Below are 56,173 nucleotides of genomic sequence, written 5' to 3' on the forward strand. Positions count from 1 at the left end.
GGGGCTTCTGGTCAATCTCCTCGTGTTCAACCTGGTGCGGCATGTGACCGATCTCCAGGTGGTGCGCGCGAGTGTCATCGCCACCGTCGTCGCGATCATCTTCAACTACCTCGGGTTCCGGTACTTCACGTACCGGGACCGGGACAAGAGCCGGCGTACCAAGGAACTGGGTCTGTTCCTGGTGTTCAGCGTGGTCGGTCTGGTCATCGAGAACGGTGTGCTGTACGCGGCGACGTACGGTTTCGGCTGGGACAGCCCGCTGCAGAGCAACGTCTTCAAGTTCCTCGGTATCGGTGTGGCGACGCTGTTCCGGTTCTGGTCGTACCGGACGTGGGTGTTCCGGGCGTTGCCCGCGGAGGAGCCTGCGGCGGGCGCGGAATCGTTCCTGGAGCCCGGGCAGCGGGCTGAGAAGGCCCGCGTCCGCCAGCGCGTGGGCTGACCCACCCTTTCCTCGCCCCCGCCGCCCCTACCCGCCCCATCCCCAGGGGCTCCGCCCCTTCGACCCCGGGGTCGACCTTCGGGTGCAGCCCGGCGGGGGCTGGTAGCGCCCACGCGACGGAGCCGCAAATCGACACAGCCCCGCGCCCCTTCTGGGGCTCCGCCCCCCAGACCCCGCTCCTCAAACGCCGGAGAGGCTGGATGTGCCGGGCCGGGGCTGGATCTTTCAGCCCGTCCGGCGTTTGAGGACGAGGCCCGCCGGCCCAGGCATTTTCAGCCCGTCCGCGTTGGAAGACGAGTCTTTGCCGTCCCTAGCCCCCACCCACCCGCCAAGGGCGAGGCCTTTCAGCCCCTCCGGCGTTTGAGAACGAGTGCCCGCCGGCCCAGGCATTTTCAGCCCGCCCGGCGTTTGAGAACGAGTCCCGCCGGCCCCGGCATTTTCAGCCCGTCCGGCGTTTGAGGACGAGTCTTTGCCGTCCCTAGCCCCCACCCACCCGCAGGGGGCGAGGTTTTTTAGCCCGTCCGGCGTTTGAGGACGAGGCCCGGAGGGCCGACAGCGGGGGGCTGGGGGCGGAGCCCCCAGGGATGGGATGGGTAGGGGCGGCGGGGGCGAGAACCGTGGGTCTTCGCCCTGTTACCGCACCGTCAGCCCCGAGTCCTGGCTCGGCTTCGGTGGTGGGGTGCGGGAGAGGAAGAGGGCCAGGACCGGGGGGTTGGTCTGGAGCATTTCCAGGCGGCCGCCGTCCGCTTCGGCGAGGTCGCGGGCGACCGCGAGACCGATGCCGGTGGAGTTGCGGCCACTGATGGCACGCTCGAAGATGCGGGCCCCGAGGTCGGCGGGGATGCCGGGCCCCTCGTCCGTGACCTCGATGACCGCTTGGTTGCCGGTGACACGGGTACGCAGGGCCACCGTGCCGCCGCCGTGCATGAGGGAGTTCTCGATCAGCGCGGCGAGAACCTGGGCGACCGCGCCCGGCGTACCGACCGCCTCCAGATGACGCTTGCCCGAGCTGACGATCGCACGGCCGACGCTGCGGTAGGCGGGACGCCACTCGGCCAGCTGCTGCTGGATGACCTCGTCGAGGTCGAAGGTGACGGCGGAGCCGTTGCGGGGGTCGCGGGAGTTGGTGAGGAGGCGTTCGACCACGTCCGTGAGGCGTTCCACCTGGGTCAGGGCGATCGTCGCCTCCTCCTTCACCGTGTCGGGATCGTCGGTGAGGGTGATCTCCTCCAGCCGCATGGAGAGCGCAGTGAGCGGGGTCCGGAGCTGGTGGGAGGCGTCCGCGGCCAGCCGGCGTTCCGCCGTGAGCATGCGGGCGATGCGCTCGGCGGAGGAGTCGAGGACGTCGGCCACGCGGTCCAGCTCATGGACGCCGTACCGCTTGTGGCGGGGCCGTGGGTCGCCCGAGCCGAGGCGCTCCGCCGTCTCCGCGAGGTCGGTGAGCGGGGAGGCGAGCCGGTTGGCCTGGCGCACCGCCAGCAGCACCGCCGCGATCACCGCCAGCAACGCCACCGCCCCGATGATCAGCAACGTACGGCCGACCTCGCGCGTCACCGACGAGCGCGGCTCCTGCACGGTGACCGTCTCGCCCTCCTCGCCCGTCTCGTGGGCGCTGATGACGTCCCCGGTGGGCTTGGTGCCGACCTCGATCACGGGCTTGCCCGGGATGCGGATCTCGGCGTAACGATCCCCCTGGATCTGGTCGCGCAACGCCGAGGCGTTCACGGTCTGGTCCCCGAGGAGCCGGGTGTCCACGATGCTGGCCAGCCGCACCGCCTCGGTGTCCACCCGCTCCTGGGCGGTGCTGGTGATCGTCCGCGTCTCGACAATGACGAGGGACACGCCGAAGACGGCGATCACGACGAGAACTACGGCGAGGGTGGACTGGATCAGTCGGCGGCGCATGTCCTGTTATCTGTCTGTACGGCTCACGTGGCGGGACGGGCCCGATGCCCGACGGCCCGTCAGCTCTTCTCGAAGCGGAAGCCGACGCCCCGCACCGTCGCGATGTAGCGAGGGTTGGCCGCGTCGTCGCCCAACTTCTTACGCAGCCAGGAGATATGCATGTCGAGCGTCTTGGTCGACGACCACCACGTCGTGTCCCAGACCTCGCGCATCAGCTGGTCCCGGGTGACGACCCGCCCCGCGTCGCGCACGAGCACCCGCAGCAGGTCGAACTCCTTTGCCGTGAGCTGGAGTTCCTCGTCGCCCATCCACGCCCGGTGCGACTCGACGTCGATACGGACGCCGTGGGTGGCCGGCGGCTGCTGGGGCTCGGCGGCACCGCGCCGCAGCAGGGCCCGGACCCGGGCCAGCAGCTCGGCGAGCCGGAACGGCTTGGTCACGTAGTCGTCGGCGCCCGCGTCCAGGCCGACCACGGTGTCCACCTCGTCGGCACGCGCGGTCAGGATGAGGATCGGCACGGCGGTGTGGCCCTCGGCGCGCAGTCGACGGGCGACCTCAAGGCCGTCCATCCCGGGCAGACCGAGGTCCAGTACGACCAGGTCGATCCCGCCCTGATTTCCGGCGTCGAGTGCGGAGGGGCCGTCCTCCCGCACCTCGACCTCGTACCCTTCCCGGCGCAGTGCGCGGGCCAGCGGCTCCGAAATGGACGCGTCGTCCTCGGCGAGCAGTACACGGGTCATGAGCTGATGGTAGTCCGCCCGCGACAGGAGCTGGGGTGCGATCGGCACCTTGATTCTTACTCGCCTTTGGCGAGTCTCTTACCCTTGGGCGCTGTGGTACAGACCTATGCCACGAAGTGCGATTCTGGAATCGACCTTGGAAAGGGTGCCCGCGGTTCCGTCGACACCTGTGATGCCTGTCTCAAGTCCTTCCATATCCGGCACTGTCGTGACGTATGGTGAATCTACGCCTGTAGCACTGCGGCGGCCTTCGGCGGCACTTGACGCTGAGGGTCTCTTTTATGTGCGGACTGAAACCGAACGACCTGTGGCCGGGCCCCCGAAGGCGGGGGCGTGGATCCCGGCGGTCGCCGTCCTCCGCTTCGCGATCCGAAGCGGACTCCCCTCGGGCGTGGGGCGGGCGGCCGTAGCCGCCGGTGCCGGCCGCCCCCCACAGGGCGCGCGACCGTTCTGCGTCGATGCGCGTCCCGACCAGCAAGGATCGACCATGGCGTCCAGCCTGACGAAGGACTCGGCAGCCCCGGGCACCCCCGGCATCGAGAAGACCTTCTTCGGCCACCCCCGCGGACTGGCCACCCTCTTCATGACCGAGATGTGGGAGCGTTTCTCCTACTACGGCATGAGGGCTCTGCTCCCGCTGTACCTGGTCGCTCCGGGCGGCCTGCACCTGAACGCGGCGACGGCGACCGCGATCTACTCGGTGTACGTCTCGCTCGTCTACCTGCTCACCCTGCCGGGCGGCTGGTTCGCGGACCGGGTTCTCGGCCCGCGCAAGACGGTGGCCGTGGCCGGTGCGGTCATCATGCTCGGCCATCTGACCCTGGCCCTGCCCTGGTCCGGCAGCTTCTTCGCCGGTCTCGGCCTGGTCGCGATCGGTTCCGGTCTGCTGAAGGCCAACATCTCGACGATGGTCGGCCACCTCTACAACGGCCCGCAGGACCCGCGCCGCGACGGTGGCTTCACGATCTTCTACATCGGCATCAACCTCGGCGCCTTCGCCGCCCCGCTGGTCATCGGCACCATCGGCGAGAACGTCAGCTGGCACCTGGGCTTCGCGCTCGCCGCGCTGGGCATGGCGCTGGGTCTGGCCCAGTTCCTGCTCGGCAGCCGTCATCTGAGCTCGCGTTCGGACGTCGTCCCGACCCCGCTGACCGCCGAGCAGAAGGCGGCGACGCTGCGCAAGGCGGGCTTCTGGGCGGCCGTGGCGATCGTGTTCTACGCCATCGTCGGCTTCTCCGGCGTCTACACGCTGAACTGGCTGCTGGTCCCGATCACCATCGCCGGCCTGGTCATCCCCGTCATGGTCATCGGCCGTATGAAGCGGGACAAGGAGCTGGACCGCGGCGAGCAGTCGAAGCTGACGGCGTACATCTGGTTCTTCGTCGCCGCCGCCGTGTTCTGGATGATCTACGACCAGGGCGGCTCGACGGTGTCGCTGTTCGCCGAGTCCTCCGCGGACAACTCCGTCTTCGGCTGGGAGTTCCCGGTCTCCTGGTACCAGTCGGTCAACCCGGTCATGATCATGGCACTGGCGCCGGTCTTCGCCTGGGCGTGGCTGGCGCTGGCCCGGCGCGGCAAGGAGCCGAGCACCGCGACGAAGTTCGCGATGGGCCTGCTCCTGGTCGGCGCGTCCTTCTTCCTCTTCCTGGCCCCGCTGTCGATCGCCGAGGGCGGTCACAAGGCGGCCGCGCTGTGGCTGGCGGGCGTCTACTTCGTCCAGACCGTCGGTGAGCTGATGGTGTCCCCGGTCGGCCTCTCGGTCACCACGAAGATGGCCCCCGCCAAGTACGCCTCCCAGATGATGGGTGTCTGGTTCCTGGCCGTCACCGCGGGTGACGCCACCACCGGTCTGCTCTCCATCGCCGGTGTCGACCTGAACAAGACGGGCATCGTCGCCTTGCAGGCCGTGCTCGCCGTGGTCGCCGGTTTCGCGGTGTGGATGTACCGCAAGAAGGTCAAGGAGCTCATGGGCAGCGTCAACTGACGTCCGCTCAACGGGCTTGTACGGAGGGCCACCGCGTCACGGCGCGCGGTGGCCCTCCGGCGTTGTGGGGCCGCAGGTCAGCGCAGTCCCCGCCTGGGCATGAACGTGAACACCGCGCCGCCCAGCAGCAGTGCCGTTCCCGCCACCAGGCCCAGGGCCTTCAGGGAGCCCTGGTCCTCCGCTCCCGTGGCCGCCAGGCCGCCGTCGGTCGACGAACCGCCCGCGGAGCCGCCCGCCGAACCGCCGGTCGAACCGCCGGTCGAGCCGCCGCCGGACGCGCCGCTCGCCTGCTCGGTCGTGTCCAGGGTCAGGGAGACCTCCGACTTGGCCGGGGTGCAGGTCGTCGTCGTGCCCAGGGCCTCGATCGTGAGGACGCCCGGGGAGAGCGTGGACTCGCCGCTCGCGCCCGGCTTGTAGGTGCCCGTGAGGTCGGGGATCTCGATCGGGTCGCCCGACTTGATGGGCTCGGAGTTGGTCGGGCCCTCGACGTGGACGGTGCCCTTGTCGGCGCCGCCCAGGGCGACCTCCATCGACGGCTTGACGGAGTCCTTGGGGATGTCGGCGGGGCTGTCCATCACCGACTTCTTGAACTGGACCGTCAGGTCGAAGCTCCCGCCGTTCCGCTTGGCGTCGATCTGGACCGGCGAGGTCGCCTCCTTGTCGCCGATCGGCGTCTTGCACTCGTAGGGGACCTGGACCTCCTTGCCTGTGAAGTCGGTCTGCCCGCCGTCCCCGCCTCCGGTGCTCGTCCCGCCGTCGTCCCCGCCCGTCTCGGTCTCACTCGGCGTGGGGGTCGGGCTCGACGACCCCGTCGGCAGATCGGTCGGCAGGCCCGTCGGCAGCGTCGGAACGACCGTCGGCTGACCTCCCGTGGTGCCGCCCGAACCCCCGCTCCCGTCCGTCACCTTGATCGTGGCCGCCGGCTTCACCGTCTCCTTCGGCGCGCACTTGGTGTCGGTGGAGATCGGCTTGTTGACGTTGATGTTGTACGCGTCCGGGGTCAGCGACACCTCGCCCGGTGCCGTCAGTTTGAGCTTGCCCTTCATGTCGGACAGCTTCATGTCGGTGTTCTTCGGGATGGGCGGGTTCTCCCGTGGACCCTGCATGGCGACGGCGGCCGTCTGCGCGCCGGCCGCCTTCAGGGTTCCCGTCGGCTGGACGGTGTTGGCCGCCAGGTCGAGGATGTTCGGGTTCTTGGACGCCGCCTGCACGAACTTCCAGACGATCTCCACCTCGTCGCCGACCTTCGCCTCGGCGGGCGCGGTGATCTCCACCTTGGTGGTGCCCTGGACCGGCGGCAGCCCGGAGATCGCGGGCGGGATGCACTCGGTCGCGTACGCCACCTCGGCCGCCTGCGCGGGCGCCGCGGCCACGCCGAGCAGCACGCCCGCGCCGCCGAGCATCAGGGCGGCGCCCGCCGCGGTCGCTCTCCGAGGACGTACCGGTGTGACTCTCCTTGGCTTGCTCACGGGGGTCCCTTCCTGGTGGGGGTCGTAGGACTCGGCGAACTGTCGTCGTACGGTGCGGAGAGCCGACCGGTGGTGCCCGGGTCGTTGTCCGGGGTGAACCACGGCAGGGTCGAGGGAGGGGAGGCGAGGGCGTGTCTCGCCTGCGTGCGGGGCTTCAACCCCGGTATGCGCAGGGCCGGTCCGGGAAGGCGGAGTCCGCGGCGCCGGGTGGTCTGCCGTGGGCGTACGCGGTCCACGACCGCCATTCCGACGCGGAACACGGCCGCCGGGACGACCAGACAGACCAGGATCCAGAAGAGCGTCACGCCCCAGGGCCGGCCCACGCCCCAGCGCTGTTCGGCCATCACCTTGCCGCCGTACTTCAGCGAGACGGTGTAGTCGCCGTGCGCCCCGGCCGCGAGCTCCAGCGGCAGTTCGATCCGTGCCTTCCGGCCCGGCTGGACCGTGCCGCGCCACTGCTGTTCCTCCCACTGCGGCGCGAACACGCCGTGGGAGGTGCCGACCTGGAAGACCGGGTCCCGCACGGGTGAGGTGCCGACGTTGCCGACCGTGAACGCCAGCGTGCGTGCCGGCGGGGCGCCGAACCAGGTGAGCAGTCCACCGGAGCCGTCCAGCCGGGTGTCCGTGAGGACCGACAGGCGCCCGCCGGCCGGCTCCGCGGGCAGCGGCTCGACCGCGTGCCCGGCCACCTGGAAGATCGCGTCGGCCTCGGCCTTCGCCCCGGTCACCGTCGCCACGTGCACCACGCACGGGCACGGCACGGGCGGCTCGGCCACCGGCAGCTTCCGGCTGAAACGGCCCTCGGCGTCCGTCGTCACGGCCCTGCCGTCCGCGTTGGCACAGGAGTTGGTGCCACCGGTCACACCGGTCGACGGCACGGACCGGCCGCAGATCAGGATCATCAGCAGCGCCCGCGCCCGCCAGCCGCTCCCGGTCACGGTGACCGAACCGCCCGTCCCCGCCTGGGACTTGGAGAGCTTCACGCCGGGCGCGCCCTCCGCGGCCGCCGCGCTCCCGGCGCCCTGCGTCGGCAACAGCAGCGCCAGCACGGCCACCAGCGCCGCCACCGACGCCGGAACCCGCACCCCGCCGCCCCCGCCGTTCACGTCCGTACTCCCGTCAACTCGGGCTGTGTGCAAGGGCGTTCGGGCGGCCCCGGTGACCCGCCGCCTTCGGCCTCCTCGTACGCCTTGCTACGGCCCCTGCGGCGGCGTACGGCGACGAAGACACCCACCGCCGCCACCGCGCCTCCCACCACCCCCGCCAGCCCGGCCAGCCCGCCCCACGGCACGAACCGCGCCGACACCTTCGCCGTGTCGCGGGCCCCGCCCGACGCCGTCACCGTCAGTCGCACGTCTACGGCATCGAGCGCGGGCCGGTCGGGCCACGGCTCGGTGAGCCTCGTACGGCCGCCCGGGGGCAGGTCGACAGGGAGGGTGCGCGGGGCGCGGTCGAGGAGACGTCGGCCGAGGGCGCCGTCGACGCGGACGGCCAGCCGGGGGGTGAGGGGGGTCGTACCTCGGTTGACCAGCTCGTATGCGATGCCGTCGCCGCGTACGGTCACGTTTTCGACGGTGAGCGCGGAGAGCTCGGGGCCCGTGACGCGGAGGCGGAGCGGGACCGCCGCGGAGTGGCCGGCCGGGTCGCGGACGACGATCTCACCGGAGCGGTCACCCGGGCCCGCACCGGCCCCGACGGTCACCGTGAAGGGGACCTCGGCGCGGGTGCGGGCCGGGACGCGTACCCGGCTCTCGGCGAAGGCGATCGGGACGCCGGTGCCGTGCAGCCGTACGGTGACCGGCGCGCCGCCCCGGTTCGTGACGGACACCGTGTCCTCCAGGACCGTCCCGGGCGCGCCCTCGGCGTAGAAGGACGGGCGGCCGCCGCCGGAGGGCGCGACGGACCAGGCCTCGGTGGCGGTCGCCGTGGGGGCGGCCGTCGACAGCAGGAGAAGGGACAGGGCCAGGACACGGACGGCTGACGACATCGGCGGCTCCGTCAAGGAGGTGCGGCGCGAAGCGCCTCGTTGAGGGGCGGTGGCGGGCGGCGGGCGGGATCCTGCGAAGCGGTCAGCGGCGTGCCGTCCGGCTCCTGCGCGTCAGCCACAGCGCGCCGGCCGCGCCCGCGAGCAGGACCGTGCCGCCGAGGGTGCCCAGGGCGAGCGCGGAGTCCTCGGGGCCGGTCTGCGGGAGCTCGGCGCCGGAGCCGGAGCCGCCCTGGCTCCCGCTGTCGGTTCCGCCGCCGCCCGCCGCCGTGACGTCGAGGGTCAGCGACGGTCCGGGGCTGTTGGTGGGCGTGCACGTGGTCGTCGTGCCGAGCGCCTTGATGGTGAGCACGCCTGCCGTGAAGGTGACCTTGCCGGTCTTCTTCGGGGTGTAGGTGCCCGTCAAGTCGTTGATCTTGATGGGGGTGTTGGCGGGAATGGCCTCCTGGTTGGCCGGGCCGGTCACCGCCAGGGTGCCGCTGTCGGCACCGCCCAGTCTGATGGTGGCGCTCGGGTTCATCGCGCCCTTGCCCAGCTCGACGGGGCTGGACGAGACGCCCTTCTGCCACGACATGGTGATCTTGTAGCCGCTGCCGCTCTTGACGCCCTTGATGTCGATGGGCGAGACGGCGCTCTTGTCGCCGATCGGCGTCTTGCAGGCGTAGTTGACGTCGACGACCTCGGCCATGGCCGCGGGGGCGGCCATCAGCACCGCCGATCCGGCCAGGGCCGCGGCGGTCGCGAGCGCGGCGGTTCGCTTCTGCTTCGACACGGTCCCCTCATTCCTGACGGCACATCAGATCGGCCGTCAAGGTACGCCCGGGGCCTTGAGGAAGGAAGACACAGCGCACGCCGGAGTTGTGACGATCCGGCGCGCGCGTGAAGGGATTCGGGTGGAGAGGGTGACCCCTGGTAACCCGGGGTCAGGTCGAGCGGGGCACTTCGGCCGAAACGATTACGCCGGTGCTCCCAGCTCGGCCCACACGGTCTTGCCCGCCACCCCTGGCGTCCGCATGACGCCCCAGTCCAGGCAGAGCCGCTGCACGATGAACATGCCGTGGCCGCCGGGGCGGCCCGCGCGGTGCGGGGTGCGGGGTGCCGGCTGGCCCGTGCCGCGGTCGGAGACCTCGACGCGGATCACCTTGTTGTCGCAGGCGATCCACAGCTGGTCCGGGCCCTCGGCGTGCAGACAGGCGTTGGTGACCAGCTCGGAGACGACGAGCAGCACGTCCTCGGCCGCGGCCCGCTGGTCGGCGGTGGCGGCGGGCAGCCAGCCCCACGCGTACAGCGCCTGGCGGGCGAAGTCGCGGGCGAGCGGGACGACCCCGCTCTGGTCGCCGAAGTCCAGCCGGCGGACCTGACGCCCCGCGGCCGCCTGCGCCGCCGCCTCGGGCGCCGTGGACGGCTCGGGCCGCAAGGACGGCACGGCGCCCCCGCCGGACGCCTCCGCCGCCGGAGCGCCCTCGTCGGAGCCTCCCGTGGCGGGCACGTCCCCCTCCGACACCCCGGAAGCGCCGCTGGGCTCAGGGCCGCGGTCGCCCGGCGAGAAAGGCCGGGTGGTGCTCATCAGCGCTTCACCTCACCGATTCACCAGTTCAACGTTCACACGATTCAGAAGTCAGTACGCAGAGTCAGTACGCCAGTACACAAGTCCTTGCCTGATACGCCGGTCACACACGCCCCCACCCCCGGTGGCCGACATCACAGCCGACAGGTTTCAGGATGTCTCCTGCCCGACCGGGCCGAGGGAACACCCCTGTATTCGGCACGAATGATGTGACCTCTGATGCAGGGGCGGACGCGCGGGGTCAACCCGCCCCGTCGGCCTCGTCGGCCCTGCCGGTCTCGGCGGCCAGAGCGGCGTCGAGCGAGTCGTGGACGGTGAAGACCGCCTCGGCCCCCGTGATCTCGAACACGCGCGCGACCACGGGCAGCATCCCCGCGAGATGCACCCCGCCACCGGCGGCCTCCGCCTTCAGCCGCGCCCCGAGCAGCACGTTCAGCCCCGTGGAGTCACAGAACTCGAGCCGAGAGCAGTCGACGACCAGCCGACTGAAGCCCTTCTCGAGGCAGTCCTCAAGTGGCTCACGCAACAGATCGGCGGTGTGGTGGTCCAACTCACCCGCCGGGGTCACGACGGCACTGGAGCCCTCTTCCCGCACCTCGACCAGAAGTCGGCCAGACTGTGCGCTGCCGACCGTCCCGCGGTCCATGCCGTGTCTCACTCCCGACGTCGTGGCTGCTGACTGACGCTCTCGAACACTACGCCCTCCCTACGCCCTCCAACACCCGAACATCCACCCAGAATCGGACATTTCGGACCAGAGCGCACTTGCGGTGGGCTCACGAAAGCGGGTAGGGCTAGTAGAGACACGTAACCGAACTCGGCCGGCTTTGGAGGCGCCGCACACCGCAGTGCACGCACAGGCTTCGGCAGCCATATGCCGAGAACGATGGAGGACATCATGTCACCCCGGCTCGACGCATCGCATACCCAGAGCGCGACGTCGGCATCCCAACCGGAACATCTGGATCCCATCGAGCTGAACAGCGACGTACGTCCCGAATCCGGCCTCGGTCAGGAGTTCGGTCAGGACGACGCGCTCGCCGGGCTTCCGGACATCCCCCCGTACGACGAGGTGGGGCCGGTGGACGCGCGGGCCCTTTCCAAGACCCTCTTCGAGCGGCTGGAGTCGCTGGAGGAAGGGACCCACGAATACTCGTACGTCCGCAACACGCTCGTCGAACTCAACCTCGCGCTGGTCAAGTTCGCCGCCTCCCGGTTCCGCTCGCGCAGCGAGCCGATGGAGGACATCATCCAGGTCGGCACCATCGGCCTGATCAAGGCGATCGACCGCTTCGAGCTCAGCCGCGGAGTCGAGTTCCCCACCTTCGCGATGCCAACCATCATCGGCGAGATCAAGCGCTTCTTCCGCGACACGTCGTGGTCGGTGCGGGTGCCGCGCCGGCTCCAGGAGCTCCGGCTCGACCTGGCCAAGGCCGGTGACGAGCTGGCCCAGAAGCTGGACCGCGCCCCGACGGTGGCGGAACTGGCGGAGCGTCTCGGGCTGTCCAAGGACGAGGTCGTCGAGGGCATGGCGGCGTCGAACGCGTACACCGCCTCGTCGCTGGACGCCCAGCCCGAGGAGGACGACGCCGAGGGCGCGCTGGCCGACCGGATCGGCTACGAGGACCACGGCATCGAAGGCATCGAGTACGTCGAGTCCTTGAAGCCGCTCATCGCCGAACTCCCGCCCCGGGACCGGAAGATCCTCTCCCTGAGATTCGTCGCGGGCCTGACCCAGTCGGAGATCGGCGAGGAACTCGGCATCTCGCAGATGCATGTGTCCCGCCTGCTGTCACGGACGTTGATCCGGCTCCGCAAGGGGCTGACGGTCGAGGAGTGACCACCCGAGGAGTGACCACCCGAGGATCGGCGCCCTGCGTGCGCTGACCTGCGCTGTGCCCGGTGCCCCGCCGAATCTGTCGGCAGGACACCGGGCACAGGTGCGTTCGGGGGCGGGTTACCCACAGAAACCCTTTCCCCATGGCTTCCCTTCCTCCACTATGAGCCGTCATACCCGCCGGTAGGCCAGGACTCCGGGCGGGTCGCACGGCTGCGAGGAGGCAGGCGGATGGCTCGGGCCGACGACGGCAGGGACCCCGATCGCGGGATACACACGGGTGCCTCGGACGCGCGGCTCACCGAACTGCTGCGCGCCGACACGGCCACCGCGTACCCGGCGCTCCAGGAGCTGCGCGCCCGCCACCACGCGCCCGTCCTCGCCTACGCCCGCCTGTGCACCCCGAACGACTCCACGGCCCGGCAGTTGGCGGCCCAGGCGTTCAGCCTGGCGGCCCGTCAGACGGCACGCGGCATCGACCCCGGCGTCCCCTGGCGCCACCAACTCCTGCTGCTGACCGCCCGCCTGGCCGGCACCTGGGCCACGGACGAGCGCGCGGCGGGCCTGGACCCGGGCCTGCTGCTCTTCCTGAACACGGCAGGCCCCGCCGGACCGGTCCCGTCCATGCTCACGGCGTTCCAGTCCCTGCCGTCCCGCACCCAGGGCCTGATCTGGTACGGCGTCGTGGACCGGGAGCCCACGGAGCGTACGGCCGCTCTCCTCGGCCTCACCCGCGAGGACGTCACCTACGGCACGGACCCGGCGCTGCAGCAGCTGGCCCGGTCCTGCCTGCGCGCCCGCCTCGCCGCCTCCGACGACCCCGACTGCCCCGACTTCGGCCGCCTCATCGAGGAGTCCGTACGGCCGGACAGCCCCCGCGACAGCACCGATCTACACGCCCACATGGCGCGCTGCCCGCACTGCACGACGGCTTACGAGGAGCTGTCGGCGCTGCGGGACACGCCGCGCACGGCGCTGGCGGAGGGGCTGCTGCCGTGGGGCGGAACGGCGTATGCGGCGGCGGGCGCGGGCGAGCGGGGTGGTGACGGCCGGGCGGCCGGGCGGAGTCGGCCTGAGCGAGGGTGGCCGGAGCGAGGGTGGCCGGCGGACCGGCGGCGGGTCGTGCTGGTGTCGGCCGCGATCGGGGTGGCCTTGCTGCCACTGGTCGCGTTCCTGGTGGCGCAGGGCGGGTCGTCGGCGCAGGATCCGGTGGCCTCGGTGAGCACCCCGCTGAGTGTGCCGCCGGTCGCGGTGACGGTGACGGCCACGGTGTCGGCGACGCCGTCGTCCTCCTCACCGTCGCCGTCCCGCAGCTCCAAGTCGCCGTCCCCGACGAGGAGTCCGACGCCGACGAAGACGTCCCGCCCGAAGCCGGCCCCCTCCCCCACACACCCGCCGAGCGGCACGTACGCCCAGGTCGTGAACGTCTCCTCGGGGCTGTGCCTCGACGTGGGCAGCGCCTTCTTCAACGGCACCGACGTGGTCACGGTCCCCTGCGGTACGTCCCGCACCCAGCGCTGGCGGGTCGACACGGCGCGCGGTGTGCTCCAGTCGGCCGCCGATCCCGACTACTGCCTGGACAGCCGGGGCGCGCCGGACCGGGGTCTCGGGGTCTGGACGTGCGACTCGGTCTACGGGTCCAACGGGCGGAACCTGCAGTTCCTGGTGGACGGCGACGGGATGATCCGACCGGCCATCGCCGTCGACCGGGCGGTGACGCCGGACGGGGATGCCGGGGACGGGCTGTCGCTGGAGCCGGTGAGCGGGGGTGCGGGGCAGCGCTGGAAGGCGGGAGCGGTGTGACCCGGGCGGCCTGACCGCCGGGCACCCCCTTGCCGCTCAGACCTCGCGCACGCCCCGTCGCCACACCTGGCTGACCAGCGGTACGCCGGGCCGGTAGGCCAGGTGCACATGGCTCGGTGCGTCGAGGAGGAGCAGGTCGGCGCGGGCGCCCGGGGTGAGGCGGCCGATGTCGTCGCGGCGCAGGGCCGCGGCGCCGCCCGCCGTGGCCGACCAGAGCGCCTCGTCCGGGGTCATCCCCATGTCCCGTACCGCGAGCGCGATACAGAAGGGCACGGAGGACGTGAAGGACGAGCCCGGGTTGCAGTCGGTGGAGAGGGCTACGGTGGCGCCCGCGTCGAGGAGGCGCCGGGCGCTCGGCCACTCGGCGCGGGTGGAGAACTCGGCACCGGGGAGCAGGGTGGCGACGGTGGCGCTGTTCGCGAGCGCGTCCACGTCGGCGTCCGTCAGGTGGGTGCAGTGGTCGGCGGAGGCGGCGTCGAGTTCGACGGCGAGCTGGACGCCGGGGCCGTAGGAGAGCTGGTTGGCGTGGATACGGGGGTGCAGGCCCTTCGCCTTGCCCGCGGTGAGGATCGCGCGGGCCTGGTCGCCGTCGAAGGCGCCCTTCTCGCAGAAGACGTCGATCCAACGGGCGTACGGGGCACAGGCGTCCAGCATCTCGCCGGTGACGAGGGCGACGTACGACGCCGGGTCCTCGGCGAAGTCCGGCGACACGATGTGGGCGCCGAGGTAGGTGACCTCGGCGGTGTGGGCGGCGGCGATGCGCAGGGCGCGGGCCTCGTCCTCGACGGTGAGGCCGTAGCCGGACTTGGTCTCGAAGGTGGTGGTGCCCTGGCGGAGGGCCTCGTGGAGGTAACGGGTGAGGTTGGCCTCCAGTTCCCCGTCGCTCGCGGCACGGGTGGCGGCGACGGTCGTACGGATGCCGCCCGCGCTGTACTGGCGCCCCGACATACGGGCGTTGAACTCCTGCGTGCGGTCGCCCGCGAAGACGAGGTGGGAGTGGGAGTCGACGAAGCCGGGGACGACCGCCCGGCCGCCCGCGTCGACCCGATTGTCAGTGGCGGGTGCTTTGCTTTGATCACCGGTCCACACGACGCGGTCGCCTTCGATGACGACGGCCGCGTCCTGGATCAGTCCGAGGGGGGATCCGTCACCGAGGGAGGGGTTGTTGGTGACCAGGCTGGCGATGTTCGTGATGAGCGTGCTTGCGGTGCTCGCGGAGTGGGCGGGGCTGACGGTCGTCGCGTTGCTCATGGCGTCCTTGGTGGCCTGGTCGGCGGTGGGGTCGGGTTCGGGGGCGGCGAGGGGCGCGGGCTCGGGCCGCGCGGGCGGGAGGCCCGCGGTCGTCATCCGCGCAGGGCTTCGACGGCGTCCGCGAGGGCTTGCGGCACATCCGGTACGAGGGCGTGGACCCCGTCCCGCACGACGTGCCGACCTCCCACGACCGTATGCGACACGTCTGCTGCCGACGCGGCGAATACGGCCGTCTCGGCCCCGAGCCGCGGAAGCGGCCCTGCCGTCCTGACCGAGTCGAGCGCGACGGTGGTGAAGTCGGCGAGCGCGCCGGCCTCCAGGGTGCCCGCGCCGTCCCAGCCGAGGGCCGCGTGGCCGTCGGCCGAGGCCGCCCGCAGAAGGGCGGCCGCCGTCCAGTGACCCCGCCTGCGGGTGCGCAGGCGCTCGTTCAGCTCCATCGCGCGGGCCTCTTCGAGCAGGTCGATCACGGCGTGGCTGTCGGAGCCGAGGGAGAGCGGGGAGCCGGCCTTCTGCAGGGCGACAGCGGGTCCGATGCCGTCGGCGAGGTCCCGTTCGGTGGTCGGGCACATGCAGGTGCCGGTGCCGCTGCCGCCGATGAGGGCGATGTCCTCGTCGGTGAGGTGGGTGTTGTGGACGCCGGTGGTGCGCGGCCCGAGGACTCCGTGGTCGGCGAGCAGCCGGGTGGGCGTGCAGCCGTGGGCCTCCCGGCAGGCGTCGTTCTCGGCGGTCTGCTCGGACAGATGGACATGGAGCGGGGCCCGCCGCTCCTCGGCCCACCGCGCCACGGTCGCCAACTGGTCGGCGGGCACGGCCCGTACGGAGTGGATCGCCGCCCCGATCCGTGCGTGATCCCGGTCCTTGAGAACTGAACAGCGTTCGGCCCAGGCCTCGGCCGTCCCGTCGGAGAAGCGGAGCTGGTGGTGGTCGGGAGCCTGCCCGAAGCCGGAGGAGAGATAGGCGGTGTCGAGGAGGGTGATGCGGACACCGGCTTCGGCGGCGGCCTCGACGAGGGCCTCGCCCATCGCGTTGGGGTCGGCGTAGGGGGTGCCGCCGGGAGCGTGGTGCACGTAGTGGAACTCGCCGACGCTCGTGATGCCGGCCAGCGCCATCTCCGCGTACACCGCGCGGGCGAGCGCGCGGTAGGTCTCCGGGGTCAGCCGGTCGGCGGTGGCGTACATGACCTCGCGCCAGGTCCAGAAGGTGCCGGAGCCGACCTGGACGGTGGAGCGCAGGGCGCGGTGGAAGGCGTGCGAGTGGGCGTTGGACAGACCCGGGAGGGTCAGGCCGCGCAGGACCTCGGCGCCGGGCGGCGGGGTCGGGACGTCGGTCCGGACGGCGGTGACGCGGCCGTCCTGGACGTCGAGGGCGACGCCCGGCTCGACGTGGGTGTCGAGCCAGGCGTGCTCCAGCCAGTACGTACGGGTCCGCTGGGTGGGCGTCACGTGCAGGCCAGTCCTTCCAGTACGTCGGCGAGGGCGGTCACTCCGGCCACGCAGTCGTCCTCGGCTGCGAACTCGGCCGGGGAGTGCGAGACGCCCGTGGGGTTGCGCACGAACAGCATGGCGGTCGGGATGGTCCCGGACAGGATTCCGGCGTCGTGTCCGGCACCCGTACCCAGGACGGGCACGGTGATGTCGGTGTGCTTGCCGAGGATGCGGGCCAGTTCGTCGCGCAGGGCGTGGTCGAACTCGACGACGGGCGTGAAGGACTCGCGGACGACGTCGAGGTCGATGCCGTGGGCCGCCGCGTAGTCCCGGGCCGCCTGCTCGATGCCGCCGACCACGCGGTCGAGGCTCGCCTGGTCCTCGGCACGAGAGTCGAGCCAGCCGCGCACCAGGGAGGGGATGGCGTTGACGCCGTTGGGCTCGACGGAGATCTTGCCGAAGGTGGCCACGGCACCGGCGAGTTCGGCCTCGTGGCGGGCGGCGAGCACGGTCTCGGCGTACGACAGCATGGGGTCGCGCCGGTCCACGAGGCGGGTGGTGCCGGCGTGGTTGGCCTCGCCCCGGAAGTCGAACCGCCACCGCCCGTGCGGCCAGATGGCGCTGGCGATCCCGACCCGGTCCCCGGACAGGTCCAGCGCCCGGCCCTGCTCGACATGCAGCTCGACGAACGCGCCGATCCGGCCGAGCCGCTCGGGGTCGGCCCCGATGGCCTCGGGGTCGTACCCCGCGGCCTCCATGGCCCGGGGCAGGCTGACCCCGTCGCCGTCGGTCAGCTTCTGCGCACCCTCGACGGTGAGCTGCCCCGCGGTGAGCCGCGACCCCACACAGGCGAGCCCGAACCGCGCTCCCTCCTCGTCGCCGAAGTTGACGACGGCGAGCGGCTTGGTGAAGTGGACGCCCCTGCCGAGCAGTTCGTCGAGCGCGGCGAAGGACGACACGACGCCCAGGGGCCCGTCGAAGGCACCCCCGTCCGGCACGGAGTCCAGATGGGACCCGGTGACCACGGCGTCCCCGGCGGCAGGGTCCCCGAGCCAGGCCCACTGGTTCCCGTTCCGGTCGACCTCGTAGCCGAGCCCGCGCGCCTCCGCCTGCTGCTTGAACCAGGCCCGGCATTCGAGATCGACACCGGTCCAGGCGAAGCGCCGGTAGCCACGGGAGTCGGGGTGCCGGCCGATGGGGAGCAGCTCGCGCCACATCTCGTGGAAGGAATCGCCCACGACGGGTTGTGCCCCGTCGCCCCGCACAGGCTGTGGGAAGTCGCTCCGCGGGGCGATGGGGGTCCCCCCGCTCGAACGAAGTTGAGAGTGGGGGAGGGTGGGCACGGCGCTGTCTTTCTGGGTCACGCCTCGTCACCCTCGCGCATCGGCACCCGCACGCCCCGCTCGTCGGCGACGGAGTCCGCGATGTCGTAGCCCGCGTCGACGTGCCGGATGACGCCCATCCCGGGGTCGTTCGTCAGCACCCGGCGGATCTTCTCGCCGCCGAGCTTCGTACCGTCGGCCACGGTCACCTGCCCGGCGTGGATGGAGCGCCCCATACCGACGCCGCCGCCGTGGTGGAGGGAGACCCAGGAGGCGCCCGAGGCCACGTTCACCATGGCGTTCAGCAGCGGCCAGTCGGCGATGGCGTCGGAGCCGTCGAGCATGGCCTCGGTCTCGCGGTAGGGCGAGGCGACGGATCCGCAGTCGAGGTGGTCGCGCCCGATCGCCAGCGGCGCCGCCAGCTCACCGCTCGCCACCATGTCGTTGAACCGCTCGCCCGCCTTGTCCCGCTCCCCGTACCCGAGCCAGCAGATACGCGCGGGCAGGCCCTGGAAGTGGACCCGCTCGCCGGCCATCTTGATCCAGCGGGCGAGGGACTCGTTCTCGGGGAAGAGGTCGAGGATCGCCTTGTCGGTCCTGGCGATGTCGGCGGGGTCGCCGGACAGGGCCGCCCAGCGGAAGGGGCCCTTGCCCTCGCAGAACAGGGGGCGGATGTAGGCGGGGACGAAACCGGGGAAGGCGAACGCCCGCTCGTACCCGGCGAGTTGGGCCTCGCCGCGGATCGAGTTGCCGTAGTCGAAGACCTCGGCGCCGGCGTCCATGAAGCCGACCATGGCCTCGACGTGCTTCGCCATGGACTCGCGGGCGCGGGTGGTGAACCCGGCCGGGTCCTTCGCGGCGGCGTCGGCCATGTCCTCGAAGGCGAGGCCGACGGGGAGGTAGGCCAGCGGGTCGTGGGCGGAGGTCTGGTCGGTCACGATGTCGATGGGGGCGCCCTCGGCGAGCATCTGCGGGAGCAGCTCGGCGGCGTTGCCCAGCAGGCCGATGGAGAGCGGGCGGCGGGCGTCACGGGCCTCGGTGGCGAGCTGGAGCGCGTGGGCGAGGTTGTCGGCCTTCACGTCCAGGTACCGGTGCTCGATGCGCCGCTCGATGGCGCGGGGGTCGCAGTCGACGCAGATCGCGACGCCGTCGTTCATGGTGACGGCGAGCGGCTGGGCGCCGCCCATCCCGCCGAGGCCGGCGGTGAGGGTGATCGTGCCGGCGAGGGTGCCGCCGAACTTCTTCGCGGCGACGGCGGCGAAGGTCTCGTAGGTGCCCTGGAGGATGCCCTGGGTGCCGATGTAGATCCAGGAGCCGGCGGTCATCTGGCCGTACATGGTGAGGCCGAGGGCCTCCAGGCGGCGGAACTCCTCCCAGTTGGCCCAGTCGCCGACGAGGTTGGAGTTGGCGATGAGGACGCGCGGGGCCCACTCGTGGGTCTGCATGACGCCGACGGGGCGGCCGGACTGGACGAGCATCGTCTCGTCCTGCTTCAGCCCCTTCAGTGTGCGCACCATCGCGTCGAAGGAGCGCCAGTCGCGGGCCGCCTTGCCGGTGCCGCCGTAGACGACGAGCTTGTCGGGGTGCTCGGCGACCTCGGGGTCGAGGTTGTTCTGGAGCATCCGCAGGGCGGCTTCCTGCTGCCATCCCAGGGCACTCAGTTCCGTACCGCGCGGCGCTCGGACGGGGCGGGGTCCTGACATGGTCTGCCTCCCAGCGGACTGTGACTGCGAACTGTTGAGGTGGATATTCACATCCTGACCCGCTGAATAGAACTAGTCAATACGTTCGCGGGCCAGCACGCGCGCGTCCTGGATGTTTGGCTGGACGCATGGGCTCGCACGACGACATGACGGGGGATGCCATGGACACCGCAGTGCACGACGCCGAGCGGGTGGCCCGGCGGGACGACGCCGTGCGGGCGGCGGTGGAACAGGGGCTGCTGGCCCCCGGCTCCCCCCTCGTCGGCCTGCTGGACGTCACCGGCATCCGGGAGTCGGCGGCCGCGCTGCGGGCGGCGTTCGACGCGTTGGTGGCACCGGGCACGCCGGTGCTGCACGCCTTCGCGGTGAAGGCGACCCCGCTGGTGCCGGTGCTGCGGCTGCTGCGCGAGGAGGGCATCGGCGCGGAGGTGGCGAGCCCGGGTGAGCTGGCGTTGGCGCGGGCGGCGGGGCTGCGGCCGGAGATGACGGTGCTGGACTCGCCCGCCAAGACGCCGGCCGAGCTGCGGGAGGCCCTGGCGCTGGGTATCGCGGTCAACGCGGACAACCCGCAGGAGCTGGACCGTATCGACGCTCTGATGAGGTCGGCCACTAGTCGCTCACCGCTCGGGATCCGGGTGAACCCGCAGGTCGGAGGGGGTTCCATCGAGGCGACGTCCACGGCCACGGCGACGTCGAAGTTCGGGGTGGCGCTGCGCGACGAGGGGGCGCGGGAGTGGGTCGTACGGGCGTACCAGGACCGTCCGTGGCTGACGCGGCTGCATGCGCACACCGGCTCGCAGGGCATCCCGCTGTCGCTGATGGCGCAGGGGGTCGCGGCGGCGTACGCGCTCGCCGAGGAGATCAACCGGCGGATCGGGCGGCGGCAGATCACCACGCTCGACATCGGCGGCGGACTGCCGGTGAACTTCGCGTCGGACGCGACCACGCCGACGTACGCGCAGTACGCGCGGCTGCTGGGCGAGGCGGTGCCGGGGCTGTTCGACGGGCGGTACGGGCTGGTCACGGAGTTCGGGCGGTCGCTGCTCGCCAAGCACGGGACGGTCGTGGCGCGGGTCGAGTACGCCAAGAGCGCGGGCGGGCGGCCGGTGGCGGTGACGCACGCGGGTGTGCAGGTCGCCACGCGGACGGTGTACGCGCCGGGGAGCTGGCCGCTGCGGATCGGCGCGTACGACGGCAAGGGGCGCCCGAAGGAGGGTCCGGCGGTGGTGCAGGACGTGGCGGGGCCGGCCTGCTTCTCGGGCGATCTGCTGGCCGAGGGGGCCACGCTGCCGCTGCTGGAGCAGGGGGACCACGCGGCGGCGCTGGACACGGGGGCGTACTACTTCGCGCACCACTACGCGTACAACTCCCTGGCCCGGCCCGGCATCTACGGCTTCACGCCGGACGGGGCCGGGGGCATCGACTTCGCGACGGTCCGCGAGGCGCAGTCGCTCGACGAGATCGTGGCCGAATCCGGAGGGGCGCACGCGGCCTCGCTCACCACCCTGACCACGTCGAAGCGCCGTTGACGCAGGCCGATCCGGAGCTGTAGTCCATACGCGATCAAGTCACGCGAAAACAGGGTCAGTCGACCCACCCTAGTCACTCGGCGCATGTTCCACTGGAAAATGCCCGAACGCTCACTCGCCGCACACACGTTGCGTAGTTTGGCCGTCACTCAGCCGGACCCCGAGGCGGGAGGGGAGCGACGGTGCCCGGAATCGACGAGTGCTTGCTGGAGACGATGCGGTTGCCCGGTGCGCGGGGCGCCGCGCTGGTCGACTGGACGAGCGGACTGGCCCTGGGCACGGTGGGCGATCCTCCGGGCGGTGATCACGAGACGGCGGCGGCCGAGGCGGCGGAGCTGGCGCGGCTGGCCGCCGAGCAGCACGCGTTCGGCCCGGGCGACGGCACCGACGCCCTGGATCCGCCCGTCGAGGACCTGATCCTCAGCAACCGGGACAGCTACCACGTGCTGCGGTTCGTGCCGACGTCCTTCGACAGCAGCGTGTTCCTGTACCTGTGGCTGGCCCGCGCCGACGGCAATCTGGCGCTGGCCCGCATCCGGCTCGGCGAGATGGCCGAACGGCTGGTGCTGGGATGACCATGGTCGGAACCACCCCGCCACCCCGGCTGCCGGTCCGGGACCGGGCCACGGCGCACCAGCGGGTCGGCGCCGGTGTCTCGCCGATGCTGACCCGGCTCGCCGAGGAGCGGGCCACCGGTGTCCTGGACCGCGAGCACGGCACGCTCCACCTCGCCGAGGGCCGGGTGGTCCACGCCGAGAGTCCGCTCGCGCCCGGCCTCGCCGAGCTGCTCACCGCCCACGGCACCCTCGCCGCCGAAGCCTGGCGGGACGCCGAGGACAGCGAGGACGAGGGGCGGCTCGTGCGGTACGGGGTCACGCCGGGCGCGCTGGAGCTGGCGCAGGTCGGCGCGCTGTACGACGCCGCGTACTTCGCCCTGGCGCCGAGCAGTACGCCGGGGCGCTTCCGCTACGGCGCCGCGCACTGGCTCGCCTCGGTGCATCCGGTGCCGGTCGCGGCGCTGGAGCGCGAGATGCTGCGCCGGCGCGCCCTGCTGCGCCGCATCTGGCCCGACCCGGCGACCGACGGCGCGCCTCTGGTCCGCGCCGACCCGGTCGCGGCCCCCGCGGTGCCGACCCGGCAGGCCGCCGTACTGGAACGGGTGGACGGCGTGCGCAGGGCCGTGGACATCGCGCGGGAGCTGGGCCGGCCGGCGTTCCACACGCTGGTGCACATAAGGCGGCTGGCCGCGGCGGGGCTGGTCGCCCCGCAGCCGCCGCCCGCCCCGGACCCGCCGCCCGCCGACATCGCCGCCGACCCCTATGTCGCGCTGCTGAAGAGGGTCAGGGATGCGCTGGAGGCCCTTTGACCGCAAACCGTTCGAGGACCGCAGGCCCTTGGCGGCCCGCGGTCCCGTCGAGGACCGCGAGCCGGCCGGGGTGCCTCGCCCGCCGCAGCGGTCCCGTGCCGAGAGGAGAAACCTGATGGCGGCCGAGGCCCCGATACTCGACGAGTTCCGTCGGCTCAGAGCCCGCGTGCCCCAGCTGACCGGAGCGCTCGCGGCCGGCGTGGACGGCCTCGTCCTCGCCCACGACACCCCCGGCATCGAACCGGACGGCCTGGCCGCCCTGACCGCCGCCGCGCTCGGCGTCGCGGTGCGGGTGGCGGACGCCACCGGCCGGGGCGACTTCCGCGAACTGCTCGTACGCGGGACGGACGGCTATGTGGCGACGTACGCGGCGGGCCGTACCGCCGTGCTGACGCTGCTGGCCACGGACGGCGTCAACGTCGGCCGGCTGCACCTCGAGGGCCGCCGCGCCGGGGCCCGCATCGGGGAGCTCGTCGACGCGCAGGCGACCCCGGTGCGCCGGAGCCCTGCCAAGAGCCCTGCCACGGAGCCCGCCAAACCCATGCCCACCCGCACGAAGACCGCGCGTCCCGCACGCACCACCACCGCCGACGCGCGCACCACTACCGAGAGTTGAGAGGAACACACGTCATGGCCAACACCGAGACCACCCTGAAGGAATGCCTCGCCTCGATCGAGGGCGCGACCGGAGCCGCGCTCGTCGACTACACGAGCGGGATGGCGCTCGGCACACTGGGCGGCAGCAAGACCTTCGACCTCAATGTCGCCGCCGCCGGCAACACCGATGTCGTCCGCGCCAAGATGCGCACGATGGAGCACCTCGGCCTCAAGGGCGGCATCGAGGACATCCTGATCACCCTCAGCGACCAGTACCACCTGATCCGGCTGATCGCCGGGCGCGGCGGCAACGGCCTCTTCCTGTACCTGGTCCTCGACGCCAAGCGGGCCAACCTGGCGATGGCCAGGCACCAGCTGAAGAAGATCGAGGAGGACCTGGAGGTCTGACCCGCCCCGGCCGAAAGGCCGGGCTACACCGGCGCCGCGGTGCGGCGGCGGGCCCCGCCCGGGGCCGCGTCGCCCGCCGCGATGCCCGTACCGCGGTAGGCCTTCACCACCTTGCCCGCCGGCCGGCCGCCCCGCCCGTCGAGCCAGTCGACCCGCACCCACAGCAGGGCGTTCCCGTCCCGCTCCAGCCGCCCCAGCCACGCCGCCTTGAGCCGCAGCCCCGCTCCGCACCCCGCCAGCAGCATCCCGCCCGCGGCGGGCACGGCGAACGCGCTGCCCAGCGCGGCGAGGAAGGCGAGCAGCAGCCACCAGCGGTGGCCCCGGCGCCAGTTGCGCACGGCCACGGCACGGTCCTGGAGCACATCGTGCTTGCCGGCGCGGACGGCCGAACGGCTCAGCTCGGTGTAGCGCCGACGGCGTACGTACGCCACGACAGCCGTCGCCACGATGAACAGCGCCGCCCCGGCCAGCACCCCGATCCGGCGCCCCGTCAGCCCCGGCGGCAACACCCCGATGCCCGCCGCGCACACCCCGAACCACCACAGGGGCGCCGCCCCGGCCCGTACGACGACGGCCACCCGGGCCAGCCCCTGTCCTCCTCCGCGTGCCACGTCCGGCCTCCCGTCTCCCGTCCGTCCAGATGCTGTGCGCGCACGCTAGCCACCGAACGTGAGACGAGCCTTAAGAAGACGGGCCTCGCGAAGCGGCCCTCACCGGCTCACTCGACGAACAACCCCCGTGCGGCCGCCCGCGCGTCGAACTCCTCCAGACGTGCCTGCGCGTCCGGCAGGTCGTCGCACATCGCCTCCAGCAGGACCCGGCCCAGCAGCATCGGCGCACAGGCCGTGTCGAAGGCGAGGCCGGTACCGACGGCGGCGGGCAGCAGCAGGTCGGAGACCTTGGCGACCGGCGCGAACGCGGAGTCCGCGACCGTCACCACGGTCAGCCCGGCCTCCTTGGCATAGGCGAGGGTGTCCACGACCTCGCGCGGGTGCCGGGGCAGCGCGAAGCAGAGCAGGGCCGTCGCGCCGGCCCGGACGGCGGCGTCGATCCGGTCGTGGATCATCGTGCCGCCCTCGTTCAGCAGCCGTACGTCCGGGTGGACCTTGGCGGCGAAGTACGCGAAGCCGTACGCCTGGGAGGCGGCCGCCCGCAGCCCCAGCACCGGCAGCGGACGCGAGGCCGAGAGCACGCGCCCCGCCTTCTGCACCGGGCGCGGGTCGGCGAGGACCTCCGCCAGGTGCCGGAGGTTCTCGATCTCGGCCTCGACTGCCTGCTGGTACTCGTTGTACGAGCCGGCGTCGGCCGCCTGCTCCACGGGGGCGACCTCGCGCAGGTGTCTGCGCAGCGCCGGGTAGCCGTCGAAGCCGAGGGCGACGGCGAAGCGGGTCACGGAGGGCTGGCTGACCCCGGCCAGTTCGGCCAGCTCCACGCTGGACAGGAACGGCACGTCGGCGGCGCGGCGCACCATGCTGTGCGCGATGCGCCGCTGGGTCGGGGTGAGCCGGTGCCCCTCGAAGAGCGCCTGAAGTCGCGCGGCGGGACTGTCCGCCCCGCTCGTGTTCCTGTCCGCGCTCATGCCGCGCTCCCCCTCCAGATGTCCGTGAACCGGTCCAGCAGTGCTGCCGCCGCCGTCACATCATCGGTGAGCGGCCGGTCGGCCAGGTCGTCGTCGAGCACCGACTCGGCCAGCGCCAGCGCCCGGCCCACCGGAAGCTCCGGGTCGGGGCGGAGGTCGCGCAGGCGCAACGCCCGTACGGCGGCGACGAGTTCACAGCCGACGACCAGACGGTACGCGCCGCACGCCCGCAGTGTCTGCCGAGCGGCGAGCGAGGCGAAGCTCGCCTGCTCCTCCACGCCCCGGGAGAGTACAGCGTGCCCGAGCGAGGCAGGGGCGGAGAAGGCACGCAGGTCGCCGAGGGCAGCGGCGGCGGCGTACTCCAGGATCATCACGCCGGACGAGGCGGGCTCCTGGTCGGCGAGGAAGGGCTTCAGGCGGGTGTAGGCGGGCTCGTTGAGGGTGGACAGACGGGACGTGGAGAGCCGGGCCACCTGGGTCAGGGCCAGCCTGAAGTGGTCCAAGGCGAGGGCGAGTTGGGCCTGGTAGAAGCCGCCGTGGTGGTAGGCGGCCATGTCCTCGGGGGAGATGAGGGGGTTCTCGGCGGCTGCGTTGATCTCGACCGCGAGCACCTCCTCCAGGGCGTCGGCGGCGTCGTGCGCGGGGCCGTGGATCTGGGGCAGACAGCGGAAGCCGTACGGGTCCTGGATGCGGCCGAGCGGCGGGGTCGGCCGGTCCTCGGAGCCGATCAGCTCCCGCATCCGGCGGGCGACCTCGGCGCTGCCCCGGTGCGGCCGGGCGGCGTGCACCGGGGCGGCGTACGCCTCGTGGGAGCCGTCGACGGCGAGCAGGGACAGGGCGGCGACGACCTGGGTGGCGGCGACGAGGCCGCGCAGTTCGTGCAGGGCGAGGGCGGCCTGGCCGAGGGTGAGGGCGTTGCTGCTGATGAACGCGAGGGCGTCGTTGTTGTCCAGCGGCTGCGGCTCGGGCGCACCGGAGCCGCGCCAGGGGTGCTCGCCGGCCAGCGCGAGGCCGGTCTGGGCGAGCGCCGCGAGGTCGCCGGTGCCGACCGAGCCGAACTCGTTCACGACCGGATGGGCGCCGCTCTCCAGGGCCTCGCACAGGGCGGTGATGACGGTGGGCCGCAGGCCGGCGCCGCCGGCCAGCAGCTGGTTGGCGCGTACGGCGAGCATGGCCCGCACCTGCCGGGCGGGCAGTTCCTCGCCGATGGCGCCGGCGTGGCTGCGCAGCAGGCGCAGGCCGTGTTCGGCGGCGGCGTCGGTGGGCACGTCCTCGTTCCGGTTAGCACCCACGCCGGTCGAGCGGCCATAGACGCGGCCGGTCGCGGCGATGAGGCGGGCGGCGTCCCAGGACTCCTCGGCGCGCTTCATCGCGTCGGTCGCGGGGACCGGCCGGGCGCTCCCGTCGGCGAGGCGGGCGACGTCCTCGACGCCGAGCCCGATCCCGTCGAGGACGACCAGTCCCGTATGGACAGACCCCGACGCGTCCACGATCCGAGACGACATCAAGCCCAAACTCCCCTCAACCAGGACATTCGATCTTGCCCTTCGGTCATCCGTTACTTCGGATTTACATCAACCCGTTGACAACCTATTCAGCTACCAAGAACTCTGCATGACGTTATACAGCCGGGCAAGGGACATCTCATGATCCAGTTCGACGCGGTCCACAAGCGCTTCCCCAACGGCACGACAGCAGTCCACGATCTCTCCCTGGACATGCCGGAGGGCGGCGTGACCGTCCTGGTCGGATCTTCCGGTTGCGGCAAGACGACCACCCTGCGGATGATCAACCGGATGGTGGAGCCGACCTCCGGCACCATCCGGGTCGGCGGCAGGGACGTCACCCGCCAGGACGCCGCCGAGCTGCGCCGCTCCATCGGGTACGTCATCCAGCAGGCGGGCCTGTTCCCGCACCGCACGGTGCTCGACAACATCGCCACCGTGCCGCTCCTGCGCGGCTGGAGCCGCCGCAGGGCGCGCACCCGGGCGGCGGAGCTGCTGGAGACGGTCGGTCTCGCGGCCGACGTCGGCAAGCGTTACCCGCACCAGCTCTCCGGCGGCCAGCAGCAGCGCGTAGGCGTCGCCCGCGCACTCGCCGCCGATCCGCCCGTCCTGCTGATGGACGAGCCGTTCGGCGCGGTCGACCCGGTAGTGCGCACCCAGCTCCAGGACGAACTGCTCCGACTCCAGAAGGAGTTGAGCAAGACCATCGTCTTCGTCACGCACGATGTGGACGAGGCCGTACGGCTCGGCGACCAGATCGCGATCTTCCGCACCGGCGGCCACCTCGTCCAGTGCGCCCCGCCCGCCGAACTCCTCGCCCGCCCCGCCGACGACTTCGTGGCCGACTTCCTCGGCGCCGAGCGCGGCCTGAAGCTGCTGAGCCTGCGCACCCTCGCGGACGTTCCGCAGGGCCCGGCGCCGGAGGGCGGCGACTGGAGCCTGGTCCTGGACGCGGCGAACAGGCCCGTGCACTGGGCGTCGAAGGACGCCGAGATCCCCGTACGCCCGCTCAAGGACGACGACTCCCTCCTCGCGGCGCTCAACGAGTCCCTCGCCTCCCCCACCGGCCTGATCGCCCGCGTGGACTCCGAAGGCGTCCTCACCGGCGTCACCTCCCGCGACGACATCCACGAGCGCGCGGGCCAGGCGCACACGGAAGCCAGGGTGACCGCATGACCATCGACTGGTCGTGGATAGGCGACCACACCGACGACCTCACCACCCTGACGCTCTCCCACCTCCAGGCCGCGCTCACCGCCGTCTTCCTCGGCGTCCTGATCTCCCTGCCCCTCGCGGTGATCGCCCACCGGATCCGCGTCCTGCGCGGCCTCCTGCTGGGTCTGTCGAACGTCCTGTTCACGATCCCGTCGATCGCGATCTTCGTCCTGCTGCTCCCGGTGTCCGGCCTCACCCGCACCACCACGGTCATCGGCCTGACCGTCTACACGCTGGTGGTCCTGCTCCGGAACACCGTCGAGGGCCTGGACTCGGTCCCGGTGAAGGTGAAGGAGGCAGCGAAGGCGATGGGCACGCGCCCCCTGCGCACGCTCCTCACCGTCGAGTTCCCGCTCGCGCTCCCCGTGATCATGGCGGGCGTCCGGATCGCGACCGTCATGTCCATCTCCCTGGTCTCGGTCGCGACCTACATCGGCGACGGCGGCCTCGGCCAGCTCTTCACCGACGGCTTCCAGCGCAACTTCCCGACCCCGGTGATCGTCGGAGTGGTCCTCACCCTCCTGCTCGCCGTGGTCGCGGACGCGGCGCTGGTCGCCCTGCAGTACGTCCTGACCCCCTGGCGGAGGCGGCGAGCCTGACATGTACGAACTCTTCAAGAACCTCGGCGCATGGCTGGTCGGCAGCGAGCAGTGGACGGGCCCGGACGGCATCGCGCACCGCCTCGCCGAACACCTCCAGTACTCCCTCCTCGCCACCCTCATCGCGGCCGCGATCGGCCTCCCCCTCGGCCTGCTGATCGGCCACACCGGCAAGGGCGCCTTCCTCGCGATCAACCTCGCCTCCTTCGGCCGGGCCCTGCCGACCGTCGGCCTGGTCGTGCTGGTCTTCCTGGCCGGCGGACTGTCCATGCTGCCGGTCTACGTCGCCCTGGTCGCGCTCGCGGTCCCGGCGATCGTCACCAACACCTACGCCGGGATGACGGCCGTCGACCCGGACGTGAAGGACGCCGCACGCGGCCAGGGCATGCGCGGCCACCAGGTCCTGCTCCAGGTGGAGCTCCCCCTCGCCCTCCCCCTGATCATGACGGGCCTGCGCCTGGCACTGATCCAGGTCGTGGCCACCGCCACCATCGCCGCGTACGTCTCCTTCGGCGGCCTCGGCCGCTACGTCTTCGACGGCCTCGCCCAGCGCGACCTCGTGCAGGTGCTCGGCGGCGCGGTGCTGGTCGCCGTGGTCGCCGTGGTCCTCGACCTGGCCCTGTCCGGCCTCCAGCGCTTCCTCTTCCGCCACCGCACCGCCTAGGGACCCCTCGATGAACCTCCCGATAAACCGACGCGCACTCCTCGGCGGCCTCTTCGCAGCCGCCACCGTCCCCGCCCTGGCCGCCTGCTCCAGCGGCATCACCTCCCTCGAAGGCGAGGGGTCCGCCGGCTCCGGCGGCGGCTCCAGCAAGGGCGGCATCACCATCGGCACCGCCAACTTCACCGAGAACCAGGTACTCGGCTACCTGTACGCCGCCGTACTGGACGCGGCCGGCGTGAAGGTGAACGTCCGCCCCAACCTCGGCACCCGCGAGATCCTCATCCCCGCCCTCAAGGGCGGCGACATCGACCTGCTCCCCGAGTACCAGGGAGCCCTGCTGCACTACCTCGACACCAAGTCGACGGCGACGGAGGAGGGAGAGATGCAGAACGCCCTCACCGTCGCCCTCCCCAGCGGCCTCCAGGTGCTGCCGTACGGCATGGCCGAGGACTCCGACGCCTTCGTCGTCACCCGGGAGACGGCCCGGAAGTACGGCCTGACCTCCCTGGCCGACCTGAAGAAGCAGAACGGCAGGCTGGTGATCGGCGCGGCGCCCGAGGTGAAGAAGCGGGAGGTCGGCGTGGTCGGCCTCAAGGACGTCTACGGGGTCGAGTTCAAGGAGTTCAAGTCGCTGGACTCCTCCGGTCCGCTGGTCAAGGGTGCCCTGAGGAAGGGCGACGTGGACGTGGCGAACCTCTTCACCACGGACACCGACATCCAGGCGAACGACTGGGTGGTGCTGTCGGATCCCAAGAACCTCATCCCCGGCCAGCACGTCGTCCCGCTCATCGCCGACCGCAAGGCCGACTCCACCGTCCGCAGGGCCCTCGCCCGTCTCGGCAACACCCTGACCACCGCCCAGCTGACCGAGCTGAACCGGCAGGTCGACAAGGACAAGAAGGACCCCGAGGACGTGGCGGACGCGTACGCGAAGGAGCACGGGCTGGTGAAGCAGAGCGGGTGACGCAGAGCCGGTGACGCAGAGCCGGTGACGCGGGGCCGCTGACGCAGGGCCGCCGGCGCAGGGCCGCTGATGCGGCGGGCCCTGCCGCCCGCCCCCGCCGAACAGGGGGGCTAACCCCAGTGCGGCGCCCGCCCCGGCTCCCTACCGTGGATCGCATGACCGGAATGGACGCGCGGGACACCGAGCTCAAGAAGGAACTCAACGCCACCTTGCAGGCCCGCAGGGAACTGGGCGACGAGTACGAGTCCGCGCTGGTCGACTCGTTCATGGAGAAGGTCGACCAGCGCATCGACGGAGCGGTCGAGCGCCGGCTGCGGCGGCAGCTGGCCGAGCAGCAGTTGGCGACGGCCCGGGGCGCCCAGTCGCCGGGGACGACGGACTCCTTCGGCGAGCGCTTCGGCTTCGGCATCGTCTCGCTGGTCCTGGCGATCCCCCTGTCCGGGATCGGCGCCGGCGTGGCAGACCTCCCCGGCCTGCTGGTCACCTGGATCGGCATCGTCGGCGTGAACGTCGTGCAGGCGGCCCGCACGAACCCGGGGTTGTTCCGGGGCCGGCGCCACCGGCCGGGCACGGACGGGGACCGTTGGGAGGACTGAACCTACGGCCTTCGTTTCCCGGGGAAAGAAATGTGGCGGGGACCGCCGCACCCCCGTTGCCGGGGGGCGGGACGACGGCGGTCCCCGCGAGGGACGTGGGCCTGGTCAGGGCCTGGCCTACGCACCCGTGGCGTCCATGGAGGTCCGGGAGCCGCTCCGGAGGTCCTTGGACGTTTCGGCGCCGGCTCGGGCGGGGAGCCGCTCCCGCCCTGCCGACACCCCCTAATGTGCCCGACCCGTGTTAAGCGGGTGCTGCGTGAACGTGACGCGCTCGTACCAGTTCCGCGACGGCCCGAGCAGCCCCGGTCATCCCAAGTTCGCCGCGGACACGCCCCGTTCACCGCGGGTTCGCCGCTACTTCCCGCCCTTGGCGAGGAAGGCCAGCAGGTCCTGCCGGCTGACCACACCGGTCGGCTTGCCCTCGACGAGGACGATCGCCGCGTCCGCCGTGCCCAGCACGGACATCAGGTCGCCGACCGGCTCGCCGGAGCCGACCTGCGGCAGCGGGGCCGACATGTGCTTCTCCAGCGGGTCGTCGAGGGAGGCCCGCTTGGTGAACAGCGCGTCGAGCAGCTCGCGTTCGACGACGGAGCCGACGACCTCCGCCGCCATGACGTCCGGGTGGCCGGCGCCCGGCTTCACGATCGGCATCTGCGAGACGCCGTACTCGCGCAGCACCTCGATGGCCTGACCGACCGTCTCGTCGGGGTGCATGTGGACCAGGGACGGGATGGCGCCGTGCTCCTTGTCGTTGAGGACGTCACCGACGCGCGCGTTCGGGCCCTCGTCCTCCAGGAAGCCGTAGTCGGCCATCCACTCGTCGTTGAAGATCTTGCTGAGGTAGCCACGCCCGCTGTCGGGGAGCAGAACGACGACGACGTCGTCCGGCCCGAGCCGCTCGGCGACCTCCAGGGCGGCGACGACGGCCATGCCGCACGAACCACCCACCAGCAGCCCCTCCTCCTTCGCGAGCCGCCGGGTCATCTGGAAGGAGTCCTTGTCGGACACGGCGACGATCTCGTCGGCGACGGTCCGGTCGTAGGCGGTGGGCCAGAAGTCCTCACCGACGCCCTCGACGAGATACGGCCGCCCGGAGCCGCCGGAGTACACGGAGCCCTCGGGGTCGGCGCCGACGACCTGCACCTTGCCGTCGCTGACGTCCTTCAGATAGCGGCCGGTACCGGAGATGGTCCCGCCGGTCCCCACGCCCGCGACGAAGTGGGTGATCTTGCCGTCCGTCTGCTCCCACAGCTCGGGGCCGGTGGAGTGGTAGTGGGAGAGCGGGTTGTTGGGGTTGGAGTACTGGTCCGGCTTCCATGCGCCGGGCGTCTCGCGCACGAGCCGGTCGGAGACGTTGTAGTAGGAGTCCGGGTGCTCGGGGTCGACGGCGGTCGGGCAGACGACGACCTCGGCCCCGTAGGCCCGCAGCACGTTGATCTTGTCGGTGCTCACCTTGTCGGGGCACACGAAGATGCACTTGTACCCCTTCTGCTGGGCCACGATGGCAAGCCCGACACCGGTGTTACCGCTGGTCGGCTCCACAATGGTCCCGCCGGGCTTGAGCGCGCCGCTCTCCTCCGCGGCCTCGATCATGCGCAGGGCGATGCGGTCCTTCACGGAACCGCCCGGGTTGAAGTACTCCACCTTGGCGAGGACGGTCGCCCGGATGCCCTGGGTCACGTTGTTGAGCCTCACCAGCGGGGTGTTGCCGACGAGGCTGATCATCGAGTCGTGGAAATGCACCGTTGTCTCCGGATGCTGCAAAAGAAGTGGTCTTAGTGGTTCCGCCAGCCTATGGCCTGCACGGGGCCCATGACGGTCGTTCACTCCTCGTTGGGATTGGGCCACGGTCCGTGCGGGGCAAGCAGTGGATGTACGGCTATGAGGAGGTGGCGGCGACGGATGACGAGCATGTCGAGGGCGAGGGTGGCCCGACGGATCGCGGCGGGCGCCGCGTACGGCGGCGGTGGCATCGGCCTGGCCGGGGCGGCGGCCGTCGGTGTGCTCCTCGCCGAGGTGCGGCTGGCCCGGCGTCATGTGGGCAACGGCACCAGCAACCACGTGCCGAACGCCGACGGCCGGTACGGCCGGCTGTACGCCAACCCCGGCGAACCGCCGCTGCGGCTGACGCTGCTGGGTGACTCGACGGCCGCGGGCCAGGGCGTGCACCGGGCGGGGCAGACGCCGGGGGCGCTGCTCGCCTCGGGGTTGGCGGCGGTGGCGGAGCGGCAGGTGGAGTTCCGCAACGTGGCGCTGCCGGGGGCCCGCTCGGACGACCTGGACCGGCAGGTGGCCCTGGTCCTGTCGGACCCGGCCCTCGCGCCCGACGTCTGCGTGATCATGATCGGCGCGAACGACGTCACGAACCGTATGCCGCCGACCCGCTCGGTCCGTCACCTGTCCTCGGCGGTACGGCGGCTGCGTACGGCCGGTGCGGAGGTGGTGGTCGGCACCTGCCCCGACCTGGGCACGATCGAACCGGTCCAGCAACCGCTGCGCTGGCTGGCGCGACGGGCCTCACGCCAGCTGGCGGCCGCCCAGACGATCGGCGCCGTCGAACAGGGCGGCCGTACGGTGTCGCTGGGCGATCTGCTGGGGCCCGAGTTCGCGGCGAATCCCCGTGAGCTCTTCGGCCCCGACAACTACCACCCCTCGGCGGAGGGGTACGCCACGGCGGCGATGGCGGTCCTGCCGACGGTGTGTGCCGCGCTGGGTCTGTGGCCGGCCGAGGAGGAGCGGCCCGACGTCAGCCGCCGGGAGGGCTTCCTGCCCGTGGCCCGGGCTGCGGCCGAGGCCGCGTCGGAGGCGGGCACGGAGGTCACGGCCGCGATGCCGACCGGTCCGAAGGGTCCCTGGGCCCTCCTGAAACGCCGCCGCCGACGCCGCGTCCCAGAACCGGACCGCACCCCGGCGACCCCGTCCCCCTGACCCCAGACCTTCTTTCGCCCCCGCCGCCCCTACCCGTCCCATCCTTCTGGGGCTCCGCCCCAGACCCCGCTCCTCAAACGCCGGAGGGGCTGGGGGCGCAGCCCCCAGGGACGCGAGGAAAGCAAGCGCTTAGAAAATTGCGGTCAGGGTCACACCGCCACGCCCGTGACCTCACCGGTACGGACGGGTAACTTCCCTGACAGCCCTGCCCGACCCCCCGGTATGCCCACCCGTCGCCCGACCACCACCCCTCAACGAGGCGCTGCGCGCCACACCTTTCAACTGGAGCCGTGATGCCCGAAGCCGTGATCGTCTCGACCGCCCGCTCCCCCATCGGCCGCGCCTTCAAGGGCTCCCTGAAAGACCTGCGCCCCGACGACCTCACCGCCACCATCATCCAGGCGGCCCTGGCCAAGGTCCCCGAGCTCGACCCGCGCGACATCGACGACCTGATGCTCGGCTGCGGCCTCCCCGGCGGCGAGCAGGGCAACAACCTCGGCCGCATCGTCGCCGTACAGATGGGAATGGACCACCTCCCGGGCTGCACCATCACCCGGTACTGTTCCTCCTCCCTCCAGACCTCCCGCATGGCCCTGCACGCCATCAAGGCCGGCGAGGGCGACGTCTTCATCTCCGCCGGCGTGGAGATGGTCTCCAGCTACGCCAAGGGCAACTCCGACAGCATCCCGGACACCCACAACCCCTTCTTCGCCGAGGCCGAGGCCCGCACCGCCGCCGTCGCCCAGCAGGAGGGCACGACCTGGCACGACCCGCGTGAGGACGGCCTCGTCCCCGACGCGTACATCGCGATGGGCCAGACCGCGGAGAACCTCGCCCGATCCAAGGGCATCACCCGCGAGGACATGGACGAGTTCGGCGTCCGTTCGCAGAACCTCGCCGAGGAAGCCATCAAGAACGGCTTCTGGGAGCGCGAGATCACCCCGGTCACGACCCCCGACGGCACGGTCGTGAGCAAGGACGACGGCCCGCGCGCCGGCGTCACCCTGGAGGGCGTCCAGGGCCTCAAGCCGGTCTTCCGCCCCGACGGCCTCGTCACCGCCGCCAACTGCTGCCCCCTGAACGACGGCGCGGCGGCCCTCGTCATCATGTCGGACACCAAGGCCCGCGAGCTCGGCCTCACCCCGCTCGCCCGCATCGTGTCGACCGGCGTCTCCGGCCTCTCCCCCGAGATCATGGGTCTCGGCCCGGTCGAGGCGAGCCAGCAGGCCCTGCGCCGCGCCGGCCTCACCATCGACGACATCGACCTGGTCGAGATCAACGAGGCGTTCGCCGCCCAGGTGATCCCCTCCTACCGCGAGCTGGGCATCGACGTCGACAAGCTGAACGTGAACGGCGGCGCCATCGCCGTCGGCCACCCCTTCGGCATGACCGGCGCCCGCATCACCACCACGCTCATCAACTCCCTCCAGCACCACGACAAGCAGTTCGGCCTGGAGACGATGTGCGTCGGCGGGGGCCAGGGCATGGCGATGGTCATCGAGCGCCTCAGCTGAAGCGCCTTGACGAAAGCCCCTGAGTAGTCAACTCACGACCCAGCGTGAGCCTTCGGCCCAGAACCCGGGAAACCCCTTGGTTCTGGGCCGTTTTGTGATCCAATCTCCCCCAGGATGTGACCTATCTCCCTCTGCGGAGGGATTTACGCAGCTCAGCGCCGTTGCACCACCAAACTCCAGGCCCAAAATCCTGTCCGTTTCGTGACGTTACGCACTGACAGCTGGATAGTCCGCCCTTCAAGCTGATGTAGGAAGTCGGGGGTCGACCTTGAACCGGGAGTACGTCAGTGAGCGCCATGCCGATCGCCTTGCTGCTCACCACGGCCGCCACCGGCGCCGTGGGCGTCGCCGTCCTGCGCACCCTCATGGTGCTGCGCCGACAGGTCGCGGCCCTGCACACCGAGCTGGCACAGAACAACGCCGCCGCGGCCCGGGGCAGGGTCCCGCAGGCCCGCCTCTCCGCCGAGGCCGATGAGATACGCGCCGCGGTCGCCGAGGCCCTCGCCGAGGAACGTGAGCGGGAGCTGGCCGAGGCGCGCGCCTTCTGGGCCGCCCAGGAGTCCCGCGACGGCTCCGACGCGCCCACCCTGCTGGGCCTGTCCGACAGCGAGCTGTTCCTGCCCCGGCAGGCCGATTTCGCGGGCCTGGAGCATCTGGAGCCGGTGACCGAGCCGACCGCGGAGGCCGACGAGTTCGCCGGGGACTCCCCCGAACTGGCCGCGGCCCGCCGCCGCCACCCCTCCCACCCGGACTTCGTCCCGGTCTCCTCACCCGCCGTGAACGACCATGAGCGGACGGTCTCCACCCTTGAGGACCTGGCCGCCTCCGCCACCGAACTCACCGACGTCCGCCCGGGCCCCCTCGGCACCCTCGACGTCTACGTCTTCGCCGACGGCACCACCCTCTGCATGACCCCGGGCCACCGCGAAACGGCAGAACGCCTGGCCTCGGCCCTGCGCGCCGGCGAGACCCCGGTACTCCTGGGCGGCTCGGGCGTCTCAGGCGCGTACACCCTGACCTTCGCCTGCGGCGAGGAGAACGTCTACATCCTGGCCGACAGGGTCATAGCGAGCCTGTAGCTCTCAGGCCTCCGTCTTTCAGGCGCCGACTTTCAGGCGCCGGGGACCGCAACGCCCCTAGGGGCGCGGGGAACTGCGCGACAAGCCCCCACCGGCCCGCAGCCGCGAACGATCCTCAGACCCCCGCCCTCTTCTGCGCATCCGCAACCAAGCGCATCGCTTCAGCGACCTGATCCTCACTCTCAAGGACCACCGCCAAGTCATGCACGGCGACGGTGATTTGATCGGCCGCGGCGAACATCCCCGCATCAGGCATCTCCCGAGGCTCAACCCCGGGCGCCTCCAGAACCTGCGCCCGCCGAGCCAACTCCCTGGCCAACCCCAAGGCCTCCCCCGCTGCGCCCCGCTGCAAGCGAGATTGCGGCGCCGCCCTCAACCGGTCGGCGAAGTGATCTACGGCTTGGGTCAGACGCGTCGTATCAACCACGCCGTGAGCGTACGCGACTGTTGCCAACGGGCGAACGCTCAGGCACGGTGACCTGAAGGACCGGCTTACATCCCCTTTGCGTCCGGAGGCGCCGATGTCCCACGTCCTCTCCGAGGAGACCCACCGCAACATGCTCGCCCGCATCCCCCACTGCACCGGTCGTGAAGTCTCCGACTGGCTGCGCACCGTAGAAGAAGGCCCGGCCCTCGTCCGCTTCGAGGAGAAGGTCAGCTGGCTGCGCCACGAATACGACCTCGCGTACGGCCACGCGAAGGCGATCGTCCACGAGTACGACCTGAGGAGGGCGGCGCGCAAGTTCCTCTAGACGCGCGCGCAGACGACGAAGGGCCCCGGGACGAACCCGGGGCCCTTCGCTTGACGGCTGCCTCGACGGCTAGTCGTTGTTGAGGATCGAGATGAGCCTCAGGAACTCCATGTAGATCCACACCAGCGTCATGGTGAGGCCGAAGGCGGCGAGCCAGGCCTCCTCGCGCGGCGCGCCGTAGGCGAGACCGTCCTCGACCTGCTTGAAGTCCAGGGCGAGGAAGCAGGCGCCGAGCAGGATGCCGACGATGCCGAAGACGATGCCGAGCGGGCCGCTGCGGAAGCCGAGGCCGTCACCGCCGCCGAAGACGGCGAACAGCAGGTTGACCGCCATGAGCAGGACGAAGCCGAGCGCGGCCGCCATCACGAAGCCGACGAAGCGCCGGTTGACGCGGATCCAGCCCGCCTTGTACGCGACCAGCACCGCGGCGAAGACCGCCATCGTGCCGAGCACCGCCTGCATGGCCGCACCGCTGGCGATGCGGTTGTCGACGACGCTGGAGACGACACCGAGGAAGACACCCTCGAGCGCGGCGTACGACAGGATCAGCGCGGGCGAGGCCTTGCGCTTGAAGGACTGGACGAGCGCCAGGACCATGCCGACCAGACCGGCGGCGATGGCGATGCCGTACGACTTGCTGATGTTCGCGTCGTCGACCGGCAGCAGCGCCCAGGCGAGCGCGGCCGTGACGATCAGGGTGCCGAGCGTGGTGCCCGTGCGCAGGATGACGTCGTCCATCGTCATCCGGCCGGTGGTGGCCGGGGCCTGCGGCGGTGCGCCGTACTGAAGGTCCTGCTGGGCGTAAGGGTTCTGCGCATACGGGTTGCCGGCCTGCGGCTGGGCGTACGGGTTGCCCTGCGTGCCGACAGCGGCGCCCCCGGCCTGCGGCGCGGTGTTGAAGCCCGCGTGGCCGTTGTCGCGGCTGAACCCCCGTCGCGAGAAGACCGGGTTGCTGCTCCTCATTTCACTCCTCCATGGCCGCCGTGCGGGGCCTTGGCGTCAAGAGTAATAGGTAGGCAAAGGATTGACCCTAGTGCTTGGGGAGGATCTTTCCCTTGTCGTGCTGGCCAACACGCTACGCGTCCGGGTGATTCCCGGCCACGGAGGGGATCATTCATGACCAAGCTGCGACATGGCCGGAACCGACCGGAGATCACTCCCCTGGTCCGCACCCGTGCGCACCCGCCCGGCTCACCCGAAAGGGAAGCCCGTGTACCCCTCGGCGAGGTCCGTCTCGGCCGCCCGTGACGACGCGAGCCGCTCCAGGCGCGCCAGCTGGAGCCGGTCCTCGAAGGGCGTGGCGTCGGGGGCGCGGTGCAGCAGGGTCGTCATGTCGTAGGAGAACCGCTCGGCCTGCCAGACGCGGCGCAGACAGGTCTCGGAGTAGGCGTCGAGGAGTTCCGCCGAGCCCGTCTCCCTCTGATGCGTCAGTGCTCGCGCGAAGGTGACGACGTCTCCGACGGCCAGATTCAGCCCCTTGGCGCCCGTCGGCGGCACGATGTGTGCCGCGTCACCGGCGAGGAAGAGGCGACCGTGGCGCATGGGTTCGTGGACGTAGGACCGCATCGGCGTGACCGACTTCTGGGTGATGGGGCCGCGCTCCAGGCGCCAGTCGTCGGCGGTCTCGAAGCGGCGCTCCAGCTCCGTCCAGATCTCGTCGTCGCCCCACGCCTCGGCGTCGGTGCCCTCGGGCACCTGGAGGTAGAGGCGGGAGACGGACGGGGAGCGCATGGAGAGGAGGGCGAAGCCGCGGTCGTGGCGGGCGTAGACGAGTTCGTCGTGCGAGGGGGCGACGTCGGCGAGGATGCCGAGCCAGCCGAAGGGGTACGTCCGCTCGAAGACCCGGGTGAGTTCGGCCGGGATGGCCTTGCGGGCCACGCCCCAGAAGCCGTCGCAGCCGACGACGTAGTCGCACTCCAGGACGTCCTCGACGCCCTCGTGCCGGAAGCGGACCCGCGGGCGGTCGGTGTCCGCATCCTCGACGGCCAGCGCCTCCGCCTCGAACAGCAGCGGGCCGCCGTCCTTGAGTTGGAGGGCGATGAGGTCCTTGCACACCTCGGTCTGGGCGTAGACCATCACGGACCGGCCGCCGGTGAGGGCGGGGAAGTCGACGCGGTGGCGTTTGCGGTCGAAACGGAGCTCGATGCCGTCGTGCCGCAGGCCCTCGCGGTCCATCCGCTCGCCGGCGCCCGCCGCGCGCAGCACGTCCACGGTGCCCTGCTCCAGGATTCCGGCGCGCTGGCGGTGCTCGACGTAGGCGCGGTCGCGGCTCTCCAGGACGACCGCGTCGATGCCGGCGTTGTGGAGCAGACGGGCGAGGAGGAGCCCGGCGGGGCCCGCTCCGATGATGCCGACGGTCGTACGCATCGGTCGCTTCCCTTCGCTGTTCGCCTGGTGAAATTTTATTCACCATTGCCTGACGTGAGTCTCCGGCCACACCCGCCCGCTGTCAACGGTCGGTGGTGAACTCTTGAAGGGAAGCCCGGAGAACCGGAGGGGTGGAGGAAAGTCGGAAGTGCCCAGAGCCGGACTTGAACCGGCACGCCCGCGAAGGGGCAGCGAGGTTTAAGCTCGCCGTGTCTGCATTCCACCATCTGGGCAGGCCATGGGCTCCGCATCGAGGTTCCGAGCCTATCGGGATACATCCCCCGAACAGCGGACGGGCGGACCGATGTTGTCTTATTTTATTGATGTCTGAGGGTGCATCAGCCCACGGAACACGCCATCCGCACTTGCCAATAGCCTTACGCGCGGCCGTGGGCGGCGCATGCGGAATGACGGAATTTCACCGTCCAAACAAGGACGCTCCACCTGTTCCAGACGCGAACACCCGTCAGGGATCCCCGTCATCCTCAGGTATGACGCGGCGGTGCTCCGTCCATCCGCAGTCTGCCTTCGGAACCGGAACAGCGACTGACTACACGGCGCTCTTCGGCCAGGACGATGGATGACGTCCCTTCGAACACACCGTCGTCCCTCAGGAGCGCCTTCTCGTGACCACCGCATCCATCGCCGACCGGGCCACCACCGTGGCCGCGCGTGCCACGGATCTGTCGAAGATCTACGGACAGGGCGAGACCCAGGTGGTCGCCCTGGACCGGGTCACCGTCGAGTTCCGGCAGGCCGAGTTCACCGCGATCATGGGCCCCTCCGGCTCCGGCAAGTCCACGCTGATGCACTGCGTGGCCGGCCTGGACACCTTCTCCTCCGGTTCGGTGCGCATCGGCGACACCGAGTTGGGCTCCCTGAAGGACAAGCAGCTCACCAAGTTGCGCCGGGACAAGATCGGCTTCATCTTCCAGGCGTTCAACCTGCTGCCGACGCTGACCGCGCTGGAGAACATCACCCTTCCGATGGACATCGCGGGCCGTAAGCCCGACAAGCAGTGGGTGGACTCGGTCATCCGGATGGTGGGCCTGGCCGACCGCCTCGGCCACCGCCCCGCCCAGCTCTCCGGCGGCCAGCAGCAGCGCGTCGCCGTGGCCCGCGCGCTCGCCTCCAGGCCCGAGATCATCTTCGGTGACGAGCCCACCGGAAACCTCGACTCGCGCTCCGGCGCCGAGGTGCTCGGCTTCCTGCGCAACTCCGTACGGGAGTTGGGGCAGACGGTGGTGATGGTGACCCACGACCCGGTCGCCGCGGCGTACGCGGACCGCGTGGTGTTCCTCGCCGACGGCCGGATCGTCGACGAGATGTACAAGCCCACCGCGGACAACGTCCTCGACTTCATGAAGCAGTTCGACGCGAAGGGCCGCACCAGCTGATGTTCCGCACCGCCCTGCGCAACGTACTCGCGCACAAGGCCCGGCTGTTGATGACGGTGCTCGCCGTGATGCTCGGCGTCGCGTTCGTCTCCGGCACCCTGGTCTTCGCCGACACGCTCTCCAACGCATTCCGCAACCAGTCGGCGAAGAGCTACGACGACGTCGCCGTCGCCGTCACCTCGCACGCCGACCCGGACAACCCCAAGGAAGAGCCCGGGCTCTCCGCCAGGACCCTCGACAAGATCTCCGCGGTGGACGGTGTCGACGCCGCCTACGGCCGCGTGGACGGCTTCGCCGGGGTCGCCGACCCCGACGGGAAGCTGATCGGCGTCGGCTGGTCCAACAAGGGCGCCAACTTCTCCCCCGGCAAGGACGGCAAGGACCCCGCCTACACGTTCACCGACGGCTCCGGTCCGGTGAAGGACGACCAGATCGCCCTGGACAAGGAGTCCGCCGCCAAGGGCGAGTACCAGGTCGGCGACCGGGTCCGGGTCGCCACGAACGGCCCAGTGAAGGAGTACACCCTCAGCGGTGTGTTCACCACCGAGGACGGCGCCGTGAACGCAGGCGGCAGCCTCGTCCTCTTCGACACCGCGGTCGCCCAGAAGCAGTACCTCAAGCCGGGCTACTTCGCGAGCGCCACCGTCACCGCCGCACCCGGCGCCGACGACGCGAGGATCCTGGACGCGGTGGGGCCGCTGCTGCCGGACACCGCCGACGCGAAGACCGGGCAGGCGCTCGCGGACGAGCAGGCCGAGCAGATCGAGCAGGGGATGAGCTCGCTCAAGCAGGTCCTGCTGGGCTTCGCGGGCATCGCGCTGTTCGTCGGGGTCTTCCTGATCTCCAACACCTTCACGATGCTGGTCGCGCAGCGCACCAAGGAGATCGCGCTGATGCGGGCCGTCGGCGCGTCCCGCAAGCAGATCACCCGCTCGGTGCTCGCCGAGGCCGCGGTGGTGGGCCTGGTCGCCTCGGTGATCGGGTTCGTCCTCGGCATCGGTCTCGCGGTCGGACTGCGGTCCGGGATGGCCGCGTTCGACATGAAGATCCCGGGCGGCCCGCTGATCGTGTCCGCCACGCCGGTGCTCGCCGCGATCGGCGTCGGTGTGCTGATCACGATGTTCGCCGCCTGGCTGCCCGGCCGCCGGGCCGCGAAGATCCCGCCGGTGGCGGCCATGAGCAGCGTGCATGCCGTGGCGACCACCAAGTCGCTGGTGGTGCGCAACTCCATCGGCGCGGCCGTCACCGCCCTCGGCTCGGCCGCGATCGTGCTGGGTGCCTCGTCCGGCGGCGACGACGGCCGGATGTACATCGCGGCGGGCGCGTTCTTCGCGCTGATCGGGGTGATCATCCTGATCCCGCTGCTGTCCCGGCCCGTGATCGCGCTCGTCCGCCCGCTGCTCGTCGGCCCGTTCGGCGTGGCCGGCAAGCTGGCCGGCCAGAACGCGGTCCGCAACCCGCGCCGTACCGGCGCCACCGCCTCGGCGCTGGCGATCGGCCTGACGCTGGTGACCGGTCTTTCGGTGCTCGGCATCACGGTCGGCACGGCCATCGACAAGATGACCACGGACAACATCAAGGCCGACTACATGGTCTCGATGGCGAACGGCGGCGACCTCGACCAGTCCGCGCTGACGGCGCTTCAGAAGGCCAAGGGCGTCTCGGCGGTCTCGCCGCAGCAGAGCGTCTACTTCGAACTGGGCGGCGACGACTTCGTGTCCGCTTCGGCGGTCACGCCGGGCGACATCGAGCAGGTCCTGAAGGTCGACGTCGTCAGCGGCAGCGTCGACTCGCTCGCCAAGGGGCAGATCGCGGTCGCGGAGAAGACGGCCAAGAGCAGGGGCTGGAAGCCGGGCGACAGCCTGCCCGTCACCTACGGCGACGAGAAGAAGGGCAAGCTGACCGTCGGCGCCGTCTTCAAGGACAGCGAGTTCCTCTCCCCCGTCCTCGTCGACACCGAGGTCGTGAAGCCGCACGAGACGCAGCCGTACATCCAGCAGATCTTCGTGAAGGTCGACGGCGGCCAGTCCGCGTCGAACGAGCAGGTCCTCATCGACGCGCTGGGCGACAACCCCGCGATCACGGTCATGGACCGCCAGGACATCCGCAACGAGTTCGGCGGCGCCATCAACACGATGCTGAACATCATGTACGGCCTGCTGGCGATGGCCCTGATCATCGCGGTGCTGGGTGTCGTCAACACCCTGGCGATGTCGGTCTTCGAACGGCAGCAGGAGATCGGCATGCTGCGGGCGATCGGTCTCGACCGGCGCCGGGTGAAGCGGATGGTCCGGCTGGAGGCCGTGGTCATCTCGGTGTTCGGCGCGGTGGTCGGCATCGGCCTCGGCTCGTTCCTCGGCTGGGCGATCGGCGAGACCATCGCCGACCAGATCCCGGGCTACGCGCTGGTCCTGCCCTGGGACCGGATCGGGATCTTCCTGGTGCTGGCCGGTCTGGTGGGCGTCCTGGCCGCCCTGTGGCCGGCCCGCAACGCCGCACGGCTGAACATGCTGAACGCGATCAAGGCGGAATAGCCGTACGCGCGCCAAGGGCCCCGTTCCCGGGAGGGAGCGGGGCCCTTCGCGCTGCCTCTCAGCCCCAGGTACGGGACCGCAACGGCATCCCGGAGTCCCCGGAGTCGGGGGTCCTGACCGCCAGCACCTGGTTGACGCCGATGCGGTTGCGCTCGAAGGCGAGCGCGCAGGCGGCCATGTAGAGCCGCCAGACGCGGGCGCGCCCCGGGCCGGCGAGCTTGGCCGCCCGCGGCCAGTCGGCCTCCAGACGGTCCACCCAGCAGCGCAGGGTCAGGGCGTAGTGCTCCCGGATCGACTCGACGTCGCGCACCTCGAACCCGGCCCGCTCCAACTGGGTGACGGTGACGCCGATGGGCTGGAGCTCGCCGTCGGGAAAGACGTACGCGTCGATGAACTCGTCGACCTGGTACGAGGATTCGTCGCGCTGCGGCCGCCGCCCGATCTGGTGGTTCAGCAGCCGCCCGCCGGGCTTCAGCAGCCGGTGCAGCACGTCGGCGTACTCCAGGTACCGTTCGGCGCCCACGTGTTCGGCCATGCCGATGGAGGAGACGGCGTCGTACGGACCGTCCTCGACGTCCCGGTAGTCCTGGACGCGGATCTCCACCTTGTCGGTGAGCCCCTCGTCCGCGACGCGCTTGCGGGCGTACGCCGCCTGCTCCTGGGAGAGGGTGATGCCGACGACGCTCACGCCGTACTCGCGGGCCGCGTGGATGGCCATCGAGCCCCAGCCGCAGCCGACGTCGAGCAGCCGCTGACCTGGCCGCAGGTCGAGCTTGCGGCAGACGAGGTCGAGCTTGTCGTGCTGGGCGGATTCGAGGGTGCCGGCCGGGGGCGGGGCCGGCCAGTAGGCGCAGGAGTACACCATGGACGGGCCGAGGACGATCTCGTAGAAGTCGTTGCCGACGTCGTAGTGGTGGCTGATGGCGCGTCTGTCGGTGCGTTTGGTGTGCAGATGGCCGCGGACCCGGCGTGCCTCCTCGGGGGGCGGCGCGGGCGGCAGCGGAAGTCCGCCGAGTCGCAGCAGACCGCGCACGGCGGCGCGCACCTCGGGGTCCCGCAGCGCCTGAGCCAGGCTTCGGGCGCCCTCCCCGCGCTCCCACACGAGCCCCGCGAGCAGATCGAGGGCGGCGTACAGATCGCCCTCGATGTCGAGGTCCCCGGCCACCCAGGCCCGGGCCAGGCCCAGTTCACCGGGCTTGAACAGCAGCCGCCGTACGGCACGGCGGTTGCGTACGACGAGAGTCGGCGCGCCCGGCGGCCCCGACCGCGAACCGTCCCAGGCGCGGATGCGCACCGGGAGCGGGACTCCCAGCAGCTGTTCGAGAAGGCCCTTCAGCCGCACCGCGGCGTCTGGCATGGCGCACACCTCCGTGACGAGGAATCCCGGAATGTCCAACAACGTAAACACCAGAACGCCCGCGGCGCTGTCCCGCCACGGTGTCACGTTTGGGCAAATTGTCAGAGCGACCGGGCGGCGCTGTCCAGGACGCCGTCGGCATCCCGGTCCCTGTCAAGTCCCGAGTCCGCGGTCACGAGAGGCCGTGGCATGACGGCCCCCGGGCAGCGGGCCCTAATGGTCGTATCCGCTTTTCCCCACTTCCTATGGATGTGAACGGCCATGACTCGACTTTCCCGCTTCCAGCGCTTCGCCCTGCTGACCGCTTCGACCACGGTGATCACCGGAGGGGCACTCCTGCCGGGCACCGCGTTCGCCGCCCCGGCACCGCACGCCCCGAGCGTCGCCGCGGCTGATGCCCGATGGGTGGAGACCAAGGATGCCGACAGCGGCGTCACCGCCCGGCTTCCCGGTAAATCCACGGTCAAGGACATGGGTGGTGGTCGTACGTACGTGGTGGGAACCGACGCGGGAATCACCCAGTTCTCGGTCGTCGACTCACCCGGTGGCGGTCAGAACGATCTCGACTCCGCCCTTGAGAACTACCTGTCCGGCTACAACGAGCCCGCACAGTCCTCGGACGAGAAGCTCCGGAGTACCGACGTCAGTACGGAGACCACGGCTGACGGCCATCGCACGCTCCAGGCGGACCTCACCGCCCCCGACGGCACCGTCGGGCGGATCGGCTTCATCGACGGGGGCGATTACGTGGTCCAGATCGCGTCGGTCGGCCTCGACACACCGGACACCGTGCGAGCGGACTACCAGCAGATCCTCGACAGCGTCCAGCTGCCCGCCGATCAGCCCGACCGGGCTCTCTGACCGCCCGGAGTCCTCGGGGGCGCACACATGCCGAAGGGGCCGCCCGCACCACGGATGGCGGGCGGCCCCTTCGGGGTGGTGATGAGAGGTCCGAGGGTCAGGAGGCCTTGGCCTTCTCACCCTTCTCGGCCTTGTCGGCCTTGTCGGCCTTGTCGGCCTTCTCCGCCTTGCTCGCGGCAGCGACCGGAGCCGGCTTCGCGGCCTCGTAGAACTCCTCGCGCGGGTGCTCCATCGCGCCGAGGGAGACGACCTCGCGCTTGAGGAACATACCGAGGGTCCAGTCGGCGAAGACGCGGACCTTGCGGTTCCAGGTCGGCATCGCCATGCCGTGGTAGCCACGGTGCATGTACCAGGCGAGACGGCCCTTGAGCTTGATCTTCATCTTGCCCATGACGATCATCGCGACGCCCTTGTGGAGGCCGAGACCGGCCACCGCGCCCTTGTTGGCGTGCGAGTAGTCCTTCTGCGGGAAGCCCCGCATACCGGAGATCACGTTGTCGCCGAGGACGCGGGCCTGGCGCAGCGCGTGCTGGGCGTTCGGCGGGCACCAGGCGTTCTCGTTGCCCGCCTTGCGGCCGACGAGGTCCGGGACCTGGGCGTTGTCGCCGGCGGCCCAGATGTAGTCGGTGCCCTTGACCTGGAGGCTCGGCTCGCAGTCGACGTGACCGCGGGGGCCGAGGGGCAGACCGAAGCGGGACAGGGCGGGGTTCGGCTTGACGCCGGCCGTCCACACGATCGTGTTGGAGTCGACCTCAAGGCCGTTCTTCAGCACGACGTGGCCGTCGACGCAGGAGTCCATCGACGTGGAGAGGTAGACCTCGACGCCGCGGGCCTCCAGGTGCTCCTTGCCGTACTGGCCGAGCTTGGGACCGACCTCGGGAAGGATCTTGTCGGCGGCGTCGACGAGGATGAAGCGCATGTCCTCGCGGGACACGCTGGTGTAGTACTTGGCCGCGTCGCGGGCCATGTCCTCCACCTCGCCGATGGTCTCCGCGCCCGCGAAGCCACCGCCGACGAAGACGAAGGTGAGCGCCTTGCGGCGGATCTCCTCGTCGGTCGTGGAGTCGGCCTTGTCGAGCTGCTCGAGGACGTGGTTGCGCAGGCCGATGGCCTCCTCGATGCCCTTCATGCCGATGCCCTGCTCGGCGAGGCCGGGGATCGGGAAGGTGCGGGAGACCGCGCCCATCGCGATGACCAGGTAGTCGAAGGGCAGCTCGTACGCCTCGCCGACCAGCGGGGCGATCGTGGCGACCTTGCGGTCCTGGTCGATGGTGGTGACCCGGCCGGTGAGGACCTCCGCCTTGGGCAGCACGCGTCGCAGCGGGACGACGACGTGGCGCGGGGAGATGCTGCCGGCGGCGGTTTCGGGGAGGAAGGGCTGGTAGGTCATGTACGACCGGGGGTCGACGACCGTGACGGTCGCCTCTCCGTAGCGCATCTTCTTGAGAATGCGCCGAGCTGCGTACAGGCCTACGTACCCACCGCCTACTACGAGGATCCTGGGACGCTCCGTGGTGCTCATGCCATCGAGTATCCACCCGCCTCAGGGGGGTCGCTCGTGCGCCCCTTCACAAGCTCTTGCAGGCCCTGTGCTACACTCCCCGGCCCTCGTGACCCAGGTCATGGTCACGATCGGGAACCCGGAAGCGCTACGCCCCGTTGTCAATGCCGCGTGAGCTGCCTCTCTGGCTCTCCGGGCCCTCTGTGAGCGACCCGAAACACCTCTCCGAGAGACCCTCCCGGACCTTCCTTACACCGGCCATCTGAACATGTTCAAGGCCCTGTTCACCCCTCGGAAGGGTCAACCGACGCCCGTCCGTGCTTCTCCAGGGCCCAATTCCTTGTGAAGAACTTCACGAAGTTTCTCCGGAGGGCGTCTCCAGGGGGTCTCCGAGGGGCCCGAAAGGCCCCCTCGGGCGCGCTCATACGCTAGCCGACCTGCTCAGTCGACGGCTACCAGGCAGTAGCAAAGGAGACCCGGACCACCCCTGCGATGCGACCCCGGTCACCGCTCCCCGCATGGCCGTCACTCGGTCGGCCACACTCCGCGCGAAATTGATCAGACAGGCACATAACGTGCAGCCATGATCACCTCACAGAAGGCCCTCAAGCGGGCCACCTCGCGAATAGTCCTGGTCGGCGCTGCCCTGAGCATCGCCCTGACAGCGGGGGCGGCGACCGCCGCTGCCGCACCCGCCCACCCCGTCGCCACGAAGGCCGCGGCCGCACAGTCAAGTCCGGCCTACGGCGGCGACGATGGAGGGTGCAGCGGCCTCCTCGTCCTCCTCTGCAACTGACGGACAGTCCCTCAGGGGCTGACACGAAGGGCCCCGGTACCTCAGGTGAGGTACCGGGGCCCTTCGCCGTACGGGGCGTCAGTTGCCGTTCCTGCCCTCTTCGGCTTCCTCCGCCACCTGGAAGGCGATGCCGTCGAGGATGTCGTGCTCGCTGACGACGACCTCCTCGGCGCCGATGCGCTCCATGATGGCGAGCAGAACCAGGGCGCCCGCGGCGATGACGTCAACTCGGCCCGGGTGCATGGAGGGTACGGCCGCGCGCTCGGCGTGGGTGGAGCGCAGCAGCCAGTCGGTGATCTCGCGGACCCGGTCGTGGGTGATCCGGGAGTGGTGGATGCGGGCCGAGTCGTACTCGGGCAGATCCTGCGCGATGGCCGACACCGTGGTCACCGAACCGGCGAGCCCCACCAGCGTCCTCGCCTCGCGCAGCGGCACCGTCTCCTCGGCGAGGTCGAGGGCCGCCTCGATGTCGGCCCGCATCGCCGCGATCTGCTCCTCGGAGGGCGGGTCGGAGACGACGCCGTCGCGGACCAGGTGGCGCTCCGTCATCCGTACGCAGCCGACGTCCACGGAGCGCGCCGCGCGGACGTGCTCCTCGCCGACGACGAACTCGGTCGAACCGCCGCCGATGTCCACCACGAGGTAGGGCCGGTGCAGGTCCGCGCGGCCCACCAGTTCCTTCGTGGCGCCGGTGAAGGAGAACTCGGCCTCCTGGTCCCCGGTGACGACCTCGGGCTCCACACCCAGGATGTCGATCACCCCGCGGACGAACTCGTCCCGGTTCTCGGCGTCCCGGGAGGCGGAGGTGGCGACGAAGCGGAGCCGTTCGGCGCCGTGCTCCTTGATGATCGCCGCGTAGTCCCGGCAGGCGGCGAAGGTACGCTCCAGGGCCTCCGGGGCGAGCCGGCCCGTGCGGTCGACGCCCTGGCCGAGGCGCACGATCGTCATACGGCGGTCCAGGTCGACGAGTTCGCCCGTGCTCGGGTCGACGTCGGCGACCAGGAGGCGGATGGAGTTCGTACCGCAGTCGACGGCGGCGACGCGGGTCACTGGTCCGCCCCCTCGGGCTGCTGCGGAAGCGTCACGCAGGCGCCCTTGCTCCACCACTGCGGCAGCATCGCGAGCGCCTCGTCGCCCAGCGGGTTCACGCCGGGGCCGGCGGCCAGCGAGTGCGCGACCAGGACGTGCAGGCACTTCACCCGGTCCGGCATGCCGCCCGCGCTCGGGAAGCCCTTCAGCTCCTCGATCTCGTCGCGGCGCCGGATGTAGTCCTCGTGCGCGACCCGGTAGGCCGCGGCCAGCTCCGGGTCGGTCTCCAGCCGTGCCGTCATCTCCTTCATCACGCCGTTCGCCTCCAGCGTGCCGATCGCCGACGACGCCTTCGGGCACGTCAGGTAGTACAGCGTCGGGAAGGGCGTGCCGTCGGGCAGCCGCGGGGCCGTCTCGACGACGTCCGGCTGCCCGCAGGGGCACCGGTGCGCAATCGCGCGCAGGCCGCGCGGGGGACGCCCGAGCTGCTGCTTGAAGGCCTCGACGTCCGCGTCGGTCGGCTCGGTGCGCGGGGTGGGCGGCAGATCAAAAAGGCTCAGCGCGCAGCGCTGTCCTTGAGGGGTGGTGGTCGGGCGACGGGCGGGAGTGTGCATGCCTGTCTTTCTATAGGGTTCTCGCTGGGCTCAGTGGTCGGCGGCCGCGTCGGCCTTGTCGACCCCGTCCCAGATGTTCGTGTACCAGGGCCGGTCGGCCGCGCGCCGGTCGGTGCGGGCCTGCTTGGCCGCGTCCGGGTCGACCACGATGTAACCGGTCTCGCCGGGCAGCACATAGTGCAGCCGCAGCCGGATCTGCTGCTCGGCGTACGCGTCGTCCTGCCAGCGTGCCTTGAGGTCGCGCAGCTGCTCGACGCGCTGGGCGGCCTCTTCCTTCTGCCGCTGCATGTCGGCGATCTCGGCGCGCTGGGAGACGTACTGCCTTATGGGGTAGGCCAGCGCCACGACCATCGAGCAGAGGACCAGCGCGAGCAGCGCGGCGCGACCGGTGAGCCTGGAGCGCCGGGCCTGCCGCTTGGTCTGGGAGCGGTAGACGCGGGCCGCCGTCTGCTCGCCGAGCAACCGGATCCTGGTCGCGGTGGAGAACCGGTCCCGGTCCTTGACGGCCATGTCCCGCCTCCCGTTCACACGCGTACGTCCCCGCACACGGTACGGGACCGAGTACGGGGACGTACGTACGACTGGCTAAGGCTCACCCCAGGTGGGGGTGAGCCAGGGGTCAGCCGGTGTCAGCCCTTGAAGCGCGGGAAGGCGCTGCGGCCGGCGTACACCGCGGCGTCGTCGAGGATCTCCTCGATGCGCAGCAGCTGGTTGTACTTGGCGACGCGGTCCGAGCGGGCCGGGGCGCCGGTCTTGATCTGGCCGCAGTTCACGGCGACGGCGAGGTCGGCGATGGTGACGTCCTCGGTCTCGCCGGAGCGGTGGGACATCATGCACTTGAAGCCGTTGCGCTGGGCCATCTCGACGGCGTCCAGCGTCTCGGTCAGCGAGCCGATCTGGTTGACCTTGACCAGGAGCGCGTTGGCGGCGCCCTCGTCGATGCCGCGGGCCAGGCGCTCCGGGTTGGTGACGAAGAGGTCGTCGCCGACGATCTGGACCTTGTCGCCCAGCTTGTCGGTGATGATCTTCCAGCCGTCCCAGTCGTCCTCGTACAGCGGGTCCTCGATGGAGACCAGCGGGTACGCGGAGACGAGCTCCTCGTAGTACTCGGTCATCTCGGCGGCCGAGCGGGACTTGCCCTCGAACTCGTAGGAGCCGTCCTTGTAGAACTCGGACGCGGCGACGTCGAGCGCGAGCGCGATCTGCTCGCCGGGGACGTAGCCGGCCTGCTTGATGGCCTCGACGATGAGGTCGAGGGCGGCGCGGTTGGACTCCAGGTTCGGGGCGAAGCCGCCCTCGTCGCCGAGGCCCGTGGACAGGCCCTTGGTCTTCAGCACCTTCTTGAGGGTGTGGTAGACCTCGGCGCCCCAGCGCAGGGCCTCGGAGAAGGACTCCGCGCCGATCGGGGCGATCATGAACTCCTGGATGTCCACGTTGGAGTCGGCGTGCGAGCCGCCGTTCAGGATGTTCATCATCGGCACCGGCAGCAGGTGCGCGTTGGGGCCGCCCAGGTAGCGGAAGAGCGGCAGGTCGCTGGCCTCGGAGGCGGCGTGGGCGACGGCGAGGGAGACGCCGAGGATGGCGTTGGCGCCGAGGGAGGCCTTGTTGTCGGTGGCGTCCAGGTCGAACATGGCCTGGTCGATCAGGCGCTGCTCGGTGGCGTCGTAGCCGACGAGCTCCGGGCCGATCTGCTCGATGACGGCGAGGACGGCCTTCTCCACGCCCTTGCCGAGGTAGCGGTTCGAGTCGCCGTCGCGGAGCTCGATGGCCTCGAAGGCGCCGGTGGAGGCGCCGGACGGGACGGCGGCACGACCCGTGCTGCCGTCGTCGAGGCCGACCTCGACCTCGACGGTGGGGTTGCCTCGCGAGTCGAGGATTTCCCGGGCTACGACGACGTCGATGGACGGCACGAGCATCTCCTTCTTGGGATGTGACGCGGGTACGCAGTCCGCGGTGGGTACTGCGAGACGAGCCTAACCGGCTCAGGGCGTTCAGCCAGGGGTCGACCGCCCCGTGGGACAGAACCGAGAGTAAATTGTTTCCGAACGGAACAAAGACTTCGGTGCAAAAAGGGCTGACACGGAGAGCCCGACACAAGAAACCCCGCCCCGGTGCGTACGGGGGAAGACGCACCGAGGCGGGGAGTTCGTGGGGACGGGGGTGACCCTCACGAGGCCTTCACTATGAGGTCCACGGATGGGAAGGCCCTGTGGTTCAGCTGTCGCCCCTGTATTACTTCAGGCCTGTATCACTTCAGGCGCGGCATCACTTCAGGTGCAGCTGCTGACCCGGGTAGATCAGGTCGGCGTCCTCGACGATGTCCTTGTTCAGCTGGAACAGCTTCTCCCAGCCACCCTTGACCTTCTTCGCCTCGGCGATCGAGCTCAGGGTGTCGCCCTTGACGACCTTGTACTCGCCGTCGCCCTTCTTGACCTTCTTGCCGGTCGGGGTGGTGACGGTCTTGGTCGACTTCTTCTCGGCGGCCGGGCGCTCGGCGGAGCGGGAGGCCGGCTGCTCCTCGGTGGCGCGCGGGGCGGTCTCGGTGCTCTGCGAGGAGCCGGAGCCGGAGTACGCGGCGCTCGACAGGCCGGTGCCGCAGTTCGGCCAGGCGCCCTTGCCCTGGCTGGCGAGGACCTTCTCGGCGATCTCGATCTGCTGGCCCTTGCTGGCCTGGTCGGCGCTGGAGGCGTACGCCGTGCCGCCGTACGCGGCCCAGGTCGAGGCGGAGAACTGCAGACCGCCGTAGTAGCCGTTGCCGGTGTTGATGGACCAGTTGCCGCCGGACTCGCACTGGGCGACGGCGTCCCACTCGGAGGCGGTGGCGGCGGAGGCGCTGCCGGCCGCCATCAGCGGAGCGGCGACGGCGGCGGCGCCGGTGACGCCGACGACGGCTATGGCGCGAGCGGCCTTGGACGGACGACGGTGCTTGCCCTTGCTGGAAAACAGCATGGAGAGATCCCCTCACCGACGCCTGCGAGGTGAGCTGTCGGGTTCGGGCCGGTTGAGTTGCCCGGCCGCGCACGCCCGCCTTTCGGCTGCTGCTGCGCGACTTCACCCCAAGCCGGCTCCGGCCGTGCGGCCCCGAAGGGCCTCAACTGCCGGACCCGGCGCAAACCTTGGGTCCCCCGCTCCTGCCTACGGCGCTTGACGCGACGACTGTTCCCGGACGGCCGCCGGCAGGATTCGGCGTGACGGCTGTCGGGGCTCGCACTGGTGGCGAGCGGTCATGACCGTAGACATGCGATTCCGGGAATTTCAAAGACGATCAGGGCTTCTGAGATCTATCTCTCACTGCATTCAAAACGGACATTCAGGTGCGAATAGTGACGCGAACTGGTCCTGTTTTTCGCCCTGTTCGGCCGTTATTTGCCGGGGACGTCCAGGGTCTGACCGGCGAAGATGTGGTTGGCGTCAGGACCGATGGCGTCCTTGTTCGCCGCGTACAGCGCACGCCACCCGCCGTCGAGGTCAAGGGAGTCGGCGATGGAGGCGAGAGTGTCGCCGGCGCGGACGCTGTACGAGGCGTGGCGCCCGGAGGACTTGGCGGACTCGGCGGCATCGCCGCCGGTCTCGCTCTCGTCGGCGCTGGGCCCGCGATGCCGCCCGGAGCCGGACGTTTCGGCGTCGATCGCCCCGGTGTCGACGAGGCTCCAGGAACCCACGTCTTGCACCACATCGTCCTGATTGTCCCCACCGATCGCCTCCACGGGGGAGGTGTCCGGCGACTGTGAGGCCTTTGCGTCGGGGGACGTTTCGGACTTGGCGGAATCATCAGCCTTGGGCGACGAAGAGGACGAGGAAGGAGAAGAGGAGGAATCCCGGGAGGATTCGGACGAACCGTCCGAGGACTTGCTCGGCGCGCCAGAGGGGTCGTCGGTCCGGTTCGACGCCCCGGACGAGTTCGACGACCCCGACGACTCGGATGAATTCGACGAGTCGGACGAATTGGATGAGCTGGACGAGTTGGATGAGCCGAGTGAATCGAGCAAACCGGACGATCCAGACACCTCGGAGGGGGAGTCCTCCTCCACTCCGGTGTCGAGATCGAGGGCCCCGGAATCCTTGGTGAGTCCGTTGACCACCGCACAGGTGCCCCAGGGACTGGTCCCCCGGTCCGCGAGGAGGTCCTGGGCCACGGCTATCTGCTGGGAGCGGCTCGCCAGGTCGGGGCTGGAGGCGTAGTCGAGGCCGCCGTACTTCTCCCAGTCGTCCTGGGTCAGTTGCAGTCCGCCGTAGCGGCCGGCGCTCGCGTCGGCGGCGCTCCAGGAACCCCCGCTCTCGCATTCGGCCACCTTGTCCCACACGGTGCCGTCGGCGGCGCTAGCACTCGCGGCGCCGAGCAGCGGGATGGCGATGGCGGACCCGGTCACTCCGGCCGCGACGAGGAGAGCCGGGGCCTGACGGGGGCGACGGTGACGACCGTTCCCGGAGAGCATGCAGGGACCTTTCGCGAGACAACAGTGACCGCGGCGCGTGAAACCTGTACGCCGTGTTGAAGCGGAAACGTATAGGCAGACGATCACTTGTCACAAGTTAATGCCGGGTAGATCACGTGAAGATCACAGACTTGAGCGCGTGTCACGTTTGCCCAGGAGGACGGCTCACCCAACTGGGGTGAACTCCACCGGAAGTGTCCGCAGCCCTCGCATGATGAGGCCGCCGCGCCATCTCAACTCGCCTGGCTCCACGGCGAGTCGGAGGTCCGGGAGACGGGTGAGGAGCGTGCCCAGGGCGGTCTGGCCCTCCAGGCGGGCGAGCGGGGCGCCGAGGCAGTAGTGGATGCCGTGGCCGTAGCCGAGGTGCTGGTTGTCGCGGCGGGAGAGGTCGAGGACGTCGGGGTCGGCGAACCGTGCCGGGTCCCGGTCGGCGGCGGCCAGGACGACGAGGACGGGATCGCCGGGTGCGATGTGCTGTCCGCCGAGGGTGAGCGGCTCGGTGGCGAAGCGCCAGGTGGCGAGTTCCACGGGGCCGTCGTAGCGGAGGAGTTCCTCCACGCCGGTTTCGAGGAGGCCGGTCTCCTTCGCCGCCAAGGACGTCTGCAGGCGGGCGCGTTGCTCGGGGTGGGTGAGCAGGGCGTAGGTGCCGTTGCCGATGAGGTTGACGGTCGTCTCGAAGCCGGCGAACAGCAGGATGAAGGCCATGGCCGCGGCCTCGTTCTCGGTGAGGTGCTCACCGTGGTCGGAGGCGCGGATGAGGCCGGAGATGAGGTCCTCGCCGGGGGCGGGGGTGTCCGGGAGTGCCTCGCGCTTGCGGTGGATCAGCTCGGCGAGATAGCCCCGCATCTTCTTCACGGACCGGGCGACCCCGCCCCTGGGGCCGCCCTGGTGCCGGATCATCATGCCCGCCCAGTCACGGAAGTCGTCCTGGTCCTCGCGGGGGACGCCGAGCAGGTCGCAGATGGCGTGAATGGGGAGCGGGAAGGCGAACTCGTGGATCAGGTCGGCGCTTCCCTCGGTGGCGAACCGGTCGATGAGCTGGTCGGTGAGCTCCTGCACCCGGGGCGCGAACTCGGCGACCCTGCGGGGCGTGAACGCCTTGGAGACGAGCCTGCGCAGCCTCGTGTGGTCCGGCGGGTCGATGTTGAGCAGATGCGTCATCAGCTCGGCCTTGCGCTCCCCCGGGATCCCGGTCTTGCCCTTGGCGTGCGCGGGCTCGTCGTGGTGGGCCGGGTTCTTGGACAGCCGGTTGTCGGCGAGCGTCTGCTTGGCATCGGCGTAACGCGTGACCAGCCAGGCCTCCACCCCGCTGGGGAGCCGCGTCTTGTGCACGGGCGCGTGCTCGCGCAGCCAGGCGTAGGCGGGGTAGGGGTCGGTGGCGAACTCCCAGGTGAAGAGGTCGGGGGGTGCCGGGGTGTCGCCGGTGGGGGCGGGGGCGGTGGGCGGGGTGCCCCCGGCCGGGGCACCGGTGGGGCTGGGCTGGTCTGTCACTCCTCGACGGTATCCGGCGGTGTCAGACCCTCGGCGGCCCGTACGGCATCCCGGTAGGCGCGGGCCGCGACGCGTAGGGCCGCCTCCGGGTCCACCCCGGCCGCCTCCGCGCGCACCGCCAGGGCGAGCAGCTCGTAACCGAGGCCCTCGCCGGTCGGCAGGGGGACCTCCAGGCCCGCCGTTCTGACCCGGGATGCCAGCTTCGCCGCGAGGGCGAGGCCCGGCTGGCCGAGGGGGATGCCCTCCGTCACCGACTCCCGCCGCTTCTCGACCGCCTTCGTGCGCAGCCAGTGCTCCTTGACCTCCTCGGGGGTGGTCGCCGTCTCGTCGCCGAAGACATGGGGGTGGCGGTGGATGAGCTTGGTGACGATGCCGCCGGCCACGTCGTCGATGGAGAAGGGGGCGGCCCCGTCCTCGGCGCGGCCTTCCTCCGCGATACGGGCGTGGAAGACGACCTGCAGCAGAACGTCGCCCAGTTCCTCGCGGAGCTCGTCGCGGTCGCCGTCCTCGATGGCCTCGACGAGTTCGTAGGCCTCCTCGATGCCGTACTTCGCCAGGCCCTTGTGGGTCTGCTGGGAGGACCACGGGCACTCGACGCGGATCCGGTCCATGACCTGCACGAGGTCGAGGAGGCGGGCGCCGGGCAGGTCGTAGGAGGCGGGGAGCAGCTCCAGCTCGGGCATGCGCACCCGACCGGTGCCCGCGAGGCGGGCGAGACCGTCGGTGAGGGCCGACTCGCCCTCGCCGGTGGCCACGACCACGGCCGTGCGGCCGCCGGCGCACGCGTCGATCAGCTGCTCGGCGGTCGGGGCGGCCTCGTCGACCGCTATCCCGGCCTCACGCAGATACGGCAGCTGCGGATGCGCGCCGTCCGCGCACAGCACACGGTCTGCCGCGTGCAGCGCCTGCCAGGCCGGCCAGGACAGCAGGCCGGGCGCGACGCGGTGGCTGGTGGTGAGCAGGACGATGCGGCCGGGGGCGGCGGCTTCGGGACTGGTTGCGTTCACGATCCGAACGTAACCCACGTCGCCGACAGCCCCACGAGTTATCCACAGGCAGGACGGCTA

At 71.0% G+C, this 56,173-nt stretch carries 51 protein-coding genes, 1 tRNA gene and 1 riboswitch (1 of these 53 cut by a window edge); of the genes, 22 read left to right on the plus strand and 30 right to left on the minus strand.

Annotated elements, in window-relative coordinates:
- Positions 1–439 carry the 3' portion of a GtrA family protein gene (locus AQJ67_RS28180; RefSeq protein ID WP_062722124.1) on the plus strand. Its footprint begins 119 nt before the window's first position, so the window shows 439 of its 558 coding nt (coding positions 120–558); the start codon falls outside the window, past its left edge; it ends in the stop codon at positions 437–439.
- Between the two features lie 633 nt (positions 440–1,072).
- On the opposite strand, the gene AQJ67_RS28185 is transcribed toward AQJ67_RS28180, so the two are convergent.
- Together AQJ67_RS28185 and AQJ67_RS28190 are read right to left on the minus strand one after the other, a co-directional pair.
- Positions 1,073–2,344: an ATP-binding protein gene (locus tag AQJ67_RS28185; RefSeq protein ID WP_062722125.1), complete on the minus strand. Its 1,272-nt coding sequence runs from the start codon at positions 2,342–2,344 to the stop codon at positions 1,073–1,075.
- A gap of 59 nt (positions 2,345–2,403) precedes the next feature.
- Complete coding sequence (locus tag AQJ67_RS28190) at positions 2,404–3,084, minus strand: response regulator transcription factor (protein ID WP_062722436.1); 681 nt, start codon at positions 3,082–3,084, stop codon at positions 2,404–2,406.
- 487 nt (positions 3,085–3,571) lie between these two features.
- On the opposite strand from AQJ67_RS28190, the gene AQJ67_RS28195 reads away from it, so the two are divergent.
- Positions 3,572–5,068 (plus strand): oligopeptide:H+ symporter, encoded by a 1,497-nt coding sequence (locus tag AQJ67_RS28195; protein ID WP_062722126.1) that lies wholly within the window; start codon positions 3,572–3,574, stop codon positions 5,066–5,068.
- A 77-nt stretch (positions 5,069–5,145) separates the two neighbouring features.
- Here AQJ67_RS28195 and AQJ67_RS28200 read toward each other — a convergent pair whose 3' ends face one another.
- From AQJ67_RS28200 to AQJ67_RS28225, 6 genes are all read right to left on the minus strand, one after another.
- Positions 5,146–6,471 (minus strand): hypothetical protein, encoded by a 1,326-nt coding sequence (locus tag AQJ67_RS28200; protein WP_062722127.1) that lies wholly within the window; start codon positions 6,469–6,471, stop codon positions 5,146–5,148.
- A gap of 62 nt (positions 6,472–6,533) precedes the next feature.
- Positions 6,534–7,643 (minus strand): hypothetical protein, encoded by a 1,110-nt coding sequence (locus AQJ67_RS28205; protein ID WP_244190619.1) that lies wholly within the window; start codon positions 7,641–7,643, stop codon positions 6,534–6,536.
- The gene (locus AQJ67_RS28210) at positions 7,640–8,524 is read right to left on the minus strand and encodes a COG1470 family protein (protein ID WP_062722128.1); all 885 of its coding nucleotides are present in this window, start codon (positions 8,522–8,524) and stop codon (positions 7,640–7,642) included. The genes AQJ67_RS28205 and AQJ67_RS28210 overlap by 4 nt, the downstream gene beginning before the upstream one ends.
- Positions 8,525–8,606: 82 nt before the next feature.
- A complete protein-coding gene (locus AQJ67_RS28215) occupies positions 8,607–9,293 on the minus strand; it encodes an LPXTG cell wall anchor domain-containing protein (RefSeq protein WP_062722129.1) in 687 nt (228 codons plus the stop codon).
- Between the two features lie 183 nt (positions 9,294–9,476).
- Complete coding sequence (locus tag AQJ67_RS28220; protein WP_062722130.1) at positions 9,477–10,088, minus strand: ATP-binding protein; 612 nt, start codon at positions 10,086–10,088, stop codon at positions 9,477–9,479.
- A 241-nt stretch (positions 10,089–10,329) separates the two neighbouring features.
- Positions 10,330–10,734: an STAS domain-containing protein gene (locus AQJ67_RS28225; protein WP_062722131.1), complete on the minus strand. Its 405-nt coding sequence runs from the start codon at positions 10,732–10,734 to the stop codon at positions 10,330–10,332.
- Positions 10,735–10,974: 240 nt separating this feature from the next.
- On the opposite strand from AQJ67_RS28225, the gene AQJ67_RS28230 reads away from it, so the two are divergent.
- Together AQJ67_RS28230 and AQJ67_RS28235 are read left to right on the plus strand one after the other, a co-directional pair.
- The gene (locus AQJ67_RS28230) at positions 10,975–11,928 is read left to right on the plus strand and encodes an RNA polymerase sigma factor SigF (protein WP_062722132.1); all 954 of its coding nucleotides are present in this window, start codon (positions 10,975–10,977) and stop codon (positions 11,926–11,928) included.
- A gap of 228 nt (positions 11,929–12,156) precedes the next feature.
- Positions 12,157–13,728: an RICIN domain-containing protein gene (locus AQJ67_RS28235; protein WP_062722133.1), complete on the plus strand. Its 1,572-nt coding sequence runs from the start codon at positions 12,157–12,159 to the stop codon at positions 13,726–13,728.
- Between the two features lie 36 nt (positions 13,729–13,764).
- Here AQJ67_RS28235 and hutI read toward each other — a convergent pair whose 3' ends face one another.
- From hutI to hutU, 4 genes are all read right to left on the minus strand, one after another.
- Positions 13,765–15,075 carry an imidazolonepropionase gene (gene hutI / locus AQJ67_RS28240; RefSeq protein ID WP_062722134.1) on the minus strand — a complete coding sequence of 437 codons (1,311 nt, stop codon included), beginning with the start codon at positions 15,073–15,075 and terminating at the stop codon, positions 13,765–13,767.
- The gene (locus AQJ67_RS28245) at positions 15,072–16,421 is read right to left on the minus strand and encodes a formimidoylglutamate deiminase (protein WP_062722135.1); all 1,350 of its coding nucleotides are present in this window, start codon (positions 16,419–16,421) and stop codon (positions 15,072–15,074) included. The genes hutI and AQJ67_RS28245 overlap by 4 nt, the downstream gene beginning before the upstream one ends.
- Positions 16,418–17,620: an allantoate amidohydrolase gene (locus tag AQJ67_RS28250; protein ID WP_208615070.1), complete on the minus strand. Its 1,203-nt coding sequence runs from the start codon at positions 17,618–17,620 to the stop codon at positions 16,418–16,420. Before AQJ67_RS28250 ends, AQJ67_RS28245 begins: the two co-directional genes overlap by 4 nt.
- 143 nt (positions 17,621–17,763) lie before the next feature.
- Positions 17,764–19,428, minus strand: a complete 1,665-nt coding sequence (gene hutU, locus AQJ67_RS28255; RefSeq protein WP_062722136.1) for a urocanate hydratase — start codon at positions 19,426–19,428, stop codon at positions 17,764–17,766.
- Positions 19,429–19,556: 128 nt separating this feature from the next.
- On the opposite strand from hutU, the gene AQJ67_RS28260 reads away from it, so the two are divergent.
- The 5 genes from AQJ67_RS28260 (at position 19,557) to AQJ67_RS28280 (ending at position 23,328) form a co-directional block, all read left to right on the plus strand.
- A complete protein-coding gene (locus AQJ67_RS28260; RefSeq protein ID WP_062722137.1) occupies positions 19,557–20,957 on the plus strand; it encodes a type III PLP-dependent enzyme domain-containing protein in 1,401 nt (466 codons plus the stop codon).
- 182 nt (positions 20,958–21,139) lie between these two features.
- Entirely contained in the window at positions 21,140–21,532 is a 393-nt protein-coding gene (locus AQJ67_RS28265; RefSeq protein ID WP_062722138.1) for a hypothetical protein, read from the plus strand.
- Entirely contained in the window at positions 21,529–22,323 is a 795-nt protein-coding gene (locus AQJ67_RS28270) for a hypothetical protein (RefSeq protein WP_062722139.1), read from the plus strand. The genes AQJ67_RS28265 and AQJ67_RS28270 overlap by 4 nt, the downstream gene beginning before the upstream one ends.
- Positions 22,324–22,438: 115 nt before the next feature.
- Positions 22,439–22,939: a roadblock/LC7 domain-containing protein gene (locus AQJ67_RS28275; protein WP_062722140.1), complete on the plus strand. Its 501-nt coding sequence runs from the start codon at positions 22,439–22,441 to the stop codon at positions 22,937–22,939.
- Between the two features lie 14 nt (positions 22,940–22,953).
- Complete coding sequence (locus tag AQJ67_RS28280) at positions 22,954–23,328, plus strand: roadblock/LC7 domain-containing protein (protein WP_062722141.1); 375 nt, start codon at positions 22,954–22,956, stop codon at positions 23,326–23,328.
- Positions 23,329–23,351: 23 nt separating this feature from the next.
- Here the strand turns inward: AQJ67_RS28280 and AQJ67_RS28285 are convergent, their stop codons facing one another.
- The 3 genes from AQJ67_RS28285 to AQJ67_RS28295 all read right to left on the minus strand — a co-directional run bounded on the left by AQJ67_RS28285 (position 23,352) and on the right by AQJ67_RS28295 (position 26,412).
- Complete coding sequence (locus tag AQJ67_RS28285; protein WP_107123002.1) at positions 23,352–23,939, minus strand: hypothetical protein; 588 nt, start codon at positions 23,937–23,939, stop codon at positions 23,352–23,354.
- A 107-nt stretch (positions 23,940–24,046) separates the two neighbouring features.
- On the minus strand, positions 24,047–24,907 hold the full coding sequence (locus AQJ67_RS28290; RefSeq protein WP_062722143.1) for a MurR/RpiR family transcriptional regulator: 861 nt from the start codon (positions 24,905–24,907) through the stop codon (positions 24,047–24,049).
- Positions 24,904–26,412 (minus strand): aromatic amino acid ammonia-lyase, encoded by a 1,509-nt coding sequence (locus AQJ67_RS28295; RefSeq protein ID WP_062722144.1) that lies wholly within the window; start codon positions 26,410–26,412, stop codon positions 24,904–24,906. Before AQJ67_RS28295 ends, AQJ67_RS28290 begins: the two co-directional genes overlap by 4 nt.
- A 141-nt stretch (positions 26,413–26,553) precedes the next feature.
- On the opposite strand from AQJ67_RS28295, the gene AQJ67_RS28300 reads away from it, so the two are divergent.
- The 5 genes from AQJ67_RS28300 (at position 26,554) to AQJ67_RS28320 (ending at position 30,450) form a co-directional block, all read left to right on the plus strand.
- Positions 26,554–27,588 (plus strand): ABC transporter ATP-binding protein, encoded by a 1,035-nt coding sequence (locus AQJ67_RS28300; protein WP_062722145.1) that lies wholly within the window; start codon positions 26,554–26,556, stop codon positions 27,586–27,588.
- Entirely contained in the window at positions 27,585–28,226 is a 642-nt protein-coding gene (locus tag AQJ67_RS28305; protein WP_062722146.1) for an ABC transporter permease, read from the plus strand. The genes AQJ67_RS28300 and AQJ67_RS28305 overlap by 4 nt, the downstream gene beginning before the upstream one ends.
- A 1-nt stretch (position 28,227) precedes the next feature.
- Positions 28,228–28,890, plus strand: coding sequence for an ABC transporter permease (locus tag AQJ67_RS28310; RefSeq protein ID WP_062722147.1), 663 nt, complete (start codon positions 28,228–28,230; stop codon positions 28,888–28,890).
- A gap of 10 nt (positions 28,891–28,900) precedes the next feature.
- Positions 28,901–29,854, plus strand: a complete 954-nt coding sequence (locus AQJ67_RS28315) for an ABC transporter substrate-binding protein (protein ID WP_079056231.1) — start codon at positions 28,901–28,903, stop codon at positions 29,852–29,854.
- Between the two features lie 164 nt (positions 29,855–30,018).
- Positions 30,019–30,450, plus strand: a complete 432-nt coding sequence (locus tag AQJ67_RS28320; protein WP_062722148.1) for a hypothetical protein — start codon at positions 30,019–30,021, stop codon at positions 30,448–30,450.
- A gap of 354 nt (positions 30,451–30,804) precedes the next feature.
- On the opposite strand, the gene AQJ67_RS28325 is transcribed toward AQJ67_RS28320, so the two are convergent.
- Positions 30,805–32,193, minus strand: coding sequence for a cystathionine beta-synthase (locus tag AQJ67_RS28325; protein ID WP_062722149.1), 1,389 nt, complete (start codon positions 32,191–32,193; stop codon positions 30,805–30,807).
- A 159-nt stretch (positions 32,194–32,352) separates the two neighbouring features.
- Here AQJ67_RS28325 and AQJ67_RS28330 point away from each other — a divergent pair, with 159 nt between their 5' ends.
- The 3 genes from AQJ67_RS28330 (at position 32,353) to AQJ67_RS28340 (ending at position 35,971) form a co-directional block, all read left to right on the plus strand.
- The gene (locus tag AQJ67_RS28330) at positions 32,353–33,378 is read left to right on the plus strand and encodes an SGNH/GDSL hydrolase family protein (RefSeq protein WP_062722150.1); all 1,026 of its coding nucleotides are present in this window, start codon (positions 32,353–32,355) and stop codon (positions 33,376–33,378) included.
- Between the two features lie 293 nt (positions 33,379–33,671).
- A complete protein-coding gene (locus AQJ67_RS28335) occupies positions 33,672–34,892 on the plus strand; it encodes an acetyl-CoA C-acetyltransferase (RefSeq protein WP_062722151.1) in 1,221 nt (406 codons plus the stop codon).
- Between the two features lie 296 nt (positions 34,893–35,188).
- Entirely contained in the window at positions 35,189–35,971 is a 783-nt protein-coding gene (locus AQJ67_RS28340) for a hypothetical protein (protein ID WP_208615057.1), read from the plus strand.
- A 115-nt stretch (positions 35,972–36,086) separates the two neighbouring features.
- Here AQJ67_RS28340 and AQJ67_RS28345 read toward each other — a convergent pair whose 3' ends face one another.
- Positions 36,087–36,398, minus strand: coding sequence for a hypothetical protein (locus AQJ67_RS28345; RefSeq protein WP_062722440.1), 312 nt, complete (start codon positions 36,396–36,398; stop codon positions 36,087–36,089).
- Between the two features lie 94 nt (positions 36,399–36,492).
- Here AQJ67_RS28345 and AQJ67_RS28350 point away from each other — a divergent pair, with 94 nt between their 5' ends.
- The gene (locus AQJ67_RS28350; protein ID WP_030049879.1) at positions 36,493–36,723 is read left to right on the plus strand and encodes a DUF4287 domain-containing protein; all 231 of its coding nucleotides are present in this window, start codon (positions 36,493–36,495) and stop codon (positions 36,721–36,723) included.
- Positions 36,724–36,792: 69 nt separating this feature from the next.
- Here the strand turns inward: AQJ67_RS28350 and AQJ67_RS28355 are convergent, their stop codons facing one another.
- From AQJ67_RS28355 to AQJ67_RS28365, 3 genes are all read right to left on the minus strand, one after another.
- Positions 36,793–37,686 (minus strand): Bax inhibitor-1/YccA family protein, encoded by an 894-nt coding sequence (locus AQJ67_RS28355; protein WP_062722153.1) that lies wholly within the window; start codon positions 37,684–37,686, stop codon positions 36,793–36,795.
- Between the two features lie 228 nt (positions 37,687–37,914).
- Positions 37,915–39,090: a 4-hydroxybenzoate 3-monooxygenase gene (locus tag AQJ67_RS28360; protein ID WP_062722154.1), complete on the minus strand. Its 1,176-nt coding sequence runs from the start codon at positions 39,088–39,090 to the stop codon at positions 37,915–37,917.
- A gap of 149 nt (positions 39,091–39,239) precedes the next feature.
- A tRNA-Leu gene (locus AQJ67_RS28365) sits at positions 39,240–39,323 on the minus strand.
- A 393-nt stretch (positions 39,324–39,716) separates the two neighbouring features.
- Here AQJ67_RS28365 and AQJ67_RS28370 point away from each other — a divergent pair.
- A complete protein-coding gene (locus AQJ67_RS28370) occupies positions 39,717–40,487 on the plus strand; it encodes an ABC transporter ATP-binding protein (RefSeq protein ID WP_062722155.1) in 771 nt (256 codons plus the stop codon).
- Positions 40,487–43,021, plus strand: coding sequence for an ABC transporter permease (locus tag AQJ67_RS28375; RefSeq protein ID WP_062722156.1), 2,535 nt, complete (start codon positions 40,487–40,489; stop codon positions 43,019–43,021). The genes AQJ67_RS28370 and AQJ67_RS28375 overlap by 1 nt, the downstream gene beginning before the upstream one ends.
- A 58-nt stretch (positions 43,022–43,079) precedes the next feature.
- Here the strand turns inward: AQJ67_RS28375 and AQJ67_RS28380 are convergent, their stop codons facing one another.
- Positions 43,080–44,378, minus strand: coding sequence for an SAM-dependent methyltransferase (locus AQJ67_RS28380; protein ID WP_062722157.1), 1,299 nt, complete (start codon positions 44,376–44,378; stop codon positions 43,080–43,082).
- 261 nt (positions 44,379–44,639) lie between these two features.
- Here AQJ67_RS28380 and AQJ67_RS28385 point away from each other — a divergent pair, with 261 nt between their 5' ends.
- Positions 44,640–45,239, plus strand: a complete 600-nt coding sequence (locus tag AQJ67_RS28385; RefSeq protein ID WP_062722158.1) for a hypothetical protein — start codon at positions 44,640–44,642, stop codon at positions 45,237–45,239.
- A gap of 97 nt (positions 45,240–45,336) precedes the next feature.
- On the opposite strand, the gene AQJ67_RS28390 is transcribed toward AQJ67_RS28385, so the two are convergent.
- Positions 45,337–46,761 carry an NAD(P)/FAD-dependent oxidoreductase gene (locus AQJ67_RS28390; protein ID WP_079056232.1) on the minus strand — a complete coding sequence of 475 codons (1,425 nt, stop codon included), beginning with the start codon at positions 46,759–46,761 and terminating at the stop codon, positions 45,337–45,339.
- 562 nt (positions 46,762–47,323) lie between these two features.
- Between AQJ67_RS28390 and AQJ67_RS28395 the strand changes: the two genes are divergently transcribed.
- A complete protein-coding gene (locus AQJ67_RS28395) occupies positions 47,324–47,536 on the plus strand; it encodes a hypothetical protein (RefSeq protein ID WP_062722160.1) in 213 nt (70 codons plus the stop codon).
- A 78-nt stretch (positions 47,537–47,614) separates the two neighbouring features.
- On the opposite strand, the gene AQJ67_RS28400 is transcribed toward AQJ67_RS28395, so the two are convergent.
- The 8 genes from AQJ67_RS28400 to AQJ67_RS28435 all read right to left on the minus strand — a co-directional run bounded on the left by AQJ67_RS28400 (position 47,615) and on the right by AQJ67_RS28435 (position 56,113).
- Positions 47,615–48,586: a Ppx/GppA phosphatase family protein gene (locus AQJ67_RS28400; RefSeq protein WP_062722161.1), complete on the minus strand. Its 972-nt coding sequence runs from the start codon at positions 48,584–48,586 to the stop codon at positions 47,615–47,617.
- Complete coding sequence (locus tag AQJ67_RS28405) at positions 48,583–49,179, minus strand: DUF501 domain-containing protein (protein WP_244190620.1); 597 nt, start codon at positions 49,177–49,179, stop codon at positions 48,583–48,585. The genes AQJ67_RS28400 and AQJ67_RS28405 overlap by 4 nt, the downstream gene beginning before the upstream one ends.
- A gap of 30 nt (positions 49,180–49,209) precedes the next feature.
- On the minus strand, positions 49,210–49,689 hold the full coding sequence (locus AQJ67_RS28410; protein ID WP_062722162.1) for an FtsB family cell division protein: 480 nt from the start codon (positions 49,687–49,689) through the stop codon (positions 49,210–49,212).
- A gap of 119 nt (positions 49,690–49,808) precedes the next feature.
- Complete coding sequence (eno, locus tag AQJ67_RS28415; protein ID WP_062722163.1) at positions 49,809–51,095, minus strand: phosphopyruvate hydratase; 1,287 nt, start codon at positions 51,093–51,095, stop codon at positions 49,809–49,811.
- Between the two features lie 349 nt (positions 51,096–51,444).
- Positions 51,445–52,128, minus strand: a complete 684-nt coding sequence (locus AQJ67_RS28420; RefSeq protein WP_062722164.1) for a LysM peptidoglycan-binding domain-containing protein — start codon at positions 52,126–52,128, stop codon at positions 51,445–51,447.
- Between the two features lie 4 nt (positions 52,129–52,132).
- A riboswitch (cyclic di-AMP (ydaO/yuaA leader) is annotated at positions 52,133–52,332 on the minus strand.
- 209 nt (positions 52,333–52,541) lie between these two features.
- Complete coding sequence (locus AQJ67_RS28425) at positions 52,542–53,615, minus strand: LysM peptidoglycan-binding domain-containing protein (protein ID WP_062722165.1); 1,074 nt, start codon at positions 53,613–53,615, stop codon at positions 52,542–52,544.
- Between the two features lie 165 nt (positions 53,616–53,780).
- Positions 53,781–55,106: a cytochrome P450 family protein gene (locus AQJ67_RS28430; RefSeq protein ID WP_062722166.1), complete on the minus strand. Its 1,326-nt coding sequence runs from the start codon at positions 55,104–55,106 to the stop codon at positions 53,781–53,783.
- A complete protein-coding gene (locus tag AQJ67_RS28435) occupies positions 55,103–56,113 on the minus strand; it encodes a nucleoside triphosphate pyrophosphohydrolase (protein WP_062722442.1) in 1,011 nt (336 codons plus the stop codon). Before AQJ67_RS28435 ends, AQJ67_RS28430 begins: the two co-directional genes overlap by 4 nt.
- Positions 56,114–56,173: the final 60 nt, after the last annotated feature.

It is taken from the genome of Streptomyces caeruleatus, from assembly GCF_001514235.1.
Lineage (GTDB): Bacteria > Actinomycetota > Actinomycetes > Streptomycetales > Streptomycetaceae > Streptomyces > Streptomyces caeruleatus.

Coding starts and splice junctions, on each gene's coding strand:
- AQJ67_RS28185 (WP_062722125.1), bottom strand. CDS start 2,344: ATGCGCCGCCGACTGATCCAGTCCACCCTCGCCGTAGTTCTCGTCGTG.
- AQJ67_RS28190 (WP_062722436.1), bottom strand. CDS start 3,084: ATGACCCGTGTACTGCTCGCCGAGGACGACGCGTCCATTTCGGAGCCG.
- AQJ67_RS28195 (WP_062722126.1), top strand. CDS start 3,572: ATGGCGTCCAGCCTGACGAAGGACTCGGCAGCCCCGGGCACCCCCGGC.
- AQJ67_RS28200 (WP_062722127.1), bottom strand. CDS start 6,471: ATGCTCGGCGGCGCGGGCGTGCTGCTCGGCGTGGCCGCGGCGCCCGCG.
- AQJ67_RS28210 (WP_062722128.1), bottom strand. CDS start 8,524: ATGTCGTCAGCCGTCCGTGTCCTGGCCCTGTCCCTTCTCCTGCTGTCG.
- AQJ67_RS28220 (WP_062722130.1), bottom strand. CDS start 10,088: ATGAGCACCACCCGGCCTTTCTCGCCGGGCGACCGCGGCCCTGAGCCC.
- AQJ67_RS28225 (WP_062722131.1), bottom strand. CDS start 10,734: ATGGACCGCGGGACGGTCGGCAGCGCACAGTCTGGCCGACTTCTGGTC.
- AQJ67_RS28230 (WP_062722132.1), top strand. CDS start 10,975: ATGGAGGACATCATGTCACCCCGGCTCGACGCATCGCATACCCAGAGC.
- AQJ67_RS28235 (WP_062722133.1), top strand. CDS start 12,157: ATGGCTCGGGCCGACGACGGCAGGGACCCCGATCGCGGGATACACACG.
- hutI (WP_062722134.1), bottom strand. CDS start 15,075: ATGACGACCGCGGGCCTCCCGCCCGCGCGGCCCGAGCCCGCGCCCCTC.
- AQJ67_RS28250 (WP_208615070.1), bottom strand. CDS start 17,620: ATGTGGCGCGAGCTGCTCCCCATCGGCCGGCACCCCGACTCCCGTGGC.
- hutU (WP_062722136.1), bottom strand. CDS start 19,428: ATGTCAGGACCCCGCCCCGTCCGAGCGCCGCGCGGTACGGAACTGAGT.
- AQJ67_RS28260 (WP_062722137.1), top strand. CDS start 19,557: ATGGGCTCGCACGACGACATGACGGGGGATGCCATGGACACCGCAGTG.
- AQJ67_RS28270 (WP_062722139.1), top strand. CDS start 21,529: ATGACCATGGTCGGAACCACCCCGCCACCCCGGCTGCCGGTCCGGGAC.
- AQJ67_RS28275 (WP_062722140.1), top strand. CDS start 22,439: ATGGCGGCCGAGGCCCCGATACTCGACGAGTTCCGTCGGCTCAGAGCC.
- AQJ67_RS28280 (WP_062722141.1), top strand. CDS start 22,954: ATGGCCAACACCGAGACCACCCTGAAGGAATGCCTCGCCTCGATCGAG.
- AQJ67_RS28290 (WP_062722143.1), bottom strand. CDS start 24,907: ATGAGCGCGGACAGGAACACGAGCGGGGCGGACAGTCCCGCCGCGCGA.
- AQJ67_RS28295 (WP_062722144.1), bottom strand. CDS start 26,412: ATGTCGTCTCGGATCGTGGACGCGTCGGGGTCTGTCCATACGGGACTG.
- AQJ67_RS28300 (WP_062722145.1), top strand. CDS start 26,554: ATGATCCAGTTCGACGCGGTCCACAAGCGCTTCCCCAACGGCACGACA.
- AQJ67_RS28305 (WP_062722146.1), top strand. CDS start 27,585: ATGACCATCGACTGGTCGTGGATAGGCGACCACACCGACGACCTCACC.
- AQJ67_RS28310 (WP_062722147.1), top strand. CDS start 28,228: ATGTACGAACTCTTCAAGAACCTCGGCGCATGGCTGGTCGGCAGCGAG.
- AQJ67_RS28315 (WP_079056231.1), top strand. CDS start 28,901: ATGAACCTCCCGATAAACCGACGCGCACTCCTCGGCGGCCTCTTCGCA.
- AQJ67_RS28320 (WP_062722148.1), top strand. CDS start 30,019: ATGGACGCGCGGGACACCGAGCTCAAGAAGGAACTCAACGCCACCTTG.
- AQJ67_RS28330 (WP_062722150.1), top strand. CDS start 32,353: ATGACGAGCATGTCGAGGGCGAGGGTGGCCCGACGGATCGCGGCGGGC.
- AQJ67_RS28335 (WP_062722151.1), top strand. CDS start 33,672: ATGCCCGAAGCCGTGATCGTCTCGACCGCCCGCTCCCCCATCGGCCGC.
- AQJ67_RS28340 (WP_208615057.1), top strand. CDS start 35,189: ATGCCGATCGCCTTGCTGCTCACCACGGCCGCCACCGGCGCCGTGGGC.
- AQJ67_RS28350 (WP_030049879.1), top strand. CDS start 36,493: ATGTCCCACGTCCTCTCCGAGGAGACCCACCGCAACATGCTCGCCCGC.
- AQJ67_RS28355 (WP_062722153.1), bottom strand. CDS start 37,686: ATGAGGAGCAGCAACCCGGTCTTCTCGCGACGGGGGTTCAGCCGCGAC.
- AQJ67_RS28360 (WP_062722154.1), bottom strand. CDS start 39,090: ATGCGTACGACCGTCGGCATCATCGGAGCGGGCCCCGCCGGGCTCCTC.
- AQJ67_RS28375 (WP_062722156.1), top strand. CDS start 40,487: ATGTTCCGCACCGCCCTGCGCAACGTACTCGCGCACAAGGCCCGGCTG.
- AQJ67_RS28380 (WP_062722157.1), bottom strand. CDS start 44,378: ATGCCAGACGCCGCGGTGCGGCTGAAGGGCCTTCTCGAACAGCTGCTG.
- AQJ67_RS28385 (WP_062722158.1), top strand. CDS start 44,640: ATGACTCGACTTTCCCGCTTCCAGCGCTTCGCCCTGCTGACCGCTTCG.
- AQJ67_RS28390 (WP_079056232.1), bottom strand. CDS start 46,761: ATGAGCACCACGGAGCGTCCCAGGATCCTCGTAGTAGGCGGTGGGTAC.
- AQJ67_RS28395 (WP_062722160.1), top strand. CDS start 47,324: ATGATCACCTCACAGAAGGCCCTCAAGCGGGCCACCTCGCGAATAGTC.
- AQJ67_RS28405 (WP_244190620.1), bottom strand. CDS start 49,179: ATGCACACTCCCGCCCGTCGCCCGACCACCACCCCTCAAGGACAGCGC.
- AQJ67_RS28410 (WP_062722162.1), bottom strand. CDS start 49,689: ATGGCCGTCAAGGACCGGGACCGGTTCTCCACCGCGACCAGGATCCGG.
- eno (WP_062722163.1), bottom strand. CDS start 51,095: ATGCTCGTGCCGTCCATCGACGTCGTCGTAGCCCGGGAAATCCTCGAC.
- AQJ67_RS28420 (WP_062722164.1), bottom strand. CDS start 52,128: ATGCTGTTTTCCAGCAAGGGCAAGCACCGTCGTCCGTCCAAGGCCGCT.
- AQJ67_RS28425 (WP_062722165.1), bottom strand. CDS start 53,615: ATGCTCTCCGGGAACGGTCGTCACCGTCGCCCCCGTCAGGCCCCGGCT.